The 57,162-nt window shown below is 63.5% G+C and carries 52 protein-coding genes, 1 tRNA gene and 1 other RNA gene (1 of these 54 only partly in view); 43 read left to right on the top strand and 11 right to left on the bottom strand.

The genetic code is table 11. The annotated features are described in order from the left end of the window. Window positions 1-530 carry the start of a phytoene desaturase family protein gene (locus NKI63_RS17760; RefSeq protein ID WP_352822562.1) on the bottom strand. The gene continues 1,045 nt to the left of window position 1, outside the view, so only the first 530 of its 1,575 coding nucleotides appear in the window; the start codon lies at window positions 528-530; its stop codon lies beyond the left edge, outside the window. A 117-nt stretch (window positions 531-647) separates the two neighbouring features. Between NKI63_RS17760 and NKI63_RS17755 the strand changes: the two genes are divergently transcribed. The 5 genes from NKI63_RS17755 (at window position 648) to NKI63_RS17735 (ending at window position 7,576) form a co-directional block, all read left to right on the top strand. Beyond that, window positions 648-1,439 (top strand): cyclase family protein, encoded by a 792-nt coding sequence (locus tag NKI63_RS17755; protein ID WP_352822559.1) that lies wholly within the window; start codon window positions 648-650, stop codon window positions 1,437-1,439. 305 nt (window positions 1,440-1,744) lie between these two features. Continuing rightward, entirely contained in the window at window positions 1,745-3,316 is a 1,572-nt protein-coding gene (locus NKI63_RS17750; protein ID WP_352822556.1) for a phytoene desaturase family protein, read from the top strand. Further along, window positions 3,316-3,795 (top strand): MarR family winged helix-turn-helix transcriptional regulator, encoded by a 480-nt coding sequence (locus tag NKI63_RS17745; RefSeq protein WP_352493744.1) that lies wholly within the window; start codon window positions 3,316-3,318, stop codon window positions 3,793-3,795. Before NKI63_RS17750 ends, NKI63_RS17745 begins: the two co-directional genes overlap by 1 nt. 45 nt (window positions 3,796-3,840) lie before the next feature. Continuing rightward, window positions 3,841-5,994, top strand: coding sequence for a thiamine pyrophosphate-dependent enzyme (locus NKI63_RS17740; RefSeq protein ID WP_352822553.1), 2,154 nt, complete (start codon window positions 3,841-3,843; stop codon window positions 5,992-5,994). Beyond that, window positions 5,987-7,576: an indolepyruvate oxidoreductase subunit beta family protein gene (locus tag NKI63_RS17735; RefSeq protein ID WP_352822550.1), complete on the top strand. Its 1,590-nt coding sequence runs from the start codon at window positions 5,987-5,989 to the stop codon at window positions 7,574-7,576. The genes NKI63_RS17740 and NKI63_RS17735 overlap by 8 nt, the downstream gene beginning before the upstream one ends. Window positions 7,577-7,840: 264 nt before the next feature. Here the strand turns inward: NKI63_RS17735 and NKI63_RS17730 are convergent. After that, window positions 7,841-7,916 (bottom strand) — tRNA-Thr (locus NKI63_RS17730). Window positions 7,917-8,259: 343 nt separating this feature from the next. On the opposite strand from NKI63_RS17730, the gene NKI63_RS17725 reads away from it, so the two are divergent. Next, a complete protein-coding gene (locus NKI63_RS17725; RefSeq protein ID WP_352822547.1) occupies window positions 8,260-9,411 on the top strand; it encodes a hypothetical protein in 1,152 nt (383 codons plus the stop codon). Window positions 9,412-9,513: 102 nt separating this feature from the next. Here the strand turns inward: NKI63_RS17725 and NKI63_RS17720 are convergent, their stop codons facing one another. After that, window positions 9,514-11,115 carry a cisplatin damage response ATP-dependent DNA ligase gene (locus NKI63_RS17720; RefSeq protein WP_352822544.1) on the bottom strand — a complete coding sequence of 534 codons (1,602 nt, stop codon included), beginning with the start codon at window positions 11,113-11,115 and terminating at the stop codon, window positions 9,514-9,516. Window positions 11,116-11,137: 22 nt separating this feature from the next. Then, window positions 11,138-12,148, bottom strand: coding sequence for a ligase-associated DNA damage response exonuclease (locus tag NKI63_RS17715; protein ID WP_352822541.1), 1,011 nt, complete (start codon window positions 12,146-12,148; stop codon window positions 11,138-11,140). A 108-nt stretch (window positions 12,149-12,256) separates the two neighbouring features. Between NKI63_RS17715 and NKI63_RS17710 the strand changes: the two genes are divergently transcribed. Then, complete coding sequence (locus tag NKI63_RS17710) at window positions 12,257-13,201, top strand: methyltransferase domain-containing protein (protein WP_352822538.1); 945 nt, start codon at window positions 12,257-12,259, stop codon at window positions 13,199-13,201. A 55-nt stretch (window positions 13,202-13,256) separates the two neighbouring features. Next, complete coding sequence (locus NKI63_RS17705) at window positions 13,257-13,613, top strand: hypothetical protein (RefSeq protein WP_254816210.1); 357 nt, start codon at window positions 13,257-13,259, stop codon at window positions 13,611-13,613. Between the two features lie 7 nt (window positions 13,614-13,620). Here NKI63_RS17705 and NKI63_RS17700 read toward each other — a convergent pair whose 3' ends face one another. Both NKI63_RS17700 and NKI63_RS17695 read right to left on the bottom strand, forming a co-directional pair. Further along, window positions 13,621-14,484 carry a prephenate dehydratase gene (locus NKI63_RS17700; protein WP_254816209.1) on the bottom strand — a complete coding sequence of 288 codons (864 nt, stop codon included), beginning with the start codon at window positions 14,482-14,484 and terminating at the stop codon, window positions 13,621-13,623. A gap of 33 nt (window positions 14,485-14,517) precedes the next feature. Next, the gene (locus NKI63_RS17695; RefSeq protein ID WP_023676856.1) at window positions 14,518-15,246 is read right to left on the bottom strand and encodes a 3-deoxy-manno-octulosonate cytidylyltransferase; all 729 of its coding nucleotides are present in this window, start codon (window positions 15,244-15,246) and stop codon (window positions 14,518-14,520) included. A gap of 192 nt (window positions 15,247-15,438) precedes the next feature. Between NKI63_RS17695 and NKI63_RS17690 the strand changes: the two genes are divergently transcribed. The 9 genes from NKI63_RS17690 (at window position 15,439) to NKI63_RS17650 (ending at window position 25,901) form a co-directional block, all read left to right on the top strand. Next, a complete protein-coding gene (locus NKI63_RS17690) occupies window positions 15,439-16,092 on the top strand; it encodes a c-type cytochrome (protein WP_352822535.1) in 654 nt (217 codons plus the stop codon). 173 nt (window positions 16,093-16,265) lie between these two features. After that, complete coding sequence (locus NKI63_RS17685) at window positions 16,266-18,149, top strand: extracellular solute-binding protein (RefSeq protein ID WP_352506113.1); 1,884 nt, start codon at window positions 16,266-16,268, stop codon at window positions 18,147-18,149. Further along, the gene (locus tag NKI63_RS17680) at window positions 18,149-20,017 is read left to right on the top strand and encodes an extracellular solute-binding protein (protein WP_352686862.1); all 1,869 of its coding nucleotides are present in this window, start codon (window positions 18,149-18,151) and stop codon (window positions 20,015-20,017) included. The genes NKI63_RS17685 and NKI63_RS17680 overlap by 1 nt, the downstream gene beginning before the upstream one ends. A 30-nt stretch (window positions 20,018-20,047) precedes the next feature. Beyond that, window positions 20,048-21,142, top strand: coding sequence for a microcin C ABC transporter permease YejB (locus NKI63_RS17675; protein ID WP_254816205.1), 1,095 nt, complete (start codon window positions 20,048-20,050; stop codon window positions 21,140-21,142). Next, entirely contained in the window at window positions 21,142-22,281 is a 1,140-nt protein-coding gene (locus NKI63_RS17670) for an ABC transporter permease (protein ID WP_352506115.1), read from the top strand. Before NKI63_RS17675 ends, NKI63_RS17670 begins: the two co-directional genes overlap by 1 nt. Window positions 22,282-22,505: 224 nt before the next feature. Then, window positions 22,506-22,739: a hypothetical protein gene (locus tag NKI63_RS17665; protein WP_352506116.1), complete on the top strand. Its 234-nt coding sequence runs from the start codon at window positions 22,506-22,508 to the stop codon at window positions 22,737-22,739. Next, window positions 22,739-23,239, top strand: a complete 501-nt coding sequence (locus NKI63_RS17660; RefSeq protein ID WP_352506117.1) for a type II toxin-antitoxin system VapC family toxin — start codon at window positions 22,739-22,741, stop codon at window positions 23,237-23,239. Before NKI63_RS17665 ends, NKI63_RS17660 begins: the two co-directional genes overlap by 1 nt. Beyond that, window positions 23,236-24,864, top strand: a complete 1,629-nt coding sequence (locus tag NKI63_RS17655) for an ABC transporter ATP-binding protein (RefSeq protein WP_352686858.1) — start codon at window positions 23,236-23,238, stop codon at window positions 24,862-24,864. Before NKI63_RS17660 ends, NKI63_RS17655 begins: the two co-directional genes overlap by 4 nt. A gap of 95 nt (window positions 24,865-24,959) precedes the next feature. Continuing rightward, window positions 24,960-25,901 carry a 2-hydroxyacid dehydrogenase gene (locus tag NKI63_RS17650; protein ID WP_352506119.1) on the top strand — a complete coding sequence of 314 codons (942 nt, stop codon included), beginning with the start codon at window positions 24,960-24,962 and terminating at the stop codon, window positions 25,899-25,901. A 25-nt stretch (window positions 25,902-25,926) separates the two neighbouring features. Here NKI63_RS17650 and NKI63_RS17645 read toward each other — a convergent pair whose 3' ends face one another. The 3 genes from NKI63_RS17645 to NKI63_RS17635 are packed head-to-tail and all read right to left on the bottom strand — an operon-like array spanning window position 25,927 to window position 27,654. Then, window positions 25,927-26,229: a Dabb family protein gene (locus tag NKI63_RS17645; protein WP_254816201.1), complete on the bottom strand. Its 303-nt coding sequence runs from the start codon at window positions 26,227-26,229 to the stop codon at window positions 25,927-25,929. 25 nt (window positions 26,230-26,254) lie between these two features. Then, window positions 26,255-27,196 (bottom strand): NAD(+) diphosphatase, encoded by a 942-nt coding sequence (nudC, locus tag NKI63_RS17640; RefSeq protein ID WP_352752267.1) that lies wholly within the window; start codon window positions 27,194-27,196, stop codon window positions 26,255-26,257. A 38-nt stretch (window positions 27,197-27,234) separates the two neighbouring features. Next, window positions 27,235-27,654: an HIT family protein gene (locus NKI63_RS17635; RefSeq protein WP_352752269.1), complete on the bottom strand. Its 420-nt coding sequence runs from the start codon at window positions 27,652-27,654 to the stop codon at window positions 27,235-27,237. 359 nt (window positions 27,655-28,013) lie between these two features. On the opposite strand from NKI63_RS17635, the gene ffs reads away from it, so the two are divergent. The 12 genes from ffs (at window position 28,014) to NKI63_RS17575 (ending at window position 40,709) form a co-directional block, all read left to right on the top strand. Further along, an RNA gene (ffs, locus tag NKI63_RS17630) (signal recognition particle sRNA small type) lies at window positions 28,014-28,110 on the top strand. A 104-nt stretch (window positions 28,111-28,214) separates the two neighbouring features. Then, on the top strand, window positions 28,215-30,041 hold the full coding sequence (locus NKI63_RS17625) for a DNA polymerase III subunit gamma/tau (protein ID WP_352822529.1): 1,827 nt from the start codon (window positions 28,215-28,217) through the stop codon (window positions 30,039-30,041). 31 nt (window positions 30,042-30,072) lie between these two features. Next, window positions 30,073-30,396 carry a YbaB/EbfC family nucleoid-associated protein gene (locus tag NKI63_RS17620; protein ID WP_254816197.1) on the top strand — a complete coding sequence of 108 codons (324 nt, stop codon included), beginning with the start codon at window positions 30,073-30,075 and terminating at the stop codon, window positions 30,394-30,396. Window positions 30,397-30,816: 420 nt separating this feature from the next. Continuing rightward, a complete protein-coding gene (locus NKI63_RS17615) occupies window positions 30,817-31,755 on the top strand; it encodes a cell wall hydrolase (protein WP_352822526.1) in 939 nt (312 codons plus the stop codon). A gap of 147 nt (window positions 31,756-31,902) precedes the next feature. Then, window positions 31,903-32,508, top strand: a complete 606-nt coding sequence (gene recR / locus NKI63_RS17610) for a recombination mediator RecR (RefSeq protein WP_352686846.1) — start codon at window positions 31,903-31,905, stop codon at window positions 32,506-32,508. A 20-nt stretch (window positions 32,509-32,528) separates the two neighbouring features. Next, a complete protein-coding gene (locus NKI63_RS17605) occupies window positions 32,529-33,848 on the top strand; it encodes a lytic murein transglycosylase (RefSeq protein WP_352754068.1) in 1,320 nt (439 codons plus the stop codon). Window positions 33,849-34,047: 199 nt separating this feature from the next. Next, window positions 34,048-35,691: an ABC transporter substrate-binding protein gene (locus NKI63_RS17600; protein WP_352506125.1), complete on the top strand. Its 1,644-nt coding sequence runs from the start codon at window positions 34,048-34,050 to the stop codon at window positions 35,689-35,691. Window positions 35,692-35,709: 18 nt separating this feature from the next. Continuing rightward, entirely contained in the window at window positions 35,710-36,777 is a 1,068-nt protein-coding gene (locus NKI63_RS17595; RefSeq protein WP_352506126.1) for an ABC transporter permease, read from the top strand. Window positions 36,778-36,790: 13 nt separating this feature from the next. Then, on the top strand, window positions 36,791-37,711 hold the full coding sequence (gene nikC, locus NKI63_RS17590; protein WP_254816191.1) for a nickel transporter permease: 921 nt from the start codon (window positions 36,791-36,793) through the stop codon (window positions 37,709-37,711). Beyond that, window positions 37,708-38,541, top strand: a complete 834-nt coding sequence (locus NKI63_RS17585; protein ID WP_352506127.1) for an ABC transporter ATP-binding protein — start codon at window positions 37,708-37,710, stop codon at window positions 38,539-38,541. Before nikC ends, NKI63_RS17585 begins: the two co-directional genes overlap by 4 nt. After that, window positions 38,538-39,287, top strand: coding sequence for an ABC transporter ATP-binding protein (locus NKI63_RS17580; protein WP_352506128.1), 750 nt, complete (start codon window positions 38,538-38,540; stop codon window positions 39,285-39,287). Before NKI63_RS17585 ends, NKI63_RS17580 begins: the two co-directional genes overlap by 4 nt. Before the next feature lie 144 nt (window positions 39,288-39,431). Continuing rightward, window positions 39,432-40,709: a 4-aminobutyrate--2-oxoglutarate transaminase gene (locus NKI63_RS17575; RefSeq protein WP_352475991.1), complete on the top strand. Its 1,278-nt coding sequence runs from the start codon at window positions 39,432-39,434 to the stop codon at window positions 40,707-40,709. Window positions 40,710-40,772: 63 nt separating this feature from the next. Here NKI63_RS17575 and NKI63_RS17570 read toward each other — a convergent pair whose 3' ends face one another. Further along, window positions 40,773-41,375 (bottom strand): sulfotransferase family protein, encoded by a 603-nt coding sequence (locus NKI63_RS17570; protein WP_352475990.1) that lies wholly within the window; start codon window positions 41,373-41,375, stop codon window positions 40,773-40,775. Between the two features lie 120 nt (window positions 41,376-41,495). Continuing rightward, complete coding sequence (locus NKI63_RS17565; RefSeq protein WP_352506129.1) at window positions 41,496-42,746, bottom strand: NAD(P)/FAD-dependent oxidoreductase; 1,251 nt, start codon at window positions 42,744-42,746, stop codon at window positions 41,496-41,498. A 422-nt stretch (window positions 42,747-43,168) separates the two neighbouring features. Between NKI63_RS17565 and NKI63_RS17560 the strand changes: the two genes are divergently transcribed. The 14 genes from NKI63_RS17560 (at window position 43,169) to lnt (ending at window position 57,066) form a co-directional block, all read left to right on the top strand. Beyond that, a complete protein-coding gene (locus NKI63_RS17560) occupies window positions 43,169-44,461 on the top strand; it encodes an imelysin family protein (protein WP_352506229.1) in 1,293 nt (430 codons plus the stop codon). Between the two features lie 54 nt (window positions 44,462-44,515). Continuing rightward, the gene (locus tag NKI63_RS17555) at window positions 44,516-44,827 is read left to right on the top strand and encodes a (2Fe-2S)-binding protein (protein WP_352506130.1); all 312 of its coding nucleotides are present in this window, start codon (window positions 44,516-44,518) and stop codon (window positions 44,825-44,827) included. Further along, window positions 44,793-45,278 carry a bacterioferritin gene (bfr, locus tag NKI63_RS17550; protein WP_023676883.1) on the top strand — a complete coding sequence of 162 codons (486 nt, stop codon included), beginning with the start codon at window positions 44,793-44,795 and terminating at the stop codon, window positions 45,276-45,278. The genes NKI63_RS17555 and bfr overlap by 35 nt, the downstream gene beginning before the upstream one ends. Before the next feature lie 12 nt (window positions 45,279-45,290). Then, window positions 45,291-46,895 (top strand): di-heme oxidoreductase family protein, encoded by a 1,605-nt coding sequence (locus NKI63_RS17545; protein ID WP_352506131.1) that lies wholly within the window; start codon window positions 45,291-45,293, stop codon window positions 46,893-46,895. Next, entirely contained in the window at window positions 46,895-47,968 is a 1,074-nt protein-coding gene (locus tag NKI63_RS17540; RefSeq protein ID WP_352644427.1) for an imelysin family protein, read from the top strand. The genes NKI63_RS17545 and NKI63_RS17540 overlap by 1 nt, the downstream gene beginning before the upstream one ends. Window positions 47,969-47,970: 2 nt before the next feature. After that, the gene (locus NKI63_RS17535; RefSeq protein ID WP_352506133.1) at window positions 47,971-49,077 is read left to right on the top strand and encodes a DUF1513 domain-containing protein; all 1,107 of its coding nucleotides are present in this window, start codon (window positions 47,971-47,973) and stop codon (window positions 49,075-49,077) included. Window positions 49,078-49,236: 159 nt separating this feature from the next. After that, window positions 49,237-49,929 carry a tRNA (adenosine(37)-N6)-threonylcarbamoyltransferase complex dimerization subunit type 1 TsaB gene (tsaB, locus tag NKI63_RS17530; protein WP_352506134.1) on the top strand — a complete coding sequence of 231 codons (693 nt, stop codon included), beginning with the start codon at window positions 49,237-49,239 and terminating at the stop codon, window positions 49,927-49,929. Further along, a complete protein-coding gene (gene rimI, locus NKI63_RS17525) occupies window positions 49,929-50,423 on the top strand; it encodes a ribosomal protein S18-alanine N-acetyltransferase (RefSeq protein ID WP_254816257.1) in 495 nt (164 codons plus the stop codon). The genes tsaB and rimI overlap by 1 nt, the downstream gene beginning before the upstream one ends. Before the next feature lie 21 nt (window positions 50,424-50,444). Next, the gene (olsA, locus tag NKI63_RS17520) at window positions 50,445-51,245 is read left to right on the top strand and encodes a lyso-ornithine lipid O-acyltransferase (protein ID WP_352506135.1); all 801 of its coding nucleotides are present in this window, start codon (window positions 50,445-50,447) and stop codon (window positions 51,243-51,245) included. Window positions 51,246-51,307: 62 nt separating this feature from the next. Then, entirely contained in the window at window positions 51,308-52,717 is a 1,410-nt protein-coding gene (gene miaB, locus NKI63_RS17515; RefSeq protein ID WP_352751480.1) for a tRNA (N6-isopentenyl adenosine(37)-C2)-methylthiotransferase MiaB, read from the top strand. An 83-nt stretch (window positions 52,718-52,800) separates the two neighbouring features. Next, complete coding sequence (locus NKI63_RS17510; RefSeq protein ID WP_352464821.1) at window positions 52,801-53,793, top strand: PhoH family protein; 993 nt, start codon at window positions 52,801-52,803, stop codon at window positions 53,791-53,793. 17 nt (window positions 53,794-53,810) lie between these two features. Beyond that, entirely contained in the window at window positions 53,811-54,308 is a 498-nt protein-coding gene (gene ybeY, locus NKI63_RS17505) for an rRNA maturation RNase YbeY (RefSeq protein WP_352506137.1), read from the top strand. Between the two features lie 28 nt (window positions 54,309-54,336). Then, a complete protein-coding gene (locus NKI63_RS17500) occupies window positions 54,337-55,410 on the top strand; it encodes a hemolysin family protein (RefSeq protein ID WP_352448597.1) in 1,074 nt (357 codons plus the stop codon). A 69-nt stretch (window positions 55,411-55,479) separates the two neighbouring features. After that, window positions 55,480-57,066: an apolipoprotein N-acyltransferase gene (gene lnt / locus NKI63_RS17495; protein ID WP_352506138.1), complete on the top strand. Its 1,587-nt coding sequence runs from the start codon at window positions 55,480-55,482 to the stop codon at window positions 57,064-57,066. Window positions 57,067-57,162: the final 96 nt, after the last annotated feature.

Raw genomic sequence — 57,162 nt, 5'->3', positions numbered from 1 at the left:
GAAAGCAGTAATCGGCCGGTATCGAGCGCGCCGCCAATACCCTTCTTGCGCCAGAGCTTCCAGGCCGTGCCGGCGAGCGCACGCCCACTCATCGGCGAGCCCAGCAGCCGCAACAAATGCTCGGCCTCCGCCGGGAATGCCGCAACCAGACGGCGCCATGTGGCTGCGTCGGTCGCGGAGAAGGCGGTCATCCGTCCAGTGGTCTTCTCCAGGTCGCTGCTGACGCCGAACCAGCGACCGTCGGGGAAGGCGCTGGCAAAACAGTCGGCCACCGGCACGAATTCCAGCCCGTGGGTTTTCAATTCATTTGCATATTTCTTGTGAAAGGCCGAGCCGGCGAACAGGCCCAGATTCATTGCACCGAAATCGTGCCGGAAGCCTGGAAGCGTGAATTCACGCGTCTGGACGGCGCCGCCGATCGTTGGATTGCGGTCGAAAACCGCTGTTTTCCAGCCTTTGAGCGCCAGATGCGCGGCGCATGCCAGACTGTTGTGGCCTGCTCCGACAAATATGGCGTCGAACTCGCTCACGCCCCGTCCCATTTCCTTTATGCTTAAAGACAATTGCAGATGCATATGTTTTCGTCTAGTAGGATATTAAGGGCCGCGAGAGCCTTCAGCACCATCGAGAAAGAGGGAACAGAGACCATGGACACACAACAACTCCTCGGCGACGTCGCCGGCCAGCTTCTTTCAGGCGCCATCCAGGTGGTCGACCTGACGGCGCCGCTCGGGCCCAACACGCCGCTGATCAAGCTGCCGCCGGAGCTGGCGGTGGACACGCCGAAGGTCGAGATCCACGCCATCTCCCACTATGACAAGAACGGTCCGTGGTGGGCCTGGAACTGGCTGAAGCTCGGCGAACACTCGGGCACGCATTTCGACGCGCCGCAGCACTGGATCACCGGCAAGGATTATCCGGACGGTGCCACCGACACCATTCCGGTTCAGAATTTCGTCGGCCCGGTCAATGTCATCGACTGCTCGAAGCAAGCCGCCGCCGATCACGACTTCCTGCTCACCGTCGACCACATCAAGGCCTGGGAAGCCGAACATGGCGCTATCAACGCGGGCGAATGGGTGGTGATGCGCACCGACTGGTACAAGCGCAACGGCTCGGAAGCCGAGTTCCTCAACGCCAATGAGACCGGACCGCACACGCCCGGACCGACGGCCGAGGCCATCCAGTATCTGATCAGCAAGGACGTCAGGGGCTGGGGCAGCGAGACGATCGGCACGGATGCTGGCAAAGCAGGGGGAATGGAGCCGCCATTCCCGGCGCACAGCCTGATGCACAAGGCCAACCGCTATGGGCTCGCCAGCCTGTGCAACCTCGACCGGCTGCCGCCGAAGGGCGCGATCCTGATCGCCGCACCGCTCAAGATCGAGCACGGCACCGGCAGCCCGATCCGCGCACTGGCGCTCGTGCCGAGACAATAGGGCAACTGGCGGTCTTCGGGAGAAGATCATGCTTGCAGGCAATATCGTGATGATGGGTAGAGAGTGGCAGCTTGGCAAGGCTGCCGCTCTACGGCGCCCCCCTCTGTCCTGCCGGACATCTCCCCCCTAGGGGGGAGATTGGCAGTTTCGGCGCCTCGCTCATTCCTGCGACGTAGGAGAGTGGCGAAGGCCGCGGTGACAGCCGTTCTCCCGCCAAGTGAGGGAGATGTCCGGCAGGACAGAGGGGGGCGCCGTAGAGCGCCAATCTCTGCAATTGAACTCCTGCCGGTTAGGAGCAACCCTCGATGAGCGATATCGATCACGTCATCGTCGGCAGCGGCATCAACGCGCTGGTTTGCGCGGCGATGCTTGGCGGCAAGGGGGCGAAGGTGCTGGTGCTCGAGCGCAACGACCGCATCGGCGGCTGCATGCGCACCGAGGAAATCACCGCGCCCGGCTTCATCCACGACGTGATGGCGACGACCTTTGTCCTGTTCATCACCTCACCGGCCTATGCGGCATTGGGCAAGGATCTGGCGCGGCACGGCCTGGAGTTTTGCAACACCTCCACGCCGACCGGCGTGCTGCGCCCGGACGGCAGCCACGCCATCCTGCGCACCGATCGTATCGCCAATGTCACGGCGGCCAATGCGCTTGCCGCGGGCGACGGCGACCGGCACCGCAGCGATGTCGGCGAGATCGAGCGCAATGCTGGCCTGCTGTTCGGTCTGCTCGGCGGAAGCCTGTGGTCTTACCCGACGGCAAAGCTGCTGGCGGGCGAAGCCTGGCGGCGTGGGCCGCGTGGCCTTGCCGCCTTTCTCGGCAGCGCGCTGGTGCCAGCGCGCGGTTGGTTGGAAAGCACCTACCAGTCGGAAACCATGCGCGCGCTGTGGGCGCCCTGGGTGCTGCATGCCGGCCTCGGGCCTGAGGACGCGTTCTCCGGCCAGATCGCCAAGGTCATCGCCTTCGCGCTTGAGGCGGCCGGCGCGCCGATCGTCAAGGGCGGTGCCAGGAATCTGCTGTCTGCCTTCGAAGCCCTGATCGGGGAACGTGGCGGCGAAATCCGCACCGGCGCCGACGTCGCGGCTATTGTCCAAAGCGGAGGCCGCGCCGCCGGCGTGCGGCTGGCTTCGGGCGAAACGATCAGCGTGAACAAGAGCGTCATCTGCTCGGTCACGCCGACCCAGCTCTACGAGCGGCTGCTCGGCGACGCGGCGCCGAAAGCCGACGTCGAGGCAGCGCAAAAATACCGCTATGGCAAGGGCAATTTCCAGATCCACTATGCCTTGGACAAGCCGCCGGCATGGCGCGGCGAGGGCCTGGACAAGGTCGCGCTGCTGCATCTGACGCCGGGGCTCGACGGCGTGTCGAAGGCCTGCAGCGAAGCCGTGCGCGGCATGCTGCCGGAGGTGCCGACCATCTGCGTCGGCCAGCCGCACGCGCTCGACCCATCGCGCTGCCCGGACGGCAAGGCGGTCCTGTGGCTGCAACTGCCCGAGGCGCCACGCCATATCAAGGGCGATGCCGCCGGCAAACTGCAAACACCGGCAGACGGTCGCTGGACCGAGGCGCTGCGCGAAGCCTATGCCGACCGTGCCGAAGCGATCCTCGCCAGCCATATCGATGGGTTCAAGGACAGCGTCATCGCACGCCGCGCCTGTTCGCCGGCCGACCTGGAAGCGATGAACATCAATCTGGTCGGCGGCGACCCCTATGGCGGTTCCCCGACCATCGACCAGTCGTTTCTGTGGCGGCCGCTTAAGACGAGCCGCAATCACGAAACCGGGGTCAGGCGTCTCTACCACATCGGCGCCTCGACCCATCCGGGTGCTGGCTTGGGCGGCGGCTCCGGCTTTCTCCTGGCGGGGAGGCTGTGATGGAACAGAAGGTTGAAAAACGCCAGCGCATCTCGACTTTGGGCCAGATCGGCCTGCAGCAGTTCGCGCCCTATCTGATGAACCGCATCATGGGCCGCTACAACGCCACGCTGCGCGACAATTTCCGCAAGCAAGGCCTGACCATTCCGCAGGTGCGCACGCTGGCCGTATTGTCGGTCACCGATGGCGTCACCGTCAACGATCTCTCGGTCTATACCGTCATCGAGCAGTCGACCTTGAGCCGCACGCTCGACACGCTGGAGGGACAAGGGTTTGTTCGGCGCGAGCAGGGGGTCACAGACAGCCGGATCCGCCATGTGTTCCTGACCGACGATGGCCGCGCCGAGTTCGCGCGCGCCTGGCCGGCCATGCACGACGCTTTCGAGACGATGTTCGACGACATCGACGATGCCGAATACGCGGCGCTGATCGCGACGCTGCAAAAAATGCTGAAGAACATTCGCAAGCACGACATCTGACGATCTTACGCGCCGCCATCGGGACGGTAACGGAAGGAGCAAAAAATGGCCGAACGGTCTTTTGCCAAGGAAGTCGAAAAGCTCAGGCTCGGCGCCGGCGAGGAGTTTTCCGGCGAAGGCATTCTCGCCATCACCAAGGCGCTGCTGCAATGCGGCGTCGGCTATGTCGGCGGCTATCAGGGTGCACCGATCAGCCATTTGATGGACGTGCTGGCCGACGCGCAGGATATCCTGGGCGAGCTCGGCGTACATTTCGAAGCGAGCGCCTCGGAGGCGACCGCCACCGCTATGCTTGCGGCATCCGTGCATTATCCGATCCGCGGTGCGGCGACCTTCAAGTCGACGGTCGGCACCAATGTCGCCTCCGACGCGCTCGCCAATCTCGCTTCCGGCGGCGTCACCGGCGGCGCATTGATCATCGTTGGCGAGGATTACGGCGAGGGCTCCTCGATCATGCAGGAGCGCAGCCATGCCTTCGCCATGAAGAGCCAGGTCTGGCTGCTCGACCCGCGCCCGAACCTGCCGTCGATCGTCAAGGCGGTGGAGGACGGCTTCGAGCTGTCCGAGGTTTCCAACACGCCGGTCATGCTGCAGGTCCGCATTCGCTGCTGCCATGTCCACGGCCATTTCATCGCCAAGGACAACAGGCGCCCGGCGATGACGGTGGCCGATGCGCTCGCCGCGCCGCGCCGCGACACCGGCCGCATCGTGCTGCCGCCCGCGTCCTTCCTGCACGAGAAAGAAAAGGTGCAGAAACGCTGGCCGGCGGCGGTCGATTTCATCCGCACCAACAAGATCAACGAGTTTTTCGGCCCGGAGCACGGCTCGGTCGGCATCGTCATGCAGGGCGGCATGTACAATTCGGTCATCCGGGCGCTGCAGCGGCTCGGCCTCGCCGACACTTATGGCGACACCGACGTGCCGCTCTATGTGCTGAACGCCGTCTACCCGCTGGTCGATGACGAATTCCTGTCCTTCTGCGAAGGCAAGGACGCCGTGCTCGTCGTCGAGGAAGGCCAGCCCAACTACATCGAACAGGCCTTTGCCGCGATGCTGCACAAGGCCGGCCGCGGCACCAAGCTCGTTGGCAAGGAACATCTGCCTATGGCCGGCGAATATACCGGCCAGGTGATGCTCGACGGCATCGGATCGTTCCTGCGTGCCACCATCCCGCATCTGCTGCCAAGCGAGGTCCGCGCGCCCAACAAGATCGGCGACGGGCTCGACACCGCCGACCTGGTCAACGTCGTCCCGGGCCGGCCGCCCGGCTTCTGCGTCGGCTGCCCGGAGCGGCCGATCTTCGCCGCCACCAAGCTGGTCGAGCAGGAGCTGGGCAAGCACCACATCGCCTCCGACATCGGCTGTCATTTGTTCTCGATCATGCCGCCTTTCGAGCTCGGCGCCACCACCATGGGCTACGGGCTGGGGCCGGCCTCGGCCTCGGCGTTCAACTCGCCCGATGCCAAGCGCCGCTCGATTTCCTTCGTCGGCGACGGCGGCTTCTGGCACAACGGCCTGACGTCCTCGATCGGCAATGCCGTGTTCAACAAGAACGATGGCGTCATCGTCATCGTCGATAATTTCTATTCGGCGGCGACGGGAGGGCAGGATATCCTTTCCTCCCGCGCCGGCAACAAGACGAAGTCGACCAAGCATCCGATCACCGAGGCGGTGAAAGGCATGGGCGTCAAATGGCTGCGCCACATCGACCGCACCTACGACGTAACCAGGATGCAGGACACGCTGCGCGAGGCGCTGACGACGGACGAGAAGGGCCCGAAAGTCATCGTCGCCTCGTCCGAATGCATGCTCAACCGCCAGCGTCGCGAGAAGCCTTTGGTCGACAAGGCGATCAAGGGCGGTGAGCGGGTCGTCAAGCCGAAATTCGGCGTCGACGAGGACATCTGCACCGGCGATCATGCCTGCATGCGGCTCTCCGGCTGTCCGTCGCTGTCGGTGAAGTCGCTCGATGACCCGCTGCGCGACGATCCGGTGGCGCATATCGACCAGAGCTGCGTCGGCTGCGGCAACTGTGGCGAGGTTGCCGATGCGGCGGTGCTGTGCCCATCCTTCTACCGCGCCGACGTGGTGCATAATCCAAGCCGCTGGGACCGTTTGCTTGAAGCCGCGCGGCGCGCCACGATCCGCCTCTTGCAGCGCCGCCGCGAAAGCCGGCGGCTGATATTTGCCGATGCTTGACGCTGTCCCATCAACCCGTTCCAAGGCCGGCGCGCTGGACGACGGGCGCGTCATAAAGCTTGCCGTGCTGGCGGTCGGCGGCCAGGGCGGCGGCGTGCTGGCCGACTGGATCACCGACGCCGCCGAGCGCAACGGCTACGTCGCCCAATCGACCTCGGTTGCCGGCGTCGCCCAGCGCACCGGCGCCACCATCTACTATGTCGAAATGTGCCGCGACACCGGCCGGCCGCCCGTCTTCGCGCTGTCGCCGTCGCAGGGCGACGTCGATATATTGATCGCCGCCGAACTGATGGAGGCCGGCCGCGCCATCATCCGCGGGTTCGTCACGCCGGAGCGCACGACGCTGATCGCCTCGTCGCACCGCATCGCAGCGGTCTCCGAGAAGATCGAACCCGGCGACGGCCGCGCATCGTCCTCGAAGGTGCATGCCACGGCTGAAGCCGCGGCCAAGCGCTTCATCGCCTTCGACATGGAGAAGATCGCCGTCGATAACGGGTCGATGATCTCGGCCAGCCTGCTCGGCGCGCTGGCCGGGTCCGATGCCTTGCCGTTCACACGCGAGAGCTATGAGCAGGCCATCGGCGCCGGCGGCCGCGGCGTCAAGGCAAGCCTCGCCGCCTTCGCCGCCGCCTACGATCGGGCGCGCGCCATCGCGAGTGCGCCTTCGGGCGACAAGACTGCACAGCCGGCGGCAACTGAAACCCGCTCGGGCGTGGCGACAAAAGTTCGCGGCCCGGAAAGCCAGTTGAAGGGCTGGCAACAACTGGCGGCGCGCGTCGCTGCTTTGCCTTTACCCGTGCACGACATGGCGCTTCGCGGCCTGAAAAAAGTCGTCGACTACCAGGACGTCGCCTATGGCGGCGAGTATCTCGACCGGCTCGACCGGGCGGTCGTCCTGGACAATGCCGAACATGACTACGTGCTGTCGATCGCCGCGGCCAAGCATCTGGCCAACGCCATGTGCTACGATGACATGATCCGCGTCGCCGATCTGAAGACACGCTCGACGCGCGACCAGCGCGTACGCCGCGAAGTCGGTGTCAAGCAAGGCTCAGTCCTGCAGGTGACCGAATATTTCCATCCGCGCATCGAGGAATTCTGCGGCACGCTGCCGGCCGGGCTCGGCAGCTACATCGAGGACCGGCCGAAGCTCGCCGCCTTTCTCGACCGCCGCATCAATCGCGGCCGCCACATCCGCACCGACAGTTTCGCCGGCTTTGCCGCTTTGTGGTTCATCGGCGGCCTGCGCCGCTGGCGCCGCCGCCTGTTGCGCCACAAGGTCGAGACCGCGCATCTCGATCGCTGGTATGCGCTGGCGCTGGGCCAAGTCGGCCAGGACTACGCGCTTGGTACGGAGATCCTCAACTGCCGCCGGCTGATCAAGGGTTACAGCGACACCCACGCCCGCGCGCAGTCGAAATTCGACCGGGTGCTGTCGGCGCTCGACCTGGTCAAGGGCCGCCCGGACGCCGCCGACTGGATCCGGCGCCTGCGCGAAGCAGCACTGAAGGACGAGAAGGGCGACATGCTCGACGGCGCGCTGAAGACCGTGGCGTCGCTGGGCGACAATCCGGTGAGGTGAGCGGCAGTTTTCGAGGCTCGGGGCAGCCGTTGCTTCGCAGATATCCGCTTCGCCGGACTTGCCGACGCCTGCTGCCTCGGGCTGGTACGGATTTCTGGCCGTCGCGCTTTCGCGTCCGCCCGTGCGCGCTGCCGCGATGCGGCATCATCGCGTCATCTGCCGGGCGGCGGGGATCGTGCTGGCAATGCTCGCCCTCGTCTCGGCAGCATCAGCTTTTCCACTCGGCTGAGCGCTGGTTGAAGCAGGCGTGCGGGATAGGTCGTTTGGTGCCGCTTGCGTGACTCGAACACGCGACCCCATCATTACGAATGATGTGCTCTACCAACTGAGCTAAAGCGGCCCGGGAAGCCGTGCTTCCAAGATGGGCTGGGTGATAGACGCAACCGGCCGCGAATTCAAGATGGCTGCCGCGAATTCAGGACGAGGCAATTCGTCTCCGTCCCAGGCCGGGCACAAGGGCAGCCGCCGCGCCGATGCGATGCCGTATCGGCAGGCCGCCCCGTCCGTCACGTCGGGGCCGTGACGGAAAAATCACCGAAAAAGGTTGATTTCTTTACCGAAAACCGCCGAAATGAGCTTTGTATCCCTCGGCAAGGCAGAATGCAGCCGCTCGCTTGTTGATTGATTGGTCGCCTGCGGCTAACGATCATGACAATGTGAGTGAAATTGCAGAGGGAATTCGTTTGGACGCGATCGAAAAAGCGATCCGCAACGCCTTCGAGAAAGGCAATGCCGACGACCGGGCGTTTCGCGAGCGGGTCTACCGATCGGCTTTCGCGGCACTCGACCGTGCCCTGCAGGCCAATCCAAACGTCACCGTGGAAGTCGCCATCAAGCGCCGCAAGGCGGTCCAGGCGAAGATCACCGAAATTGAATCGGAATTCCTGCCGGCGGTTGCCGCCGTCGCCGCGCCGACCGACAGTTTGGAGGCAGCACCGGAGGTGGAGCCTCCGGCCGAAGCCGAGCCCGCGCCGTCGCCCGATGTCGTCGTTGACCGTCCGCCGCAGTCGCCCGAATCCGATGCGCCCCGGTCGCGCGTCCTGCCGGTCGTCCCCGACATAATGCCCGATGCGCCTGTTCCCGAGGCGCCGGTGATCGACATTGGGGCCTTGGCTCCGACCGAAGCCGACGCCGAAACCGACGACGCGGAAGTGACGCCCGACCGCGACGACCGGCGGGCGAGGCGGCGGCGCCTGCCTTTGACCGCGATCTTCTTCGGCGTGACGCTGCTCGCAGCCGCCGGCATCGGCCTTTATTTCGCCAACCAGACCGGCGTCTTCAAATCGGCGACCGAGCTCGACACGGCGCCGCCAGAAGCGCCGCCAACGGTCGACGGCGATGATTTCACGCCGGACAACACCGCTTCGCCGCCAAAGCAGGGCGAGGCGGACCAGGCGCGCGACTGGATCAACGTGTTTTCGCCGGGCGACCCGACGCAGGTCAATGCACCGTCGGACGCCAAGGCCGACGTTATCCAGGACGAAAGCGGTTCCTTCCTGCGCATCCGCTCGGGTGCATCCGGTTCGGCCATCAGCTTCGACGTCGGGCAAGGCGTGCTGGAAAAACTCGCCGGCAAGCATGCCACATTCGACATCATCGCGCGCTCCGAGGAGGGCCAGGAGACGCAGATTTCCGTCGATTGCAATTTCGGCGAACTCGGCGACTGCGGCCGCAAACGCTATGCCGTCGGTCGCGAGCGCAATGAATATCTGTTCGACGTGCGCTTTCCCGACAAGCATCCAGGTGCTGCCGGCACCATCGCCATCAATTCCGACTTCGACAAGCAGGGCAAGTCGGTCGACATCTACGAAATTCGCGTCTCGGTCGTTCCGTAAAGCACGTCGCGTTCGGACCGGCCTCATGCGACGCAGTTTAGGTTCTTGTTTTGATGCATGTCGTTACCGCAAAACCGCTGCACACTTTTTGCGCGACATGCATTAACTATCGAGCAGCGCCTGCAGCGTCTCGATGCGGTCGGCTTCCGCGGCCGGCTTGTCCCAGCGCAGCCGCGAAATGCGCGGAAAGCGCATGGCGACGCCGGATTTGTGCCGCGTCGAACGGTTGAGCCCTTCGAACGCCACCTCCAGCACCAGGCCCTGTCTGCGGTCGGCCCGTACCGAGCGCACCGGGCCAAAGCGCTCAATCGTATTGTCGCGGACATATTTGTCGATTTGCCTCAGTTCCTCGTCGGTGAAGCCGAAATAGGCCTTTCCCACCGGCACCAGCTCCTCCGATCCTTCCGGCCCGGACCAGACGCCGAATGTGTAGTCGGAATAGAAGCTCGAGCGTTTGCCGTGGCCGCGCTGGGCGTACATCAGCACGGCGTCGACCGTGTGCGGATCGCGCTTCCATTTGAACCACGGGCCCTTCGGTCGCCCGGCCACATAGGGCGAATCCCAGCGCTTCAGCATGACGCCTTCGATGACCGGATGCAGCGGCTTGCGGCGCAATTCCTCCAGCGCCTGCCAGTCGGTGAATTCGACCAGCGGCGACAGATCGAAGCGACTCGGATCGAGTGTCCTGACGAAGGCCTCGAGCCGGCCGCGTCGTTCGCGGAAGGGCAATCCCCGCACATCCTCGTCACCAATCTGCAGCGCATCGTAGCAGCGCATGAAGGCGGGGTATTGCTGCTGGATCTTGGGTGACACGCTCTTGCGATTCAGCCGCTGCTGCAGGTCCGAGAACGTGCCCGTCGCCTGCCTGGGGTCACCGACCAGAAGCTCGCCGTCGAGGGCGCCTGAAAAATCCATCGCCTCGGCAAGATCCGGAAAGGCGCCGGAGACATCGTCACCGGTGCGCGAATAGAGCCGGCGAATGCCGCCTTCGCAAACCGCCTGGACGCGGATGCCGTCCCATTTCCATTCGGCCGCGTAGTCGGCGGGGTCGAGCTTTTCGAGGTCGCCGTCGCCGACGGCGTTCGACAGCATCACTGGCCTGAACAGCGCCAGCGCCGTCTTCCTGGGTTTTACCGCCTTGCCCTCCAGCCAGGCGAACAGAGCCGCATAAGGCGGCGTCAGCCCGTGCCAGAGTTCCTCGATCTCGGCGATATCGACCTTGCCGAAATCGGCCAGCGCCTGCTTGGCGAGCCGCGCCGAGACACCGATGCGCAGGCCGCCGGTGACCAGCTTTATGATGGCAAAGCGCGCGGACGTGCTGGCGCTGTCGAGCAGCCGGGCCAGCACCTGTGGCCCGTCGGAACGGCTTGCCGCCTGCAGCTTGGCCACCACCTCGGCCAGCGTCGGCGCGTGGTTCGCAATATCGAGAGGCGATTGTGGCCAGACCAGCGACACGGTCTCGGCCAGGTCGCCGACATAGTCGTAGGAATAGCCGAACAGCACGGGATCCATGCGCTCGACCACCAGCGTGCGCAGCATTGCCGGCTTGACCGCGGCGATGGAAAGATCGCCGGTAATGGCCGCCAGCGCCAGCCCGCGATCCGGATCCTCGACGCTGCGGAAATAGTCGGTCAAAAGCGTCAGCTTGCCGTTGCGCGACGGCGTCAGCACCAGCCGGTCGAGAAGCTCGGCGAAGCGGTTCATGGGAGGGGCGCCATGAGTACCATCAATCGCCCTCGTCCTCATAACCGACGAGATGCAGCGGCCTGGCGGCGATGCCTTCGAGTTCGCACCAGCGCACCAGCGCCTCCTCGCGGCCATGCGTCACCCAGATTTCTTCCGCGCCGGTCTCCTTGATCGTTGTTGTCAGCTCGTCCCAGTCGGAGTGATCGGAGATGATCAGCGGCAGCTCGACGCCGCCCTGCTTGGCGCGTTGGCGGATGCGCATCCAGCCTGAGGCGAAGCACGACATCGGATCGGGAAAACGCCGCGCCCAGCGATCGGCAAAGGCGGATGGCGGGCCGATGACGATGGCGCCGGCAAAGTCGCTTTTTTGGCCGGTCTCGACGGTCGCCGGTTCCAATGTGCCCAGATCGATGCCCTGGCTCTGGTAATATTCGCTGAGCTTGGCCAGCGCACCATGGATGTAGATCGGCTTTTCGTAGCCGGCATCACGCAGCAGCCGCATGACACGCTGCGCCTTGCCCAGCGCATAAGCGCCGACCAGATGCGTGCGCTCGGGAAACTGCTCGGTCGATTTCAGCAGCCGGGCGATCTCTTCGGAATCGGGCGGATGGTGAAACACCGGCAGGCCGAACGTCGCCTCGGTGATGAAGACGTCGCACTTGAGCGGCTCGAACGGCTCGCAGGTCGCGTCCTTCTGGCGCTTATAGTCGCCGGACGCGACGATGCATGTGCCCTGATGCGCGACCTTGATCTGCGCCGAGCCCAGAACATGGCCGGCCGGGTGAAAGCTGACGGCCACACCGCCAAGCGCAATCGTCTCGCCGAGCACGGCGGCTTGCGTCGTTCCGGCAAAACCTTCGCCGTAACGCAGCCCCATAATATCGAGCGTCTGCTGCGTCGCCATCACCGAGCGGTGGCCGGAGCGGGCATGGTCGGAATGGCCATGCGTGATCAGCGCCCGGTTGACCGGTCGCACCGGGTCGATGAAGAAATCGCCGGGCGGGCAATACAGCCCTTCCGGCCGGGGATGAAGCAGGTCGCTGGCGCGCATGGCCCCAAGATAGGCGCTAATTCCGGCGCGGGAAGCCTGTTGTAAGTCACTGCTGACTCCAGCATAGAGCGCAAGCCGGCTGCAAACACCCGGCGGAACTCGATCACGATGAAACCGCTCCAGACCTCGTCCGGCGATTTGACCGCCGACCGCCGCGCCGACTATGCCGAAATGCTCTATGCATCCGGCGATCATGCGGCCGCCGCGGAATTGCTGCTCGGCGCTCTCGAACTGGCGCCGCAATGGTCAGCCGGCTGGTTCCGCCTCGGCGAGATGCAGGAAGCGGCGGGCGCGCCCGATCGTGCCGCGCAGGCCTGGAAGACGGCACTGCGGCTCGACCCGGCGGACAGGCTCGGCGCGGTGCTCAAGCTGCAATTGATCGGCAGGGCAGCCGCGGCCCAGGCGCCGCCCAGCGCCTTTGTCGAGACGCTTTACAACCACTATGCCGGGAGCTTCGAGGGTGAGCTGGTCGACAGGCTCGGCTACCGTCTGCCCGAATGCCTCGACCGCGCCATCCGGGCAGCGCGGCCGGGCCGGTTTTCGCTGGCGCTCGATCTCGGCTGCGGCACCGGCCTCATGGGCCAGAAGCTGCGGCCGATCGCCGATCGGCTGGAGGGTTACGACATCTCGGCCGGCATGCTGCGGCAGGCGCGCGCCAAAGGCCTCTACGATCTGCTCGTCAAGACGGACCTGCAGGATTTTTGCTATTCTGGCCCGAAAGCCGATCTGGTGACGGCGGCCGATGTGTTCATCTATGTCGGCGCACTCGACAGAGTGGCGAACAAGATTGCCGGAATGCTCGCCGGCGGCGGTCTGTTTGCGTTCTCCGTCGAGACGCTCCCGGGCGGAGAATCGTCTGACCGCGCCGGCTTCGCCTTGCTGCCGTCGCGCCGCTACGCGCATTCGCAAAGCTATGTAGAGCGGGTTCTGGACGCCAACGGCTTTTCGGTCCTGTCGCTGCAGCCAACGATCATCCGGCAGGATCGCCGCGAACCGGTCGAAGGGCTGGCCGTAGTGGCAAGGTTGCTTTCCGGCAGCGTAAAATCTGGCTAAGACTTCTGCCGCTGCGCATGAGAAGCCGCAGCTGCGAAAGACAAGGAGCACGTTCATGCGCTGGAACATGACGGTCTTGGCATCTTGCCTGGCGATGGCCGGCTGCGTCGGCAATTCGATGTCCGAACGGCAAGACGAAAACGTCCAGTCCTCGCTGCTGTATGACAAGGTGCCTTGCGATCAATTGCTGGCGCAACGAAACGGCCTGGCGCAGCAATATCATCTGCCGGTGGACGCCAAGCCGTCCTTCTCCAACCCGGCGACGGGCTTTGGCCCGTTCACGCCGGATATGCGCTCAAAAGCCAAGCGCGACGCCGACCAGGCAAGCGGCAAGATCGACGCCATGAACCGGTCGATTGCCCGCCGCGAATGCGGCAAGCCGGCCAAACAGAACAAGCTCGGCCTGACCTGACCGGGTCCTAATCCGCCACCTTCCACTGCTCGCGCGAGGCGCTGGCGGGATAGACGCCGAGAATGCGCATTTCGCGCGAGAAAAAGCGCAACTCGTCGAGTGCCAGCTTCACCAGCGGATCGTCGGGATGGCCCTCTATGTCGGCGTAGAATAGCGTCGCTGTAAACGCGCCGAGCTGGTAGCTTTCCAGCTTGGTCATGTTGATGCCGTTGGTGGCAAACCCGCCCATCGCCTTGTAGAGCGCCGCCGGCACGTTTCGGACGCGGAAGATGAAGGTCGTCATCATCTTGGCGTCGGCCGAGGGACGTTCGGCCCATTGCTTGTTCTTGGTCAGCACCACGAAGCGGGTGACGTTGCTGTCGGTGTCCTCGACATTCTCCTCGATGATATCGAGCCCGTAGAGGGTCGAGGCCAGTGCCGGCGCCAGCGCGGCCATGGTGCGGTCCTTCATCGCGGCGACCATCTTGGCGGCGCCCGCGGTGTCGCCGGCAACCGCCGCCTTCCAGCCGTTCTTGCGGATGTATTTGCGGCATTGGCCGAGCGCGTGGATGTGGCTGTGCACGGTCCTGATCTCGTCGCGCCTGACGCCCGGCAGCACCATCAGCTGGAAGTGGATCGGCAGAAAGTATTCGCCGATGATGTGCAGCTTCGATTCCGGCAAGAGGTGATGGATGTCGGCGACGCGGCCGGCAATGGTGTTCTCGATCGGGATCATGGCCAGATCGGCCTTGCCGGTCTCGACGGCGTTGAAGGCGTCCTCGAAGGTCGGGCACGGCAACGGCTCCATCGAAGGGAACATGTTGCGGCAGGCGGTGTCGGAATTGGCGCCCGGCTCGCCCTGGAAGGATATTTTGTTGGTCTTTTCAGGCATGCGCGGAGTCTCGGGAATTGGGGGAAGAATTTCTTAGTTGGAAAGGAGCGCCCTGGCGCGTTCGAGATCGTCCGGCGTATCGACGCCAAGCGGCACCGACTGCACGATCTCCGCATCGATGCGCATGCCAGCCTCCAGCGCCCGCAACTGCTCGAGCCGCTCGCGGCGCTCCAGAGGCGACGGCCTTAGCGCAACGAAGCGTTCGAGTGCGGCGCGGCGATAGGCATAGAGGCCGATATGATGGTAGAGCGGGCCTTCGCCCCAAGGGGCGGTGGCGCGGGTGAAATAGAGCGCCCTGAGCCGCGTCGTCGAGAGTGGCGAGCCGACCAGCTTGACGACGTTCGGATTGGTCTTTTCCTCATCGCGGACGATCTCGACGCAGAGCGTGGCGATATCCACCGCCGCGTTCTCGAAAGGCTTCAGCGCGGCACCGATAACAAGGGGGTCGATGGTCGGCAGATCGCCCTGCACATTGACGATGGTCTCGACGCTGTTGCCAGGGTCGAGAATGGTCAGCGCTTCAAAGATGCGGTCGGAGCCGGTTTCGTGGTCCGCCCGCGTCATCACCGCCTCGAAACCATGCGCGCGCACCGCCTCCGCAACGCCTTGCGTATCGGTAGCGACGACCACCCGGCCGAGCCCCGCCTCGGCAGCACGGCGGGCGACGTGGACGATCATCGGAGTGCCGGCAATGTCGGCCAGCGGTTTGCCCGGCAGGCGGGTCGAGGCCATGCGGGCCGGGATCAGGATGAGCGTGGACATGAGGCGGGCAGAGGCTCGAAAAAGAGGGGGACAAAAGTGGCAAAAGGTCTCACTGGCAGCGCCCTTATAGGTGTTGCAACGCCGGAGCAAAAGACCTAGTTTCCGCGCGATTTGACCGCCTCGCAGGGTGGTTCACGATACCGACGGACGGAGTGGACGGATCGGTCCGCCGGAAAAGGGAGCCTGGGGCGTATGGATTCCAACGAAGTCAACAAGCTGCTCGCCGGTTTCCTCGGCACGGTGTTCATTGTCTTTTCCGTTGGCATCGTATCCGACGCGCTGTTTGCCTCGCCGACGCCGGAAAAGCCCGGCTTCGCCATCGAGGCGACCGAGCCCGCCGAAGGCGGCCCGGCCGCTCCCGCCGCGGAGGCCAAGCCGATCGCCGAGCTGCTGGCCACCGCCAACGCCGAAGCGGGTGCCGCCATCTTCAAGAAATGCCAGGCCTGCCACTCCGGCGAAAAAGGCGGCCCCAACAAGGTTGGCCCCGATCTGTGGGACATCATCGACCGTCCGGTCGCCGAGCATGAGGGCTTTGCCTATTCGGCCGACATGAAGGAGTTCTCCAAGGGCGGCAGCGAGAAGTGGACCTACGACAATCTCAACCACTTCATCACCTCGCCGAAGAAGTTCGTGAAGGGCACGGCGATGGGCTTCGCCGGCCTGCCGAAGGATGAGGACCGCGCCAACGTCATCGCCTATCTGCGCACGCTGTCGGACAATCCGAAGCCGCTGCCGGCGCCCGGCGCCTCGGCCGAAAACGCGCCCGCCAAGCCGGCCGAAGGCGCAGCCCCTGCCAAGCCGGCAGAAGGCGCGGCGCCCGCCGCTCCGGCCGCACCCGCAAAATAACAAAACCGTAATGACATAATCCTTGAAAAAGCCGGGTTCAGCCCGGCTTTTTGCTTAGGAAAAATGCATATGCGGCGACAAAGCTTCTCGGTTGCGGTTTTCAGCGCCGCCAAATGATCTAGATTGAGCCCAGACGCTATGGTGACGGCGCTATATCGCGAAGAGGAGAACGCATGACGGTTGGCCGAGCGCGGATGCTTCTGAAATCAGTGCTGATGCTGGCTGCTTTTGCCGGCGGCCTGCAGGCGGCCTTCGCGGACGAATGGCGCACGACCTCGTCGCTGATCGGCGAATCCAAATACGGCGACAATTTCCAGCATTACGATTACGTCAATCCGGATGCACCGAAGGGCGGCACGCTGAATTCGGTTGTGCTGGGCACGTTCGACAGCTTCAATCCCTACATCGTGCAGGGTTCGCCGGCCGCCGGCTTCGCGCAGTTTGGCGGCGGCCTGCTCTACGACACGCTGATGGAGCAGGCGACCGACGAGGGCAGCACCAGCCATCCGCTGATCGCCGACGCCTATAAATATCCGGCCGACTATTCCTCGGCGACCTACCGGCTCGACCCGCGGGCGAAATGGCATGACGGCCAGCCGATCACCACGGACGACGTGATCTGGTCGTTCCAGGTACTGAAGGCCAACAGCCCGATGTACAGCCGCTATTTCGAAAACGTCACCGACGCCGTCGCCATCTCCGACCGCGAGGTCGAGTTCCACTTCAGTCAGAAAGGCAACCGGGAGCTACCGAAGATCATCGGCGACCTCGTCGTGTTGCCCAAGCACTGGTGGGAAGGCACGGACGCCAGCGGCAAGAAACGCGACGTCACCAAATCGACATTGGAGCCGCCGCTGGGATCGGCCGCCTACAAGATCGCCAGCTTCAAGCCGGGGTCCGAAATCATCTGGCAGCGCGTACCCGATTACTGGGCGGCCAAGCTGCCCGTAAAAATCGGCCGCGAGAATTTCGACAGGCAGCGTTTCAGCTATTTTCTGGACGACAACGCCGCCTGGCAGGCCTTTACCAAGGGCGGCTTGGACGACATCAAGCCGGAGAACAGTTCGAGGCGCTGGAACACATTCTATGATTTTCCGGCAGTCAAGGCCGGTGACGTCATCAAGAAGGAATTCAAGACCGCGTCGCCCGAACCGATGCAGGCCTTCATGCTCAACACCAGGCGCCCGCTGTTCCAAGATCGCCTGGTGCGCGCCGCGCTGATGTACCCGTTCGACTTCGAGACGATGAACCGGACCCTGTTCTTCGGTTCCAACACCCGCACCAGCAGCTATTTCCAGGGCACGGAACTGGCGTCGAGCGGCCTGCCGCAAGGCAAGGAACTGGAGATCCTGGAGCAGTACCGCGACAAGCTGCCGCCCGAAGTCTTCACCCAGGAATTCAAGCTGCCGGTCTACGACACGCCGCAGGCGGAGCGCAAATACCTGAAGACCGCGGTCGATCTGTTCGCCAAGGCCGGCTGGGTGATCAAGGGCGGCAAGATGGTCAACGCCAAGACCGGCGAACCGTTCAAATTCGAGATCCTCGGTTGGAACGACACCGACCAGGTCATCGCCAGCCCATATATCGCCAATCTGCGCAAGATCGGCGTCGACGCGACGCTGCGCCTGATCGACCAGACCCAGTATATCAACCGCGTCAAGCATTTCGATTACGACGTCATCATATGGCAACTCGGCCAGTCGGACTCTCCCGGCAACGAACAGCGCGACTTCTGGAGCTCCAAGGCCGCCGATTCGCCGGGATCGCGCAATTACGCCGGCATCAAGAATCCGGTCGTCGATGCGCTGGTCGATCGGATCATTTATGCCACCGACCGCGACGATCTCGTTGCCGCCACCCATGCGCTCGACCGGGTGCTGTTGTGGAATTTCTACGTCGTGCCGCAATATTACCGCGCCGTGGTCTGGCTCGCCTACTGGAACAAGTTCGGTATGCCGGAAAAGCAGCCCGCCTATAGCGGCGTCGACCAGAATTCCTGGTGGATCGACCCGGCCAAGGAAAAGGCGCTGGCGGCCAAATACAAGAGCGGCAATTGATGGCGGCGCTGCCCCGTCGCGACTTCCTCGCCCTGGGCGGTGCCGCCGCGGCCGCAGCGCTGCTGCCCGGCCGGGCTTTCGCGGCCATTCCAACCGGCGTGAAACTGCACGGGTTGTCGGCTTTTGGCGATCTCAAATACGGGCCGGATTTCACGCATTTCGACTGTGTCAATCCGGACGCTCCCAAGGGCGGCCGGATGAATTTCGCCCCGCCGAACTCCACCCTCAATCAGAGCTTCCTGACTTTCAACACACTGAACTCACTGGTGTTGAAGGGGGATTCGCCGCCGCGCACCGAGCTCTGCTTCGATTCGCTGATGGCAAGGGCAGTCGACGAACCGGATGCGGTCTACGGCCTGCTTGCCGAATCCGTTACCTTGTCGCAGGATCGCAATGGCTACCGCTTCAGCCTGCGGCCACAAGCGCGCTTCCATGACGGGTCGCCGCTGACCGCCGACGACATTGCCTTCGCCTTGAACCTCTACAAAGACCGGGGACATCCGAACCTTTCCCAAGCGCTGCGGCACATGACAGAAGCGGTCGCAATCGATCCGCTTACAGTCAACCTTACCTTCAACGGCCAACAGTCCGCGCAGAATATCCTCGCGATCGTCGTAATGCCGATCGTGTCGAAAGCGTTCTACACCGCCAATGATTTCGACGCCTCGACGATGACGCCACCGCTCAGCTCCGGACCATACAGGGTTGGACGGGTGGTGGCCGGGCAGACTGTCGAATATGAACGCGTCGCCGACTATTGGGGCCGCGATCTGGCCGTGAACCGCGGCAGTTATAATTTCGACCGCATCCGTATCGATTTCTACCTTGATCGCCAGGCAGCCTTTGAAGCATTCAAGAAAGGGGATACGCATTTTCGCGAGGAGTTCACCTCGCGGGTATGGGCGACCGGCTACGACTTTCCAGCACTGAAGGATGGCAGGGTCGTCAAACGCGAATTTCCTGGCGAGAAAACGCCATCCATGCAGGCTGTCGCGCTGAACCAGCGCCGTCCGCAGTTCCGCGACATTCGCGTGAGACGGGCAATCGCCTATTGCTTCGACTTCGAATGGACCAGGCGGGTTCTGTTTTTCGACTCCTACGAGCGTTCGCAATCGAACTTCGAGCGATCGGATTACAAGGCCAAGGGCCTGCCCTCACCCAAGGAGTTGGCCCTGCTGGAGCCGTTTCGAGCCGAGTTGCCGCCGGAGACCTTCGGCGAACCGGTGATGCAACCCGTCTCCGACGGTTCCGGGCACGACCGTAAGCTGCTGCGCGAGGCTTCGAGGCTGCTTGCCGAAGGCGGCTGGAAGCGAGCGGGCAATTTCGTCCTCAACGACAAAGGCGAGCGCCTGCGCGTGGAAATGCTTGCCGAGGACGAGGGTCTCGTTCGTATTTTCGCGCCATGGTCCGAGAATATGAAGGCGATCGGCATCGACGCTTCGATCCGGCAGGTCGACTCGACGCAATTTGAAGCGCGGCAGAGCAATTTCGACTTCGACTTCAACATGCTCGCATGGTCGATCGGAGCGACGCCCACCGCCGACGGTTTGGAGATTCTCTACGCTTCCCAAATGGCGAAAACGCCGGGGATGCGCAACTATCCGGGTACGGAAAGCAAAGCCATCGACGCGCTGATCGAGGCAGCCGGCAAGGCGCAGAGCCGGATCGAACTCGTAACCGCGCTCAACGCGCTCGATCGGGTCTTGCGCGCGCGGCTAGACTGGATTCCAACATATCATCTGGCGAATCACCGAGCAGCCTTCTGGGACATGTTCGGCTTTCCCGCTCAAAAGCCGGATTACGACTTTCCGGTCGAGACGTCGTGGTGGTTCGACAAAGACAAGGCGGCAAAGATTGGCAAAGGCTGAGATTTTCGCACAAGCGAGGCAGGGAACCTGATGGGCGCCTATATACTGCGCCGCATCCTGTTGATGATCCCGACCCTGTTCGGCATCATGGCGGTATCCTTCGCCGTCATCCAGTTCGCGCCGGGCGGGCCGGTCGAGCAGGTCATCGCCAGGCTGACCAACCAGGGCGGCAGCGATCGCCTAGGCGGCGGCGGCGGTGATGCCGGCGGCGCCAATTTCGATGTCGCCGGCGACGTCGGCTCGAAATACCGCGGCGCGCAAGGGCTCGACCCGGAATTCATCAAGAAGCTGGAGAAGCAGTTCGGTTTCGACAAGCCGCCGCTCGAGCGCTTCGGCATGATGCTGTGGAACTATCTCCGCTTCGATTTCGGCGACAGCTATTTCCGCGACATCTCGGTGCTCGACCTGATCCTGGAAAAGATGCCGGTGTCGATCTCGATCGGACTGTGGATCACACTCTTGTCCTATCTGATCTCGATCCCGCTCGGCATCCGCAAGGCAGTCAAGGACGGCTCCACCTTCGACGTCTGGACCAGCGGCGTCGTCATTGTCGGTTACGCCATTCCGGGCTTCCTGTTCGGCATATTGCTGATGGTGCTGTTTGCCGGCGGCTCGTTCTGGGACTGGTTTCCGCTGCGCGGCCTCACCTCCGACAATTGGGACCAGCTGTCGTGGCCGCAGCGGATCGTCGACTATTTCTGGCACATGACCCTGCCGCTGACGGCGCTGGTGCTGTCGGCCTTCGCCACGACGACGTTGCTCACCAAGAATTCCTTCCTTGAGGAGATACGCAAGCAATATGTGGTCACAGCCCGCGCCAAGGGCCTGTCGGAGCGGCAGGTGCTTTATGGCCACGTCTTCCGCAACGCCATGCTGATCGTCATCGCGGGTTTCCCCGGTGCCTTCATCTCGGCATTCTTCACCGGGTCGCTGCTGATCGAGAACATCTTTTCGCTCGATGGCCTCGGCCTGCTTGGTTTCAACTCGGTGGTGCAGCGCGACTATCCGGTGGTCTTCGCCAATCTCTACATCTTCTCGCTGCTTGGCCTGTTCGTCGGGCTGCTGTCCGACCTGATCTATACCTGGGTCGATCCGCGCATCGACTTCGAGCGGAGAGACGTCTGATGGAGCAGGCGACAGCCGAAACGGCGCCGCCTCGGATCGCGCGGCCCTTTCTGTCGCCGCTCAACCAGCGGCGCCTGCAGAACTTCAAGTCCAACAGGCGCGGCTACTGGTCGTTGTGGATTTTCCTGTTCCTGTTCGTGCTGTCGCTGGTTTCCGAACTGATCGCCAACGACAAGCCGATCATCGCCTCCTACAAGGGCGAGATCCTGTTTCCGGTCCTGGTCGCCTATCCCGAGGAGAAGTTCGGCGGCTTCTATGCGGTCACCGACTACCGCGACCCGGTCATCCAGGACGAGATCAATGCCAATGGCTGGATGGTCTGGCCGCCGGTGCGCTACTCCTACCAGACCGTCAACAACGCCATTCCCGAAGCAGCACCGACCAAGCCGTCCTGGCTCTACGACAAGAAGACGCGATGCAACCAGTATCCGAAAGGCGAAGCGGACCCCAATTGCAACGTCGGCAACTGGAACTGGCTGGGCACCGACGACCAGGCCCGCGACGTGCTGGCGCGCGTCATCTACGGCTTCAGGATATCGGTGCTGTTCGGCCTGATCCTGACCGCCGGCTCGGCGCTGATCGGCGTGGCGGCCGGCGCCTTGCAGGGCTATTTCGGCGGCTGGACCGACCTTCTTTTCCAGCGCTTCATCGAGATCTGGTCGGCGATCCCAGTGCTGTACCTGCTCTTGATCGTCGCCGCCATCCTGCCGCCCGGCTTCTTCATCCTGCTCGGATTGATGCTGCTGTTCTCCTGGGTGGCGCTGGTCGGCGTGGTGCGGGCCGAGTTCCTGCGCGCCCGCAATTTCGAATATGTCAATGCGGCGCGCGCGCTCGGCGTGCCCAACATCACCATCATGTTCCGGCATCTGCTTCCCAATGCCATGGTGGCGACGCTGACCTTCCTGCCCTTCCTGCTCAGCGGCTCGATCTCGACGCTGACCTCGCTCGACTATCTCGGCTTCGGCCTGCCGCCCGGCTCCGCCTCGCTGGGCGAACTGTTGAAGCAGGCGCAGCGCAACCTCAACGCCCCCTGGCTCGGCATTTCCGGCTTCGTCGTCATCTCGCTGATGCTGTCGCTGCTGGTCTTCGTCGGCGAGGCCACCCGCGACGCCTTCGATCCGCGCAAGACGTTCAGATGAGGGCGATGCAGGCTGGCATTCGGCATGTTATATTCCGGAAATGGCAATCCGGACAAAAGCGGACGTACCCTCAAGTGACCGGCGGCTTTGATCGGTGAAACACCAGTGGCAGCCATCGCTCGATCACTGGAGAGCAAATTGGCCGATATGAGCGAACCCGGAGCCATGACGGTGTGTTGGCGTCCGTGCAGTCCGTCAATCCGCACGTTGGGGAAGGAAGGGTTATGAATAGGATCATCCTTGAACACTACCCGGCATCGAAGCTCCCGGATGAACTGCGAAAAGGCATAGCGCCGAGCGCCTCGGTCAGAGTGACAGTGGAGGAGGAGGCCAACAGGCCCCTTGGCCGCGAACAATTGCTTGAACTCATGCGGGATGCTCAGGCCAACGCGCCGGGAACAAGCCTCGACGAGGCTGTCGCGCGTGTTCGTGCCCTCCGCGATGAGTGGGAGGATTGATGGCTGCAGTCCGGCTTTATGTCGACACCAACATTTTCATCTATGCCTTTGAAAACAATGATGCGCTTGCAAACAAACTGCTTCAGCTCATTTCACTGAACGAGGGCAGAAAGCAGCCTTTCCTGGCGACGAGTGAGATCGTGCTCGCGGAGTTGATGGTCGATCCCTTGAGAAAGAACAATGAGCGACTGATCGAGCTCTACGACAATATTTCAATCGGCAATGCCTTCATCTCAATTGGGACGATAACTCGCGACGTTCTCTGGCACGCAGCACAGTTACGTTCGGAATTCCTTTCGTTGAGATTACCAGACGCGATCCATCTTTCCACAGCGATGCACTTCGGCTGCACCCAATTTCTGACCGCGGACACGAGGTTGAAAGAGACCTATTCTATCGCACCAAATCGTCTCGTCCCCCCTCAAATGGCAGCCAAAATTTCGATCATACGACCGGAAATTTCCGCCTTGGACAGGGTTGTCGCGGAAGTTGAGCTATGACCCCCCCTCTCCTCTCGGTCCAGGATCTCAGCGTCGCCTTCACGCAAGGCGGCAGCCAGTCGGTCGCCGTCGACCATATCTCCTTCGACCTCGCCAAGGGCGAGACGGTGGCGCTGGTCGGCGAATCCGGCTCCGGCAAGTCGGTCACCGCGCTGTCGGTGCTGAAGCTGCTGCCCTATCCGACCGCCAGCCACCCGTCGGGAAAGATCCTGGTCCTCGGCGCCGACCTGCTTGCCGCGGACGAGAGAGACTTGCGCCGCGTGCGCGGCAACAAGATCACCATGATCTTCCAGGAGCCGATGACCTCGCTCAACCCGCTGCACACGATCGAGCAGCAGATCGTCGAGGTGCTGAAGCTGCACCAGGGCCTGGGCGATCGCAACGCCAAGGCGCGCACGCTGGAACTTCTGCACGAGGTCGGCATCCGCGAACCGGAAAAACGGCTCGACGCCTATCCGCACCAGCTTTCCGGCGGCCAGCGCCAGCGCGTCATGATCGCCATGGCGCTCGCCAACGAGCCTGAACTGTTGATCGCCGACGAGCCGACGACCGCGCTCGACGTCACCGTCCAGGCGCAGATCCTCGAATTGCTGGCCGGCCTGAAAAGCCGCAAGAACATGTCGATGCTGTTCATCACCCACGATCTCGGCATCGTCAGGAAGATCGCCGACCGGGTCTGCGTGATGACCAAGGGCAAGATCGTCGAGACCGGCCCGACCAAGGAGATATTCGCCAATCCGCAGCACGCCTACACGCGGCATCTGCTTGCCGCCGAGCCGAAAGGCAAGCCGCCGGCGGCCAACCAGGCCGCCAAGCCGGTGATGGTCGGCAAGGACGTCAAGGTCTGGTTTCCGATCAAGAAGGGCTTCTTCCGGCGCACCGTCGACAATGTGAAGGCGGTCGACGGCATCGACGTCACCGTGCGGGCCGGCCAGACGCTTGGCGTCGTCGGCGAATCCGGCTCAGGCAAGACGACGCTCGGCCTGGCGCTGGCCAGGATGATCTCGTCGACGGGGACCATCCAGTTCAACGGACGCGGCATCGATCAGCTGTCCTTCAGCGAAATGCGGCCGTTGCGACGCGAGTTGCAGATCGTCTTCCAGGATCCGTTCGGTTCGCTCAGTCCGCGCATGTCGGTCGCCGAGATCATCGAGGAAGGGTTGAAGATCCACGAGCCGAAACTGTCTCCTGATGCGCGCGACGAGCGTGTCGTCGACGTCCTGAAGGAAGTCGGCCTCGATCCGGCGACGCGCAACCGCTATCCGCACGAATTCTCCGGCGGCCAGCGCCAGCGCGTCGCCATCGCGCGCGCCATGGTGCTCAACCCGCGTTTCGTCATGCTGGACGAGCCGACCTCGGCGCTCGACATGAGCGTGCAGGCGCAGGTCGTCGACCTCTTGCGCAGCCTGCAGGCCAAGCACGATCTCGCCTACCTCTTCATCAGCCACGATCTGAGGGTCATCCGCGCGCTCGCCAACGAAGTCATCGTCATGCGTAATGGCAGGATCGTCGAGGCCGGTCCTTCCGAACAGATTTTCGGCAACCCGCGGACCGACTATACAAAGGCGTTGATCTCGGCCGCCTTCAAGATCGAAACGGCGCCGGTCGGTATCGTCAGCGAGTAGATTTTCGCCAGAGATCATGCACAAAATCAAAACGCTGCCGCGCCCCTGCGAGTCCGGACGCGAACGCTGTTGGTAAAAGGGAAAAACAATCCGCAATGGAAAAAGGCCGCATCCTGCTTGCCCTCACCGGTATTCATCCGCTGCGCTGGCGCGAACTGCTGTCGGCGGAGCGCGAAGTGGTGCTCGAGCCGAATGGCGCCGGCGATCCCTCGATCACCTATGCTGTGGTGTGGAAACAGAGGCCGAACCTGTTGTCGTCGCTGCCCAATCTGCGGGCTATCTTCTCGATCGGCGCCGGCGTCGACCACATTTTCGCCGATCCCACCTTGCCCGACGTACCGGTCGTCAAAGTGGTCGCCGACAACCTTACCCAGTACATGACCGAATACGTCGTCTGGCGGGTGCTCGACCACCATCGCCAGGGCATGCTCTACCGCGCCCAGCAGCAGAAGAAGATCTGGCACGAGCCGCAGCAGCGGCCGGCCGGCGACATCTCGGTCGGCATTATGGGGCTCGGCACGCTTGGCCGCGCGGCGGCATCGGTACTGTTGTCGCTCGGCTTTCCCGTTAATGGCTGGTCGCGCAGCGATCGGCCGATGGAACGTGTCTCGACTTACGCGGGCGAGGCCGGCCTGATCCCGTTCCTCAATGCCACCGATATCCTGGTGGTGCTGTTGCCGCTGACGCCACAGACGCACGGCATCATCAACCACGGCGTGCTGAAGGAGCTGCGCAAGCGCAATGGCCTCGGCGGCTCGGTGCTGATCAATGCCGGGCGCGGAAGGCTGCAGAAGGACGCCGACATTTTGCGCGCGCTGGACGACGGCACGCTGAAGGAAGCCAGCCTCGACGTGTTCGAGGTCGAACCGCTGCCGAAGACCAGCCCGCTATGGAGCCACCCGAAAGTGTTCGTGACGCCGCACGCGGCGGCAACTTCCGATCCAGTCCACCTGGCGCCGATCATGCTGCGTCAGATGGACGCCTTCGAGCGCGGCGAAGCGCTGGAAAATGTGGTGGATCGCGACGCGGGGTATTGATTTTTTAGAGCGCCGCTTTCCAGTCTCAGCCCCAGCCGAGCGGCACGTAGTCGATCTCCATAAACGCCTCGACCTCCGGGATCCAGCGGTCGCGGACGAAGGCGACGTGGTCGGGATGGTCGTTATAGCCGGAGTAAGCCCGCTGATCGGCGAACTCCATCGAGAAGCCGAAGCGGTAGTCGTTCTTGGGGCTGACCTGCCGCAACTGCTCGAAATGCGTGACGCCCTTTATCGCCGTGAGGATCGTCTTGGCGTCGGCGAGGAACCTTTTTTCCTCGAGCGAATGCGGCGGGTGCTTTAGCGTGAACACGACGGTGTGACGGATCATTTTTTGCTCCTGCGATGTCTTCGTATCACGCGCTGTCGGCCCAGGCGCGGATAAGGTTATAGGCGATCGCCCCCTTCGGCGGTGTCACCAGGCCGCCCGGATGCTCGCGGGCCAGCATCGAGAGCACCTCGTCGCGAAAGAACCAGCGGCAATCTTCCAGCTCGTTGAAGTCGGGGTGGATATCGTCGTTGAGCGGTTCGCCGAAGCAGCCGATCATCAGCGAATAGGGAAACGGCCAGGGCTGGCTGGCGTGGTAGACGACGCGGCCTAGCCGAATGCCGGCTTCCTCCAGCGTTTCGCGGCGCACCGCCGCCTCGATCGTCTCGCCCGGCTCGATGAAACCGGCGAGCGCCGAATACATGCCGGGCCCGAAATGCCGGCCGCGGCCGAGCAGGCATTTTTCGCGTGTTGCCGTCAGCATGATCGCCACCGGGTCGGTGCGCGGAAAGTGCTCCGTGCCGCAGGCCGGGCAATGCCGCTTGTAACCGCCCGCCCGCATCTCGGCTTCGGTGCCGCACTTGCTGCAGAAGCGATGGCTGGCATGCCAGGCAAGCAGCGCCGCCCCTTGCGCCAGCGCGCCGGCGGCCGCTTCGTCGATCAACCCCTGCATATAGACCGAGCGATAGTCGATCGCCCTGATCGTCTCGGGAAGCTGCTCGGGCTCGACCCCGGCCGGCACCGCCAGCACCGGGCCGCTTTCGGAAAAACCGAGCAGGACGCCGTTTTCGAGCGATGCCTCGAGCGGCCGGCATTCGGCCACGCCGAACCAGGGGTCGAATGCGCCTTGCGCAAGCTTCAGGTAGAGCCGGCCGCCACGCATCAGCAAAAGCCGCGCCGAGGGATCGGCGAGTGCCTTTTCGACGGAATCGTCGGCGCGGTTTTCGGACTGCCGGTCGATAATGTTGCCGGCGAAGCCGACGAACTGGCTCGGCTCGCGCAAGGGCGCGTCAAACAGGCGAAAGCTCATGCAGACTCGGGAAGGTTCAAGGTGGACACGGGAGAGGCTTATAGCGCTGCCTTGATCTTTTCCGCAAACTTGCGAAGGTCGGAGCGCTGATAGGGCTCGCGCAGGCCGTGCCCCCACACCGGGCCGGGCCAGCCGGGATCGCCTTCCGAGCGCGCGACGACGTGTACATGCAGCTGGCGCACGATGTTGCCGAGTGCGCCGGTGTTGATCTTGGTGCAGCCGGTCACCCGCTTCAGCGCCAGCGCCACCATATTGGTCTCGAAGGTCAGCATCGCCTGGTCGAGCGGCGTCATATCGTGGATTTCCTCGATGCCCGGCCGCTGCGGCACCAGCAGCAGCCATGGCCAGCGGCGGTCGTTCATGACGCGCAATTCGCACAGGCCGAGCCACATCAGCTGTTCGCTGTCGGCTTCCAGCTGGGCGTCAATCGTGAATCCGGCCTTGAGGCCCGGCAGCATCGGCGTTTCCCTCACTTTTGGACGTTTCTTGAACTCTATCGACGCTAGAGCGGCTTCCGAAGGGCCGCAAGGGGCAGCAAGCAACATTGGCCGTCGCGGCGCTGATTGTGCGCGAAGAAGTGAAGGCCCGGGCAAATTGCATCAGGTTGGCGCTGCCCCGCCGAGGTCGACGATTTTGATCGTGGCCACATTTTGTTCTTGCTTTGTGCCGGCAGCTATGCTACTAATCCCGCTATGGTGATTATTCGCACCAAAAACCCGCCCGCCGAGGCGGGTTTTTGGTTTCAGCTTTCGCCGTCGCTCAAGGCCCCTGTCATCCGCACTTGCATTTCATCGCCGGATTGCCGATATGGATGCTGGGAGGTTGGTGGTGGACGGTCCACTCGCCAACCGGGTCAGGTCCGGAAGGAAGCAGCCCTAACGAGCCCGGAACGGGTCATTGTTCCAGCCTCCCGCCTCTTCGCCTTTTGCCCCGACATTGACGGCGCCAAGCCGTGCGGGCGAAACTATGCGCAGGAATCGGCGGCCTCCAGTGGCAGCCCTTGGAGCTTGACGGGCGAATGAGCGAAGCCGGAAACGAGGCCGGGAAATTGGACAAGCCTGCCGCCTACCGCGTGCTGGCGCGCAAATACCGACCGTCGAATTTCTCCGAGCTGATCGGCCAGGAGCCGATGGTCCGCACGTTGACCAATGCCTTTGCCACCGGCCGCATCGCCCAGGCCTGGATGCTGACCGGCGTGCGCGGCGTCGGCAAGACGACGACCGCGCGCATACTCGCCCGGGCGCTGAACTACAAAACACCGACGGTCGACCAGCCTTCCGTCGACCTTGCCGTGCTCGGCGAGCATTGCCAGGCGATCATGGAAGGCCGGCATGTCGACGTCATCGAGATGGACGCCGCCTCGCATACCGGCATCGACGATATCAGGGACATCATCGAGCGTGTGCGCTACGCCCCGGTGTCGGCGCGCTACAAGGTCTACATCATCGACGAAGTGCACATGCTTTCCAACCAGGCCTTCAACGGCCTGCTGAAGACGCTGGAAGAGCCGCCGCCGCACGTCAAGTTCATCTTCGCCACCACCGAAATCCGCAAGGTGCCGATCACCGTCCTGTCGCGCTGCCAGCGTTTCGACCTCAGGCGCATCGATGCGGCAATGATCAAGGCCGACCTTGCCAGGATAGCCGGTCTGGAGGGCATCGAAGTTGAAGACGACGCGCTGGCGATGATCGCGCGCGCGGCCGAAGGCTCGATGCGCGATGCGCAGTCCATCCTCGACCAGGCGATCGCCCATGGCGGCGGCGCGGTCAGCGCCGAAGCGGTGCGTGCCATGCTCGGCCTTGCCGACCGTGCCCGCATCGTCGATCTGTTCGAGCATGTCATGAAGGGCGACGTCGCGGCCGCGCTTACCGAATTCCGTGCCCAGTACGATACCGGCGCCGATCCTGCCGCGGTGCTGACCGACCTTGCCGAGTTCAACCATCTGGTCACCCGTCTGCGTTTCGTGCCGGCTGCCATCGACGACGCCTCGCTGTCCGAGGACGAGCGTCGGCGCGGCGCCGATTTCGCCAGCACGCTGTCGGTCAAGGTGCTGTCGCGGACATGGCAGATGCTCTTGAAAGGCATTCCCGAGGTGCAGACTTCCAACCGCCCGGTCAGCGCCGCCGAGATGGTGCTGATCCGGCTGGCGCATGCCGCCGACCTGCCGACGCTGGACGAGGCGCTCAAATCGCTGGAGAACGGCGTTTCGCCGCCGGGCGCCGCGCCGCGCGTGAATGGCGCGCCGGCAAGCCCCGGCCCCGCAAACCATGCGCCTGCAAGCGGTGGTGCCGGTGCCGTGGCGCAGACGCGGATGCCGACGGCCAATGGCGGCGCGCAGACGATGCGCCTGGTCGAGGCCGAGCCCGTGCCGACCAACTTCGTTGCTCCGCCGGAGCCGGTGGTCGAGGCGCCGCTGGTGCCGGTGAAATCGCTGGCCGATATTGTCGCCCTTGCCGACGCCCAGCGCGACATGGCCTTCAAGGTGCTGGTGAAGCGTTGCGTGCGCCTGGTGCGCATCGAGCCCGGCCGTATCGACGTCAGCCTGACCGACGATGCGCCGAAGATGCTGCTCAACGATTTGACCGCCAAGCTGCGCGCCTGGACGGGCCGCAGCTGGCTGGTGTCGCTGTCGAAGGAGGAGGGCGGCCAGACGCTGGCCGAGATGGAATCGACAAAGCGCGAAAACGCCTTCCTCGATGCCAAGAGCGACCCGACGGTCGCCGCCATCCTGGCGCGCTTTCCCGGCGCCAAGATCATCGACGTGCGCATTCCCGACGCGCCGGAAGCCGATGCGGCAGAGGCCGAAGTACCGGTCGAGCCACCGGCCGACGACGACGAAACCTGAACAACCAGCACCAACTGCAAAGGACCGTGCGATGAAAGATCTTCTCGGCCTGATGGGCAAGGCAAAGGAAATGCAGGCCAAGTTCCAGGCCATGCAGGATGAGATTGCCACGCTGGAAGCCACCGGACAGGCCGGCGGCGGCCTGGTCAGTGTGACGCTGACCGGCAAATTCGAGATGAAGTCGCTGAAGATCGACCCGGCGCTGTTCAAGGAGGACGAGGTCGAGATTCTCGAGGACCTGCTCCTCGCTGCCCACAACGACGCCAGGACCAAGGTCGAGCAGATCATGCAGGAGAAGACCAAGGCGCTGACCGCGGGACTGCCGATCCCCCCGGGAATGAAGCTGCCGTTCTAAGGTGTATTGATATTCACGTGATGCCGGCCTGCAAACGGCGGCTTCCTGCGCTTCCGGTGCTCACGTACGAAACGTACGCTCCGCTCCGGTTCTCGGAAGCCGCCATTTTCGGCTCGGCCTGACCTGAATCTCAGCACACCTCGAGCTGTGTTTACAGTTACCGCGTCGACTGAACCAATCTCTCCAGGCTTGGGCAAGCCCTCTTGCGCAGATTGCGGCGCTCCAAGGTCACGGCATGAATCCCTGGAACCATGCCGGCACTTGACCGAAGAGGGCAGCGATCCAACGCTCTTCGCCCGCCAGCTGTGTCTATTGGGCAACGCCCCAAACTTAATAACGCTTTAGCCATCTTTTTGCCTGAAAGTGTCTCATTCTTGCCGCAACCAGGGGCGGGCTGGCAGCAGAATGAGGGGACACCTGTTGATCTCTACCCGATGGAAGACGCCGTTGCGGCTCGGCGTCGTTGTCTCGCCGCTGTTTTTGGCCGCTTGCAGTCAGACCGCCTCGCACGGCATGTCCAGCCTGACCGATGCCATTACGCCGGGTTTCCTGAGCTCGCGCTCTTACAATTCCACGCCGAAGGAGAAGGAATGCCTGGAGCGGGCGATGTTCTTCGAGTCCAACCGGTCGAGCCGTGACGGCATGATTGCGGTCGGCACCGTGGTGATGAACCGGCTGCGGTCGGGCAAGCACGGCAGCACCATCTGCGAAGTGGTTGGCGAGCGCGGCCAGTTCGCGCCGGGCGTCATGACACGGCCGATGAATTCGAAGGCGATGCCCGACGTCGAGGAGGCCGCCGAGTCGGTGCTCAAGGGCGAGCGCAAAGCCAAGCTGAAGAACACCATGTATTTCCACACCGCCGGGCTGCGCTTCCCCTACAAGAACATGCACTACACCATGGTCGCCGGCGGCAATGCCTTTTATGAAAAGCGCGGCCGCAACTGGCAGCCGTTGCCGGACGAACCGGTGGTCGCCATGGCCCAGGCCAAGCCGCAAGCGCCTGCCGCTCAGGCTATACTTGTCGCCTCGGCGGAGCCGGCTCGCGAGGTCAAGCCGACATTCGCCAAGGCAACCTATGTTACCGCCGCCGCATCGCTGCCGGCAAGGCAGACTAGGGTGACTGCAGGAATGGCGACCGCGGCGAGGGCGGCACCGGAGAAGCCAATCCTTGTGGCGCTGCAGGAGCCAATGCAGGAACCGGACGCGGCCCGTTTCGGTGGAACCGTGAACCCCCGGCCGGTCACATCATTCCAGGCGGCGCCGGCAGAGCCGACAATGTCGTTCGAGACGACGCCCGAGAACACCGACGCCATCGGCGCGATGATCGCCGGCCAGACCCGGCCGCTGGAGGAAAACTGAGGCGGTCGGCGTCGGCGCGTTGTACGGGGAGAAATGCCCGGCAGGGCAATGAGGGGCGGCGCAACGCCGGGCGATTGCCTCTTTGCGGGCTGAACAGCGCGCCTCAGCGCTGTTCCAAAACCCGTTGAAAAATCCTAAACCGGAGCGATGTCGAAGCGAATCGCCGGTCCCGAGATCGAACGCCTGATCCAGCTGCTGGCCAAGGTGCCGGGGCTTGGCCCGCGTTCAGCGCGCCGCGCCGCACTCCACCTCATCAAGAAGAAGGAGCAGCTGCTGGCGCCGCTTGCCGCTGCCATGGGCGAGGCCGTCGACAAGGTGCGCATCTGCTCGACCTGCGGCAACGTCGACACCTCCGATCCATGCATGATCTGCACCGACCCGCGCCGCGACCCCACCACGCTCATCGTTGTCGAGGACGTGGCCGACCTTTGGGCGCTGGAGCGGGCGACCGCCATGAACGTGCGTTATCATGTGCTTGGCGGTACGCTGTCGCCGCTCGACGGCATTGGTCCCGATGAGCTCAACATCCGTTCGCTGGTCGATCGCGTCGCCGGCGGCGAGGTCAAGGAAGTGATCCTCGCCGTCAACGCTACGGTCGAGGGCCAGACTACCGCGCACTACCTCACCGACCAGCTTTCCGGCTTCAACGTCAAGGTGACGCGCCTGGCGCACGGTGTTCCGGTTGGCGGCGAACTCGACTATCTCGACGAAGGCACGCTCGCCGCGGCACTGCGCTCGCGGACGGTGTTTTGAGGCGAGTTGCGGGGAGGATGATGGTTGCTAAGCATTCTTTAAGGCTGGCACTCCGTCCCACCCCCCTCTGCAGGACAGAGGGGGGTAGGACGGATCGCTGTTTTCGCAAAATAGCCGTCGCGTTTCTTCTTGCAGTCCTCTTTGCCCTCATCCTCGCCACCCCCGCCTCCGCGGCAAAGATCGACGACCAGTTCCGCGCCTGGCTTGGCAACGACCTCTGGCCCGAAGCCAAGGCCAAAGGCATCTCCAGGAAAACCTTCGATGCCGCCTTCGACGGCGTCAAGCCGAACCTCAAACTGCCCGGCCTGGTAAAGCCTGGCGAGAAGGCGACGACGCCGCGGAAGCAGCATCAGGCCGAGTTCGGTTCGCCCGGCGCCTATTTCGCCGAAACGGTCGTCCGTGCGGTGACCGCCGGCGGCCGCACCCGCGAGGCGGCCAACGCTAGGACCCTTGCAGCGATCGAGAAACGCTACGGCGTGCCTGGCGAAGTGCTGCTGGCGATCTGGGGCCGCGAGAGCGGCTTCGGCGCAGCGAAGCTGCCTTATGACGCCTTCGAGGTGCTTGGCACCAAGGCGTTCATGTCGACCAAGAAGGAATTCTTCCGCACCGAGCTCTTGGCGGCGCTGGAGATCGTCGAGCGCGGGCTTGCCCCGGTCGGTGCGATGAAATCGTCCTGGGCCGGCGCGCTCGGCCAGCCGCAGTTCATGCCGACGTCGTTCCTCAAGCATGCCGTCGATTTTGACGGCGACGGCCGCACCGACATCTGGAATTCGACGCCCGACATACTGGCATCGATCGCCAATTATCTCGTGCATTATGGCTGGGTCAGGGGCCGCGGCTGGGGCTTCGAGGTGACGGTGCCGGAGAGCGTCTCCTGCTCGCTCGAAGGTCCGGACCAGGGCAAGAAGATTTCCCAATGGGCTGATATGGGCATCAGGCGTGTGTCGGGTAAACCGTTCCCGGCGAGCGAACTGAAAGCCGAGGGCTTTCTTTTGATGCCGGCCGGGCGTAGCGGCCCGGCCTTCATCGTGACCCCCAATTTCTACGTGCTAAAGCAGTATAACACCAGCGATCTCTATGCCCTGTTCATCGGCCATGGCGCCGATCGCATCGCCCATGGCGACAGCAATTTCTCGGGCAATTGGGGCGCGGTCGGCGGGCTCTACCGCTCCGACATCGCCGCCCTGCAACGGGCGCTGGAAGCCAAGGGCTACGATGTCGGCAGCGCCGACGGCCTGCCTGGCTTCAAGACGCGCCGCTCGATCGGCAAGTGGCAGGCCAGCAACGGCCGTTCCGCTACCTGCTTTCCCGACGCCGACCTGGTTACCGCGCTGAAATAGCCGGATTTTCGCACCGCCGGTCTGGCCCAATCAACCGTTCTGCAAATGCTCGTTGCCGCGCTCGAAACCGCCGGATATGGTGAGCCGGAACCGCATAAAAATTGCCGATCGACGGACCGGGGATCACCGTTCGACGCGGCAAGAAATGCCACAACCCTGAGCCGGGAACTCAGGTCAACAAAAACAGGGAACACTTAAAATGATGATGGAAAAGTTTGCTCTAGGCACCCGCTTCTTGCTCGCGGGCGCGGCAATGTCCGCGCTGCTCCTGGCCGGTGCGCCTGCCTTCGCGGTCACGCCCGCCGACACGCTGGTCGAGGGTTTGGCCATCGACGACATCATCTCCATGGATCCGGGCGAGGCATTCGAATTGTCGACCGCCGAAATCACCGGCAACACCTACGATCTCCTGGTGCGCCTCGACCTCAGCGACACCTCGAAGGTCAAAGGCGATCTCGCAGAAAGCTGGAGCGTTTCCGACGACGGCCTTACCTACACGTTCAAGCTCAAGCCCGGCCTCAAATTCGCCTCCGGCAATCCGATCACGGCGGCGGACGTCGCCTATTCGTTCGAGCGCGCCATCAAGCTCGACAAGACCCCGGCCTTTATTATCGGCCAGTTCGGCATCGACGGCGGCAACGTCACCGAGAAGGCCAAGGCTGTTGATGATACGACGTTCCAGTTCACCGTCGACAAGGCCTATGCGCCGAGCTTCGTGCTGAACTGCCTGTCGGCGACGGTCGCCTCGGTCGTCGACGCCAAGCTGGTCAAGGAGCATGTCGCCGCGGTCACGCCGAGCGCCGACTACAAATGGGACAATGATTTCGGCAATGCCTGGCTGAAGACCGGCTATGCCGGCTCCGGTGCCTTCAAGCTGCGCGAATGGCGGGCCAACGAGGCCGTCGTTATGGAGCGTAACGACAATTACTACGGCGAAAAAGCCAAGTTTGCCCGCGTCATCTATCGCTTCATGAAGGAAAGCTCGGGCCAGCGCCTGGCGCTTGAGGCTGGCGACATCGACGTTGCCCGCAATCTCGAGCCGAACGATCTCGATGCCATTGCCAAGAACGCCGACCTCACCACCACCTCAGCCCCCAAGGGCACGGTCTTTTACATCAGCCTCAACCAGAAGAACCCGAATCTCGCCAAGCCCGAGGTTCGCCAGGCCTTCAAATATCTTGTCGACTATGATGCATTGAGCTCGACCATCCTCAAGGGCATCGGCGAGATCCACCAGACCTTCCTGCCGAAAGGCGTGCTCGGCGAGCTGGACGAGAATCCGTTCAAGCTCGACGTCGCCAAGGCCAAGGAACTGCTCGCCAAGGCTGGCCTCGCCGACGGCTTCAGTGTCACTATGGACGTGCGCAGCAGACAGCCGGAGACAGGCATGGCTGAATCGATCCAGCAGACGCTGGGACAGGCCGGCATCAAGCTGGAGATCATCCCCGGCGACGGCAAGCAGACGCTGACCAAATACCGCGCCCGCAACCACGACATCTATATCGGCCAATGGGGCCAGGACTATTTCGACCCGAATTCCAATGCCCAGACCTTTGCCAGCAACCCGGACAATTCGGATGAAGGCAAGACCAAGACGCTGGCCTGGCGCAACGCCTGGGACATCCCGGACCTGACCAAGCAGACCGAAGCTGCCCTGCTCGAGAAGGATTCGGCCAAGCGCGCCGCAATGTACCAGGATCTTCAGAGGAAGATCCTCGATACCAGTCCTTTCGTCATCATCCACCAGCAGCTGGAAGTGGCTGGCCTGCGCAAGAACCTCAAGGGCTTTGCACTCGGCCCGAGCTTCGACACCAACTTCGTCGGCCCGGTTTCGAAGGAGTGATGTCGGCGGACGCGCCGCATGAGCTTGGCTGAAAGGGAAACGACGGCGGGGCGCGGCAGCGCTCGCGCCGTTGCCATTGCCTCATCGATCGCCCGGTTCCTGGTCATCGCGATAACGACTTATCTCGGTCTGCTCGCGGTGACCTTCTTCATCGGCCGGGTGATCCCGATCGACCCGGTGCTGGCGGTGCTCGGCGACCGGGCGCCGACCAATGTCGTCGAACGAACGCGCCGCGAGATGGGTCTCGACCTGCCGTTGGTCGAGCAGTTCTACATCTATGTCAAACATGCCTTGAATGGTGATTTCGGCACCTCGGTGCTGACCACCAATCCGGTGATGACGGACATCCGCCGCGCCTTTCCGGCGACGCTGGAACTGGCAACACTGGGGACGCTGATCGGTTCGGTGATCGGCGTGCCGCTTGGTGTGCTGGCGGCCGTGCGGCGCGGCAGCATCATCGACCAGATCGTGCGCATCATCGGTCTTGTCGGCTATTCCGTGCCGATCTTCTGGCTGGGGCTGCTGGCGCTGGTGCTGTTCTACGCCAAGCTGCAATGGGTCGCCTTTCCCGGCCGCCTCGATATCGTCTACGAATACACCTTCACGCCGATTACCGGCTTTTACCTGCTGGATGCACTCTGGCAGCGGCAGTGGGACGTATTTGCCGATGCCTTCCGCCACATCATCCTGCCTGCCTCGCTGCTCGGCTATTTCTCGCTCGCCTACATCAGCCGCATGACGCGCTCCTTCATGCTGAACGAACTCACCCAGGAATACATCGTGGCGGCGCGCGCCAAGGGCCTGTCGGAAACGCGCATCATCTGGGGTCACGCGCTGCGCAACGCCGCGGTGCCGATGGTTACGGTGATCGCTCTGTCCTATGCCGGGCTGCTCGAAGGCTCGGTGCTGACCGAGACGGTGTTTTCGTGGCCGGGCATCGGCCTCTACATCACCAACTCGCTGCAGAACGCCGACATGAATGCCGTGCTTGGCGGCACGATCATCATCGGCTCGGTCTTCATCGGCATCAATCTTTTGTCCGACCTGCTCTACCGGCTGCTCGACCCAAGGACCAAGGCAGGATGAGGACCAAGGCAGGATGAGCGCAGAAGCGATTCAAACCCGCCGTGATTGGCTGCTCAGCGAGCGGCCGGCGTCGCGCGTGCAGGCAAGGCTCGGCCGCGCCTATGTAGCCTGGCGGCGCTTTTCCGCCAACCGGCTGGCCTTTGTCGGCCTGCTCATCATCATCGCCCTGCTGGTGGTCGCGGCCTTCGCCGATGTGCTGGCGCCCTATTCGCCGACATTCGGCGACCTCAAGGGCTCGCGGCTGCTGGCGCCAAGTGCCGCGCACTGGTTCGGCACCGACGATCTCGGCCGCGATATCTATTCGCGCATCATCTTCGGTTCGCGTTGGACGCTCTATGTCGTCATTCTGGTCGCCATCATCGCCGCGCCCATCGGCTTGCTGGTCGGCACCGTTGCCGGCTATGCCGGCGGCTGGACCGATGCGATCCTGATGCGCATCACCGACATCTTTCTCGCCTTTCCGAAGCTGATCCTGGCGCTGGCCTTTGTCGCCGCGCTCGGCCCCGGCATCGAAAACGCGGTGCTCGCCATCGCCATCACCTCGTGGCCGCCCTATGCCCGCATTGCCCGCGCCGAAACGCTGACGGTGCGCAATTCCGACTATATCAAGGCGGTGCAACTGATGGGCGCTTCGCCGTTTCGCATCGTGCTTCGCCACATCATGCCGCTCTGCATCTCCTCGCTGATCATCAGGGTGACGCTCGACATGGCCGGCATCATCCTGACCGCCGCCGGCCTCGGCTTCCTCGGCCTCGGCGCGCAGCCGCCGCTGCCGGAATGGGGCGCGATGATCGCGTCGGGCCGACGCTTCGTGCTCGACCAGTGGTGGGTGGCGGGCGCGCCGGGCTTTGCCATCCTCATCGTCAGCCTCGGCTTCAACCTGCTCGGCGACGGCCTGCGCGACGCGCTCGATCCGCGAAGCGGTGACCAATGAGCACGCTTCTCGAAGTCGACGACCTGCGCGTCACCTTCCCGACGCGCACCGGCCTGATCGAGGCAGTGCGCGGCGTTTCCTTCTCGCTCGGCCGCGAACGGCTCGGCATCGTCGGCGAGAGCGGTTCGGGCAAGTCGCAGACCGGCCGCGCCATTATGGGCGTCACCCCGCCGCAGGCCGAGGTGACCGCAAAGACGCTTGCTTTCGACGGCATCGACCTGCTGGCCGCCTCGCCGCGCGAGCGCCGCGCACTGCGCGGCAAGCGTATCGCCATGATCCTGCAGGATCCGAAATATTCGCTCGACCCGGTGATGAGCATCGGCCGCCAGATCGTCGAGACACTGCGCACGCATGAGACAGTCTCCAAGGCCGAAGCCCGCGACCGCGCGCTTGCCATGCTGGAGGCTGTGCAGATCCGCGATCCGGCCCGTGTCTTCGACCTGCATCCGCACGAGGTTTCCGGCGGCATGGGCCAGCGCGCCATGATCGCCATGATGCTGATCGCCGGGCCGGAGATGATGATCGCCGATGAGCCGACCTCGGCACTCGACGTCACCGTGCAGCTCGACGTGCTCGGCATCCTCGACCGGCTGGTCAGCGAGCGCGGCATGGGGCTGATCTTCATCTCGCACGACCTGCGCTTGGTCTCATCTTTCTGCGATCGTGTCATCGTCATGTATGCCGGCAAGGTGGTCGAACAGCTCAAAGCCTCGGAGCTCGGCCGTGCCCAGCATCCCTATACGCGCGGCCTGCTCAACTGCATGCCCAAGATCGGCGCCGACCGTCACCCGCTGCCGGTGCTCGACCGCAAGCCGGAGTGGGCGGCATGACGGCAGCCCTTTCCGTCGACCGGCTGGAGGTGGTCTTCGACCGTTTTCGCGCGCTGAAGGGCGTCAGCCTTGAAGTCGAGTCCGGTGAATCCTTCGGCCTGGTCGGCGAGTCCGGCTCCGGCAAGTCGACGTTACTCAGGGCAATCGCCGGCCTGGCGCCGGCCGCTTCGGGCACCATCGCCGTCAACGGCAAACGGCTCGGCGCGCGCCGCGACAAGGCGTTCTACCGCGAGGTGCAGATGGTCTTCCAGGACCCGTACGGCTCGCTGCACCCGCGCCAGACCGTCGACCGCTTGCTGCAGGAGCCGCTCGCCATTCACGGCTTTGCTGACGGCGAAAAGCGCATCCAGCGGGCGTTGGACGAGGTCGGCCTGGGCACCGGCTTCCGTTTTCGCTATTCGCATCAATTGTCCGGCGGCCAGCGCCAGCGCGTGGCAATCGCCCGTGCCCTGATCCTCGAACCGTCGATCCTGCTGCTCGATGAGCCGACCTCGGCGCTCGACGCTTCGGTGCAGGCGGAGGTGCTGAACCTGCTGGAGGAGATCCGGCGGCGGCGCAAGCTGACCTTCCTGATGGTCAGCCACGACCTCGCCATCATCACCCATATGTGCGAGCGGCTGATGGTGATGCAGAACGGCGAGGCGGTCGAGCACCTCACCGCCGGCGACCTCGTCGAGCGCCGCGTCACCAAGGACTACACGCGCAATCTGCTGAGGGCGAGCGTGGGGTTTGTCAGGACGGCTTGAGCGACGGGCGTTCGGTTGCCGACATCGGCATCGACAGGCCCAATCGCCGGGCGACGGTGCCAACTTGAGGAAAACCTGAAATAAGCCCAAAAGAGTCTCAACAGCCATCAAACGAGAGCGGGCGCCGGTCCGGTGAGGGATACGATGACAAATTCAGCCATTTCCGAACGCAAGAACCAGTCGATTTCGCGCGGCGTCGGCATGACCACTCAGATCTACGCCGATCGCGCCGAAAACTCGGAAATCTGGGACGTCGAAGGCCGCCGCTATATCGATTTTTCGTCCGGTATCGCTGTCGTCAACACTGGCCACCGTCACCCTAGGGTGATCGAAGCGGTCAAGGCGCAGCTCGACCGCTTCACCCATACCTGCTACCAGGTCGTGCCCTACGAGAGCTATATCCGGCTGGCCGAACGGCTGAACGGCATGCTGCCCGGCAAGTTCGACAAGAAGACGATTTTTGTCACCACCGGCGCCGAGGCGGTCGAGAACGCTATCAAGATTGCCCGTAACGCCACCGGCCGGCCGGCGGTCATCGCTTTTTCCGGCGGCTTTCACGGCCGCACCTTCATGGGCATGGCACTGACCGGTAAGGTCGTGCCCTATAAGGTCGGGTTCGGCGCCATGCCGGCGGATGTCTTCCATGCGCCGTTCCCGGTTGCGCTGCACGGCGTGTCGGTCGCCGATTCGTTGGCGGCGCTCGACCGGCTGTTCAAGGCCGACGTCGATCCGGCCCGCGTCGCCGCCATCATCGTCGAGCCGGTGCAGGGCGAGGGCGGCTTCTACGAGGCGCCGCGCGACTTCATGACCGCATTGCGCAAGATCTGCGACCAGCATGGCATGCTGCTGATCGCCGACGAGGTGCAGACCGGCTTTGCCCGCACCGGCAAGATGTTCGCCATGGACCACCACGAGGTGGCGGCCGACATCACCACCATGGCCAAGAGCCTTGCCGGCGGCTTTCCGCTGGCGGCGGTCACCGGACGTGCCGAGATCATGGATGCGCCGAACCCCGGCGGGCTCGGCGGCACCTATGGCGGCAGTCCGATCGGCGTCGCCGCGGCGCATGCCGTGCTTGACGTCATCGACGAGGAGAAGCTCTGCGACCGCGCCAACACGCTGGGCAACCGTCTGAAGCAGCGCCTGCAATCGATCCGTGACGAAGCGCCGGAGATCGTCGATATCAGGGGCCCCGGCTTTATGAACGCGGTCGAGTTCAACGATGTGACGAAGGGCCTGCCGTCGCCGGAACTCGCCAATGCGGTCCGGCTGAAGGCGCTCGACAAGGGTCTGATCCTGCTGACCTGCGGCGTCTACGGCAACGTCATCCGCTTCCTCGCGCCGATCACCATCCAGGACGGCGTCATGAACGAGGCGCTCGACATCCTGGAAAGTTCGATCCGCGACGCCCGCGCCGCCTGAGCGGCGAGGATATGGCCTGGGATTCAACTGCGGCGAAGGCCGAGATAGGCGGCAAGCCGCCGTTCAACGCCCTATGCGAGCACGAAATTCGGCAGTCGAATTGGTGCGTGGAAACGGTTCGGAAGGCAACTGTACACCGAGAAAGGCACAAAGCGGCTCCCACCCTTCGGAGGCCTGATAAGTAAGAAGGCGTTCAGGTGGCAGCGTTGATTTCACGGAAGCGTTATGTGCTTCATAGACAGCGATTGCGTAATCACGGTTATCAAATCGACCGCCAAAGACAGTGTTTCCAATCACCGCCACACCAAAGGACTGTGGATCATTGGTAGCAGCATCCATCGTGAGCCCTATTGTTTGCGCCATGCTGTCATACCAGGCTTCGGGGTCACGAACTGTCAGGATAACCTTCGCATCAGGGTAGTGGTCACTCACTTCGCGCCAAAAATGCGCCGTTGGCCAATCGACCGCGGAAAGATAGCGGGCATATGCCGCATCCCAGGTCGGGAGTTGTCCCTGGCCGGCTGCGCGCCACAGCGTCTTCTGCTCGGGATTGGCGTGGACATCTGCCATGTGATGACACGGCCCGAACCCAAGATGCTCCAACGCGAGCTTCAGCGAATATGTGCCAGTGCGACCCATGCCTGCGCCAATGACATATAGAGCCATGAGCACCCCCCGACGATTTCAATTGGTCAAAATACCGCTGTTTCCTTTACTTCGCTATATGTTTGAAGGTCAGCTCCCGGTCGAACTAGACTAGGTCATTCAGGGTGATTGGGTTTGATCTTATCCCGCAGCGCGGACAGGCTCTTCTTCCTGGAAGGCGGCGAGCGCCGCCTTCAGCCCGTCGGGCCCAGTCGCGACAATCTGCGGCGACGGCGAAAAGCCGGCGCCGAGCATCTTGCGGCCAAGCATGTGGTCGCCGGGCCGGTTGACCGATTCGATGCCGAGCAGCCGGCTTCCGGCATAGTGGTAGATAGAGAATTTGTTCTCGGCCACGTCGCCCAGCACGAGATGGCTGTCGCCGCCCGCAATCAGGCCGACCATCTGCAGCTTCATGTCGCCGATATCGGACCAGAACCACGGCACCGCCGAGTAATTGTCGGTGTGGCCGGCAATGGTGCGAGCGGCGAGCCGCGCCTGGTCGGTGGCGTTCTGCACCGATTCCAGCCGCACGTCGCCGCCTGTGAACCAGTGCCGGTAGGACGCCGCGTCGCCGATGGCGAGGATTTCCGGCACCGACGTGCGCATCTGCTGGTCGACGCGGATGCCGTTGGCGATGGCAATGCCGGCGGCTTCGGCCAATTCGACATTCGGCACGACGCCAATGCCGATGACGACCATCTGCGCCGGCAATCTTTCGCCAGATGAGGTGATTGCAGCCGAAACACGGCCGTTCTCGCCCTCCAGCCGTTCGATGGTGGTGCCGGTAAGGATGCGCACACCGGTCGCCTCCAGCCGCTGGCGCACATGGCCGGCGATGACCGGCGCGACGGCGCGCCCGAGCAGCCGGTCGACCGCCTCGACCACCGTGACCTTGCGGCCGGCGGCGGTGAGCGTTGCGGCAATCTCAAGGCCGATGAAGCCGCCGCCGAGGATGACGACCTCCTCGCTTTGCGCGCTTAATTCGCGGATCAGGCGGGCATCACTGAGCGAGCGCAGCGACACAACGCCAGAAAGCTCCGACCCCGGCAGCGGCAGCAGGCGCGGACGCGCGCCGGTGGCGAGGATCAGCCGGTCGAACGGCAGCACGCCGCCTGATATCTCCAGCCGGCGGCCGGCGACGTCGATCCGCTCGACCCGCAGGCCTGGCCGGTAGTCGATGGCGCTGCCGGTATAAAAAGCCTCGCCGCGCAACGGTTGCGGCTTTGCTTGCTGATCCTTGATGAAGGTCTTCGACAGCGGCGGCTTGTGGTAGGGCAATTCGTCTTCGTCGCCGATCAGGATTACCGGCCCGTCATAGCCTTCTTCGCGCAGACTGGCGGCCGCTTGCACGCCCGCATGACCCGCACCGACAATGACGACCCCGATCTTCATAACAGCCCGATTCCTCACCCAAATCTAGGACGTCACGCCAGGTGGCGATTGTCTGGTCCCGCCGCAAGAGCGCCGATCCGGGTCGCACCCGGAACGGCCGCCTGTCAACCGCGTCATGCGCCGGCATTCCTATACATCGGTGTTAAAGTTGACAGTTCTAGTTTAGAATAATTCTAAACTATTGTTTCAATTGAATTTTTTCTACGCCACCAGTTGACATCCGGTGTCTTCGCCGTTTTATGGAAGCTCGCGCGTCAGCGCATCCCTTTGATGTCTGGGCCTTGAACCCTTTCGATTGGAGGCATTTCGGTGTCTTTCTTCCGCGAACCGCGCGATGGCGCGACCCTTCTTTGCCCGCTGGCAGCTGCCCGCCGCGGCGCCGGCATTTCATTGATTCCCGAGGAGAGACAGTCATGAGAACGATGATCAGGGCACGGTATGGCGGCAGGCTTGCGGCGATCGGGGCCACCGCGATGCTCACGGCGGCTGTGTTCGTGCTGCCGGCCAAGGCGCAAACCGATGCCAAGGCGGTCATCAAGACCTATTCCGACATCGCGCTCGCCAAATACGAGGATTCGCTGATCACGGCCGAGGCGCTCGACAAGGCTGTCGATGCGCTGCTCGCCAAGCCATCGGCCGAGACGCTGAACGCCGCCCGCGAGGCCTGGAAGGCATCGCGCGTTCCCTATCAGCAGACCGAGGTCTATCGCTTCGGCAATGCCATCGTCGACGACTGGGAAGGCAAGGTGAACTCCTGGCCGCTCGACGAGGGCTTGATCGACTATGTCGCCAAGGGCTACGGCACCGAGTCGGATGCCAACGCTTTATACACCGCCAATGTGATCGCCAATAAGTCGATCGAGATCAACGGCAAGAAGGTCGACGCCACCAATCTGACGCCGGAGTTCCTCTCCGGCACCCTGCAGGAGGCCGGCGGTATCGAGGCCAATGTGGCGACCGGCTATCACGCCATCGAATTCCTGCTTTGGGGTCAGGACCTGCACGGAACCGGTCCGGGCGCCGGCGAGCGGCCCTACACCGATTACGACCTCGCCAATTGCACCGGCGGCAATTGCGACCGTCGGGCGCGATACCTGAAATCGGCGAGCGACCTTCTGGTTTCCGATCTAAAGGATATGGTCGACTACTGGAAGGAAGGCGGCGCCGCCCGCAAGAACCTTGTCGATGGCGAGCCGAACGCCGCCATTTCGACCATCTTCACCGGGATGGGCTCGCTGTCCTATGGCGAACTCGCCGGCGAGCGGATGAAGCTCGGCCTTTTGCTGCACGATCCGGAAGAGGAGCATGATTGCTTCTCCGACAACACCTACAACTCCCATCTCTACGATGCGATCGGCATCCGTGCCGCCTATCACGGCAGCTACACGCGGCTTGACGGCACTGTCGTCGAGGGGCCGTCGGTGGCCGACATGGTCAAGGCGGCCGATCCGGCGATCGACAAGGAATTGTCGGCTAAACTGGATATCACCATCGCCAAGATGGAGGCCATCAAGGCGCGGGCGCTTGCCGGCGAGGCCTATGACCAGCAGATCGCCGAGGGTAACGCTGACGGCAACGCCACCGTGCAGGCGGCGATCGACGCGCTGGTCGATCAGACCAAGTCGATCGAACGCGCCGTCGGCACCCTGAAGCTCAATGCCATCGCCTTCGAGGGCTCGGACAGCCTCGATTCACCGGACAAGGTGTTCCAGTAAACTTCGAAACCAACAGCCACGCGGCGCAATGAGCGCCGTTAGCCAGAGCGACAAATGCTGATCTGCCATTGCAACATCATCACCGAAAAGGAGATAGAGCAGACGATCGTCGGACTGCTGGATGAGGACCCCTGGCAGCTGATCGTGCCGGCGAAGGTCTACCATGCCATGCACAAGCGCGGTCGCTGTTGCGGCTGCTTCCCAAATGTGGTCGAAACGATCATTCGGGTCACCGAAAATTATCACGCCCGCTCGGCGGCGAGCGGCGTGGACATCGTTTCACACCTGGATCGCGTCAGAGGCCTGCGCGTCCAATACGGGAGCAGAATCCATGAAAGGCGAACAGCAGATCATAGAGCGGCTTAACGAGGCTCTGTTTCTGGAACTTGGAGCGGTCAATCAATATTGGGTGCATTTCCGGCTGCTGGAAGACTGGGGATACGCCAAGCTGGCGAAGAAGGAACGCGCTGAATCGATCGAAGAAATGCACCATGCCGACCGGCTCGTGGCGCGCATCATCTTCCTTGAGGGCCATCCGAACCTGCAGTCCGTGGCGCCGCTGCGTATCGGGCAGAATGTCAAGGAAGTGCTCGAATCCGATCTTGCCGGCGAATATGACGCGCGCACCGCCTACAAGCGTTCGCGCGAGGTTTGCAACGAAGCAGGCGACTACGTGACGATGAAGCTGTTCGAGGAATTGCTGGCTGACGAGGAAGGTCACATCGACTTCCTCGAGACGCAACTCGACCTGCTCGCCTCCATCGGCGAGGAAAAGTACGGCCAACTCAACGCAGCGTCGGCCGACGAGGCGGAATAAGGACATGCCGGAATGCGGCGCCCCCTAGATTTCTTGCGCCGCTTGCCGGCCGAAGATTGCGGCCTGCCGCCTCAGAAGAAGCCGCGGTACGGGATCCTTCGCGGCCCTTTTCTTGCCGTGGTGGCGACGCTCACAGCCTCGGCGCTGGCCGGAGCGCCGCAACCGGCGGGGCTTGCCACCAGCCGCACCGATCTGACGCCGAAGGATCTGGCGCGCGTCATCGCGATCACCAGGCCGACCAGCGATTTCTCCAAGCCCGAGCAATTCGAATTGATGCAGGGCGGCGCCGGCACCTCGAAGAAGGACGTCAACAAGGATGCCTTCTCGCAATCCTCCGCCAACATCGGCTTCGAGGAAGAGGGTACCTTCAAGCTCGGCAATGCCATTTTCCGCAAGAACTGGGTGTCGTCGCCATCCTCGACACAAGCCTCGGATGGGCTCGGTCCGCTGTTCAACGAGCGCGCCTGCCAAAACTGTCATCTGAAGGACGGCCGCGGCCATCCGCCCGAAGGCGACAGCGGCACCACCTCGATGTTCCTGCGCCTGGCAAGGGAAGCCAGTACCGAGGAGGAGAAAGCCGCACTCGCCGATCACAAGGTGCTCAACTTTCCCGACCCGGTCTATGGCACACAACTTCAGGAGCTAGCCGTTCCCGGCCTGCAGGGCGAAGGCAGGATGCATGTCGATTATCAGGAGCAGAAAGTAAAACTGGCGGACGGCAGCGTCGTGTCGCTGCGCAAGCCGAGCTATTCGGTCGAGGGTCTCGCCTACGGGCCGCTCGATCCGCACACCACGCTGTCGCCGCGCATGACACCGCCGATGATCGGCCTTGGCCTGGTGGAGCAGATCGCTCCTGCCGACATCCTTGCGCATGCCGATGCGACCGACCGCGATGGTGACGGGATTTCCGGCAGGCCCAACATAATACGCGACAGCAGCAGCGGTGAACTGACGCTCGGCCGTTTCGGCTGGAAGGCGCAGGCGGCTTCGATCCGTCAGCAATCGGCGGACGCTTTTGCCGGCGATATCGGCATTTCGACGCCTGAGGTGCCGAGGCACTGGGGCGATTGCAGCGCCGCAGAAAAGACCTGCCTTGCCCTACCCAACGGTGTACAGGAGCGCCTCGGTCCGGTCGAAGCGCCGCCGCCGGTCGTGGACCTCGTCACCTTCTATTCGCAAAACCTTGCCGTGCCGGCTCGGCACGATCTCGACAGACCGGATGTGCTCGCCGGCAAAAAACTGTTCTACGATATGGGCTGCATCTCCTGCCATACGCCGAAATTCGTCACCCGTCGCGGAACCCCGAACAGAGCGCACGCCTTCCAGCTGATCTGGCCTTATTCCGATTTCTTGCTGCATGACATGGGACCCGGCCTTGCCGACGGACAGGCGGTGGGCGAGGCCACGGGAAGCGAATGGCGCACGCCGCCGCTGTGGGGCATCGGGCTCACCCAGACCGTCAGCGGCAACACCTTCTTCCTGCATGACGGGCGCGCACGCAGCCTGGCCGAGGCAATCCTGTGGCATGGCGGCGAGGGCGAGAAGGCGCGTGACCGCTTTGCCGCTGCCAATGCGGCCGAACGCGCCGCGCTGATGAAGTTTCTGGAGTCGCTCTGATGCGGAAGCGTCTTGCACTCGCGCTGATGCTGGTCCTCGCCGATGCGCTGCCGGCATCCGCCGCGGTGAAGGCTTCGGATGTGATCCAGCGGGCGATCGACGGCTTCGTCCGCCCGGCCTATACCAGGCTGCATGACCACGCGGACAGCTTGGCCAAGACCATGCACGCGCTTTGCCAGGCGCCTTCGCAAGATACTCTCGATGCGGCACGCGCCGAATTCTCAGGCGTCGTGGATGCCTGGTCGGTGGTGGAAATCATCCGTTTCGGGCCGATCGCCGAAAACAACCGGCTTGAGCGCATGCTGTTTTGGCCGGACCGCAAGAGCATCGGCCTGAAGCAGGTGCAGGCAGCACTGGCCGGCAAGGATCCGGCGGCCGCCGATCCGGCCCAACTGGCGACAAAGAGTGTCGCCATGCAAGGGCTCGGCGCATTGGAGTTCGTGCTCTACGGCGATGACGCCGGTCAATTGGCCGGCAAGGGCGACGCCTATCGCTGCGCCTATGGTGCAGCCATTGCCGGCAATGTCGAGACGATTGCCGCCGAGGTCGGCGAGGCCTGGAACAAGCCCAACGGCTTTGCCGCGCTCTGGGCCCATCCCGGTCCGCAGAACGCGCTCTATCACGACGGAACCGAAGCGGTGACCGAACTGGTCGGCGTCTTCATCAACGAGTTGGAAATGGTTCGCGACGTGCGCCTGAAAGGCTTCCTGGGCGCCAAGCCGGAGGCCGACAAACCGAAACAGGCGATTTATTGGCGCTCGCAGAACACCGCACGCTCGCTGACCGGCAATCTGGCGGGCATGGATGCGCTGTTCCAGGCCTCCCAGCTTGGCGATGCGCTGCCGCCTGATGCACGCTGGATGGCGGAATCGGTCCACATCCAATTCACCAACGGGATCGAGGCCGCCAAGGCGATCAGGGGTCCGATCGACAAGGCACTAGCCGATCCGACGTTGCGCCAGAAGCTCGACTACTTCGCACTGGTGACATCCAGCCTGACGACCCTGATCGGCACCAGGCTGACCGCCGAATTCGGCCTGACCGCCGGGTTCTCGTCACTGGATGGCGACTGATCATGAGGACGCCGCTGATCGATCGGCGCGATTTCCTGAGGGCCGCGGGCGCTGGTTTCGTGGCGGCGATGGCGCCGTCGGCCTGGGCAAATACACTCGACGCCGACGCGGTCTTCGCCACGGCTTTCGTCAAGCGCGACGGCAGCTATGGCGCGGCCGTCCTGTCCGAGGCCGGCAAGTTGTTGCACACGATCGATCTGCCCGATCGGGGCCACGACGTTACCTTCGACCCGGTGTCTAAGCGTTCGGTGGTGTTTGCCAGGCAGCCGGGCACCTTTGCTGTCGTCTTCGACCATACCGGCCGCGATGAACCGCACACCATTGCCAGCGTTGCCGGCCGGCATTTCTTCGGCCATGGCGTGTTTTCGGCCGATGGCACGCTGCTCTACGCAACCGAGAACGATTTCGACAATGCCGACGGCGTCGTCGGCGTCTATGACGCGCATGCGAAATTCAAGCGCATCGGCGAGTTCCCGACCTACGGCACAGGCCCGCACGAGCTTTTGCTGCTTTCCGACGGCAGGACGATTGCTGTGGCCAATGGCGGCATCGAGACGCATCCGGATTATGGCCGCGCCGAGCTCAACATCGCAACGATGAAGCCTTCCTATGTTCTGGTCGACCGCCTTACCGGCGATCTCACCGAAAAGCACGAATTGCCGCCAGCGCTGCACCAACTGTCGATCCGCCATATGGATGCCGACCGCTCCGGCACCGTCTGGTTCGGCTGTCAATACAGGGGGCCGGGTACCGATCGTCCCCCACTGCTCGGCCGCGCGCCGCGCGGCATGGACTTGAAATTGCTCGACATGCCGCAGGACGTGCTCTCGGCCTTCAGAAATTATATCGGCTCGGTCGCGGCCAACCCTGCCGCCGGCACCATCGCCGTGTCTTCGCCTGAGGGGAATTCGCTTGCCGTGATCGACACGGCCAGCGGCCGCATCGTCGCCAGCAAGGCGCTGGTCGAGGTCTGCGGCGTTGCACCCGATGGGGAAAGCTTCATGGCGACGACCGGCGCCGGCGAAATCGTCGAGGCCGGTGGCTCGATACGTTCCGAGCCGGACTATGTCTGGGACAATCACCTGCTGCGTATCGAGCAGGTCGGCTAGTTCCGATACCTATTGTGGCGATTGCGTGCGTTGGAACTTACATTCTTGGACCCGCGCCGAAGCCAAGTCGCCTGACGATTTATCCATTATTCCCTTGCGGGGATCAGCTCTGGCGGGCAGAGGGAAGCTGTTTTCGAAACTGTCTCAACCGGCCGCTTCATGAAGTTGCTTGCCATCGACTGTGCCGCCAATCTCTGCGCCGCCTGCGTCTACGACGCGGCGGCCGGGAAAGAACTCGGCCGTTCGGTGCTCGATCTCGGCAAGGGTCATGCCGAGCATCTGATGGGTGTCATCGAAGGCGCGTTGAAGGCGGCCGGAAGCGATTATGCCAGCCTCGGCGCCATTGCCGTTTCAACCGGTCCGGGCTCCTTCACCGGACTGCGTGTCGGCGTCTCGGCGGCGCGCGGCCTGGCGCTGGCGCTGAAAATCCCGGCGATCGGCGTGACGACTCTGGAGGCACTGGCGGCAGAGACCGCAGCGATATTTCCCCGCCGCGCCGTGATCGCAGCGCTCGATGCAGGCCGCGAGGAGATCCATGCGGCACTTTACGATGAGAGGTCGGTTCTGATCTATGGTCCGGCTGTGACCACGCTCTCGCACGCCGCAGCCATGGCGATCGACATCTCTCCGGTTCTGGCGGGCACGGCGGCAACCCAAATTGCCGCGGCGGCCGGACGCAGCTTCGATCTCGGTGAGACGGCGGCCACCGCCGACATCGCTGTCTATGCGCGGCTGGCCGCGGCCCAAGGTGCCGGTAAACACGGCGAGGGCGAAAAGCCGAAACCGCTTTATCTGCGGGGCGCCGACGCCAAGCCGCAGGCCGGCTTTGTTCTATCCAGGCAAAAAAACTGATGCGTATTCCATTCCTCCAGCCGCGTCGCAGGGACTATGCGATCGAGCCGCTGACGGTTGCCGACAGCGCGGCCATGTCGGTGCTGCATCGCGAGGATTTCGCGCGGCCGTGGACCGACGACGAATTCGCCGCGCTGCTCGAGCAGGACACGGTGTTCGGCTATGCCGCGCGCGAGACCGGACAGGGCGCCAAGCCGCCGGTGGGCTTCGTCCTGGCGCGGCTGGCCGCCGGCGAGGGGGAGATCCTGACGGTCGCAGTGGCACGCTCGCACCGGCGCCGGGGGCTCGGCTGGCAATTGATGGATGCGGTGCTGCGTGAACTGCACGCACAGCGCGCCGAGGCGCTTTTCCTTGAGGTCGACGAGACCAACGTCGCCGCGATCGCGCTCTACCGGCGGCTGGGCTTCCGCGAGGTCGGCAAGCGCGCCAACTATTACAAGTCGCCGGAGCACGGCCCGACCGGCGCCCTTGTCATGCGCCGCGATCTTCGCTAGCCAAACGCCGGGGTGGTGCGGATGATCGGAAAAATCAGGATTTTCCTGGCGCTGGGGCTGGTTGTCGTCGGCTCATTGGTGCTTGTGCCGCTGCAGGTCTTGTCGATGAAGACCGGGCTCTGGCGCGAGACCTTCATCCTGAAGATCTGGCACAGGATGATCATCAGGGCGCTCGGGCTGCGCATCCATGTCAAAGGGGCGCTATCCGGCCAACGCCCATTGCTGGTCGCCGCCAACCACATCTCCTGGACCGACATCATGGTGCTGGGATCGATGGTCGACGTGACGTTCATCGCCAGAGCCGACATGGCCGGCTGGCCGCTGATCGGCATGCTGTCGAAGCTGCAACGCACCGTCTTCATTGAACGTGAGCGCAAACGTTCGTCGGGCGACCAGGCGAGCGAGATCGCCCGCCGGATGGCCAAGGGGGACGCCATGGTGCTGTTCGCCGAAGGCTCGACCGGCGACGGCAACATGATCCTGCCGTTCAAGAGCACACTGTTCGGCGCCGCTACGATGGCGATTGCTGAAGGGGCGGCCGAACAGGTCTTCATCCAGCCGGTGGCGATCGTTTATACGCGCCTGCATGGCGTGCCACTCGGCCGCCGGCATCGGCCGGTTGCCGCCTGGATCGGCGATGAGGAGCTGATGCCGCACCTCAAGGTGCTGATGGCCGAGGGCGCTCTCGACGTCGAGGTGCATTTTGGCGAGGCGATTGCTTTCTCCAAGGGGTCCAGCCGCAAGGAGACGGCAAAGCAGATGGAACGCCAGGTGCGCGAGATGGTGCAGGCGGCGCTCGCCGAACCGCGCCCGAGCCGGTAGTCTGCTCGGTACCGGCCAGATTCGTCTGTTTTTTGTCAGGGAAAGGCGCTAGAAGCCGCGAAATGGAATTGAACACGATAGAACGCGACGACATCGGCGCTGCCGCCGAAGACCTGGTCGTTCTGCCTGCCGCGACCAGGAAGGTCTTCGTCAAGACCTATGGCTGCCAGATGAACGTCTACGATTCGCAGCGCATGACCGATGCTCTGGCCATCGACGGCTATGCCGCGACAGACGCCATTGGCGAGGCCGATCTGGTGCTGCTCAACACCTGCCACATCCGCGAGAAGGCGGCGGAAAAGGTCTATTCCGAACTTGGGCGCATCCGTGAGTTGAAGGCGGAACGTGCCAAGGCCGGGCGCGAAATGCTGGTCGGCGTCGCCGGCTGCGTGGCGCAGGCCGAGGGCGCCGAGATCATCCGTCGCTCGCCGGTGGTCGATCTGGTCATCGGCCCGCAGACCTACCACCGGCTGCCCGGTGTGCTGGCGAAGGCGCGGAGCGGAGAAAAGATCGTCGAGACCGACTATGCCGTCGAGGACAAGTTCGAGCATCTGCCGCAGCCCAAGCGCGCCGAACTGATCAGGCGCGGCGTGACGGCGTTCTTGACCGTTCAGGAAGGCTGCGACAAATTCTGCACCTTCTGTGTCGTACCCTATACGCGCGGCTCGGAAGTCTCGCGGCCGGTGGCACAGATCGTCGCCGAAGCCGAGCGCCTGGCGGATGCCGGCGTGCGCGAGGTGACGCTGCTCGGCCAGAACGTCAACGCCTGGCATGGAAGAGGCGAAGACAGCGAGGAATGGGGCCTTGGCCGGCTGCTGTTCAGGCTCGCAGAGATTCCAGGTCTGGCGCGGCTGCGCTACACGACCAGCCATCCGCGCGACATGGACGATGAATTGATCGCCGCCCATCGTGATTTGCCCGCGCTGATGCCCTATCTACATTTACCGGTGCAATCCGGCTCGGACCGCATACTCAAGGCGATGAACCGCAGGCATATGGCCAAGGACTACCTGACGTTGATCGACCGCATCCGTGCCGCGCGGAACGACATCGCACTGTCCGGCGATTTTATCGTCGGCTTTCCCGGTGAGACGGAAGCGGATTTCGAGGCGACGATGCAGTTGGTGGAAGACGTCAACTATGCCTCGGCCTTCTCGTTCAAATACTCTCCGCGGCCCGGCACGCCGGGCGCCGAAATGAACGATCAGGTGCCGGAGGCCGTCAAGGACGAGCGCCTGCAGCGATTGCAAGCGCTGCTTCTGAAACAGCAGCAGCATTTCGGCGCAAGCCTGGTCGGCAGGACCATCGACACGCTGGTCGAAAAGCCGGGCCGCCAGGCCGGCCAGAAGGTTGGCCGCTCGCCGTGGCTGCAGCCGGTTATTGTTGATGAAAAGGCCGGCGAAATCGGTGACATTATCCAGGTACGAATCACGAAGGCGGGCTACAACAGCCTGTTCGCCGAATTGGCCTGAAGGCCTCGGCAGATGAGGAGAGACGGTTGAGCGCTGCTGAAGTCAAGAACCTGCCCCAGAATCTACCCTCCGGGGCCTCGGATATGGCGCACATCGTACTGACTTTCGACAATAACAAGCTTGCCAGCGCCCTTTACGGCCAGTTCGACGAGAATCTGGCCAGGCTCGAGCAGAAGCTCGGCGTCGACATCCGCTCGCGTGGCAACCAATTGACCATCAAGGGCTCTTCCTCAGCCGCCGAGCAGGCACGCCGCGCCTTGGACAATCTTTACGGCATTCTGCAGAAAGGCACTGATATCGGCCAGTCCGATGTCGACGGCGCGGTGCGCATGGCGATCGCCACCGACGACCAGCTGACGCTGCCGACGCTGGAGCGCAAGGGCAAGGTGTCCGCCGCCCAGATATCGACACGCAAGAAGACCATCTATGCCCGCTCGCTGAACCAGGACGCCTATATGCGCGCGCTGGAGCGGTCGGAACTCGTCTTCGGCATCGGCCCGGCCGGCACCGGAAAGACCTACCTGGCGGTGGCGCACGCGGCAATGCTGCTCGAACGCGGCATGGTCGAACGCATTGTGCTGTCGCGCCCCGCGGTCGAGGCCGGCGAACGGCTTGGCTTTCTGCCGGGCGACATGAAGGAGAAGGTCGATCCCTATCTGCGGCCGCTCTATGACGCGCTCTACGACATGATGCCGGCCGACAAGGTCGAGCGGGCGATTGCCGCCGAGGTCATCGAGATCGCGCCGCTGGCGTTCATGCGCGGCCGTACGCTGGCGCATGCCGCCGTCATCCTCGACGAGGCGCAGAACACCACGCCGATGCAGATGAAGATGTTCCTGACCCGGCTCGGCGAGAACTCGCGCATGATCGTCACCGGTGATCCGACCCAGATCGATCTGCCGCCGAACACCAAGTCCGGCCTGGTCGAGGCGCTGAGAATTCTCGACGGCGTTACCGGCATGGTGACGGTCCGCTTCAATGAAGGCGACGTCGTCAGACATCCGCTGGTCGCCGAGATCGTCAAGGCCTACGACCGTGACGGCAAGCTGGCCAGGGGCTTAGGTGTCGAAAGCTGATATGATTATGCGGCCGCATGGCTGAGGAGCAAAAGGCGGGAGGGCCGCTTCCCGTCGAGATCGATATCGCCATAGAGGCGGGCGACTGGCCCGACGAGACGACGCTGACGCGGCTGGTCGACCACGCCGTATCGGCCGCCTTTGTCGAAACCGGTGCGGACGGCCGTTCCGAGCTCAGCATCGTCTTCTCCGACGATGCCCATATCCGTACGCTCAATGCCGGCTGGCGCGGCAAGGACAAGCCCACCAACGTCCTGTCTTTTCCGGCTTTTCCCTTTACCAGGGGCGGGCCTCTGCCGCCGATGCTCGGCGACATCGTGCTGGCCGCCGAGACTGTCGCGCGCGAGGCGGCACTGGAAGACAAGCCCGTCGAGGACCATATCTCCCATCTCGTCATCCATGGCCTGCTGCATTTGCTGGGCTATGATCACGAAACGGATGCCGAAGCGGATCTGATGGAAGCGACAGAGCGCGCAGCACTTGCGAGGCTTGCCATTCCCGATCCCTACACGTAATTACAAAAGACCAATTGACCGGACGATGATGAACGACAAACCAGAGACTGCCGCCCGCTCCGACGCCGGCAGTGTGATCAAGCCTTCCGAAACGACGGAAGAGGGCTCGAGTCCGAGTACCACGACCGGCAGCTTCGCCAGCGAGGCATCGCCTGCCGGTCCTTCCCTGTTCGATCGCGTGCTCGGGCTTTTCAGGCACCGCAACGGCACCAGCCTGCGCGAGGAGATTGCCGGTGCGCTTGCCGAAACGGCGAGCGATGCAGAATCCTTCTCGCCCGGCGAACGCGCCATGCTCAACAACATCCTGCGCCTGCGCGAAGTGCGGGTCGAGGACGTCATGGTGCCGCGCGCCGACATCGAGGCGGTCGAGATCACGACGAAGCTCGGCGATCTTCTGGGGCTGTTCGAACAGTCCGGCCACTCCCGCATGCCAGTTTATTCGGAGACGCTCGACGACCCGCGCGGCATGGTTCATATCCGCGACGTGCTGGCGCATATCACCAAGGTCGCCCGCGTCAGAAAGGGCAGGACGACCAGGAAAACCCCGGTCGCGACGGTTCTCGATCTCGCCCAGGTCGATCTGGCGCGCACCATCGGCGATCTCAACCTGATCCGACCGGTGCTGTTCGTGCCGCCGTCGATGCTCGCCTCCGACCTGATGGGGCGAATGCAGACGACGCGCACCCAGATGGCGCTGGTCATCGACGAATATGGCGGCACCGACGGCCTCGTCTCGCTCGAGGACATCGTCGAGATGGTAGTCGGCGACATCGAGGACGAGCATGACGAGGACGAGCCGATGATCACCCAGGCCGGCGAAGGCGTCTTCATCGTCGACGGCAAGGCCGAGATCGACGACGTCGCCAAGATGATCGGCGAGGATTTCGCCGCCGGCGAGCACGGCGAATATGTCGACACGATCGGCGGCATGATCTTCAATACGCTTGGCCGGGTGCCGGCGCGCGGCGAAGTGGTGCAGGCCATACCCGGCTTCGAGTTCCATGTGCTCGACGCCGATCCGCGCCGCGTCAAGCGCGTGCGCATCGTCGAGACCTTGAAGGGCGAGCGGCGGCGCCGCGCCGTGCGCACCGAGCAGGCTTAGGGTTTGTTTGGAGGCAAGCCCGCGGCCTGATAAATCTTGCGTCCTGATTCGCACGACTCGGAAGCATTGATGGAGCGCCAGGCCGGCCGGATAATTCTGCTTTGGGGCTGGCGGCGCGCGCTGGTGGCGTTTCTTGCCGGGGCGCTGGCGGTTCTTGCCCAGGCGCCTTACGATTTCTTCGCCGTCTGCTTCGTTTCGTTCCCACTGCTGGTGTGGCTTCTCGATGGCGCGACCGGCGAAGCCTCGGACGGTTTTCTGCGGCGCTTGCGGCCGGCTTTCGCCGTCGGCTGGTGGTTCGGTTTCGGCTACTTTCTTGCCGGTCTCTGGTGGGTCGGCTCGGCGCTTCTGGTCGAGGCCGACAGCTTTGCCTGGGCCTTGCCGTTCGCGGTGGTCGGCATCCCCCTCGCGCTGGCCTTCTTTTACGGTTTCGCTGCCGTGGTTGCCCGGCTGTTGTGGAGCAACGACATCGGCCGCATCGCCGCGCTCGCCTTCGGCTTTGCGCTGGCGGAATGGCTGCGCGGCTTCCTGTTCACCGGCTTTCCGTGGAATGCCGTCGGCTATGCGGCGATGCCGGTGCCTTTGCTGATGCAGAGCGTCTCGGTGACCGGCATGGTCGGCATGAACGCGCTGGCGGTCTTCGTCTTCGCGCTGCCGGCGCTGCTTGCGGCGCGCCAGCATCTTCGCCTCGGCGCGGCGTTGCTTGTCGTTCTCGTCGCCGCCCATGCCGGCTTCGGCTATATCCGGCTCGCCGCCCCCGAAAAACCGGCGGCCCATAGCCTCGACGTCCGTATCGTGCAACCTGCCGTCGATCTCACGGAAAAATGGGATGCCTCGGTGCGTGACCGCATCTTCGCCACCATGATGGGGCTTTCGGCCAGGGCACCGGAACCCGGCCATGACAGGCCGCAATTGATCCTGTGGCCGGAGACCTCCGTGCCGTTTCTGTTCACCGAACGTCCGGATGCCTTGCCTGCCATCGGAGAGATGCTTGGCGATGGCCAGATGCTGCTTGCCGGCGTCGTTCGCGAGGAAGGCGGCTCGGCGGCTCGCAGCCGTTACTACAACTCGGTCGTGGCGATCGACGAAAGGGGCGAAATCGTCGATGCCGTGGACAAGGTCCACCTGGTCCCCTTCGGCGAATATCTGCCTTTCGCCGATCTGCTCGGCCGCCTCGGGCTTGAGCAGCTTGTTGCCGGTCCGATGACCTTCGCGGCCGGCAATGAGCGGCACCCGATCGCGCTGCCCGGCGGTATGCGGGCGCTGCCGTTTATTTGCTATGAGGTCATCTTTCCCGATCTCGTCGCGGTTGACGCTACGACAGCCGCGCTTATTGTGAACGTCACCAATGACGCTTGGTTCGGCGACACGCCGGGGCCGTACCAGCACTTCAGGCAGGCGCAGATCCGGGCGGTGGAGAATGGGGTGCCCCTGTTGCGCGCGGCTAATAACGGCATTTCGGCCGTTGTCGACCCGCACGGTCGCATCGTCGACGCGCTGGCAATCGATGCACGCGGCGCCATCGATGTGCGTGTGCCGATCTCCAACCAAGCCATCGTTTCCTCCAGCCAACGACGCATTAACGGAATGCTGATCATGTTTTTGCTCGCCGTAGCGGCATGCATTTTGAACGTAAGGCAAAGGCTACGGGCGAATTGACAGCCGACACATTAGAAACTCATACTGTAAGCGCCTGAAAATTTTCGAAGTCGATAAGGTCGTTCTGTTGGGGCACGGGCCGCGGCGTCGTTTGGG

Origin of the sequence: Mesorhizobium sp. M0410 (assembly GCF_040321435.1) — a bacterium.
Classification (GTDB): Bacteria; Pseudomonadota; Alphaproteobacteria; order Rhizobiales; family Rhizobiaceae; genus Mesorhizobium.
The sequence above is the reverse complement of the archived record's forward strand: the minus strand, read 5'-3'. Positions and strand labels throughout refer to the sequence as shown.

Coding starts and splice junctions, on each gene's coding strand:
- NKI63_RS17755 (WP_352822559.1), top strand. CDS start 648: ATGGACACACAACAACTCCTCGGCGACGTCGCCGGCCAGCTTCTTTCA.
- NKI63_RS17750 (WP_352822556.1), top strand. CDS start 1,745: ATGAGCGATATCGATCACGTCATCGTCGGCAGCGGCATCAACGCGCTG.
- NKI63_RS17745 (WP_352493744.1), top strand. CDS start 3,316: ATGGAACAGAAGGTTGAAAAACGCCAGCGCATCTCGACTTTGGGCCAG.
- NKI63_RS17740 (WP_352822553.1), top strand. CDS start 3,841: ATGGCCGAACGGTCTTTTGCCAAGGAAGTCGAAAAGCTCAGGCTCGGC.
- NKI63_RS17735 (WP_352822550.1), top strand. CDS start 5,987: ATGCTTGACGCTGTCCCATCAACCCGTTCCAAGGCCGGCGCGCTGGAC.
- NKI63_RS17720 (WP_352822544.1), bottom strand. CDS start 11,115: ATGAACCGCTTCGCCGAGCTTCTCGACCGGCTGGTGCTGACGCCGTCG.
- NKI63_RS17715 (WP_352822541.1), bottom strand. CDS start 12,148: ATGCGCGCCAGCGACCTGCTTCATCCCCGGCCGGAAGGGCTGTATTGC.
- NKI63_RS17710 (WP_352822538.1), top strand. CDS start 12,257: ATGAAACCGCTCCAGACCTCGTCCGGCGATTTGACCGCCGACCGCCGC.
- NKI63_RS17705 (WP_254816210.1), top strand. CDS start 13,257: ATGCGCTGGAACATGACGGTCTTGGCATCTTGCCTGGCGATGGCCGGC.
- NKI63_RS17700 (WP_254816209.1), bottom strand. CDS start 14,484: ATGCCTGAAAAGACCAACAAAATATCCTTCCAGGGCGAGCCGGGCGCC.
- NKI63_RS17695 (WP_023676856.1), bottom strand. CDS start 15,246: ATGTCCACGCTCATCCTGATCCCGGCCCGCATGGCCTCGACCCGCCTG.
- NKI63_RS17690 (WP_352822535.1), top strand. CDS start 15,439: ATGGATTCCAACGAAGTCAACAAGCTGCTCGCCGGTTTCCTCGGCACG.
- NKI63_RS17685 (WP_352506113.1), top strand. CDS start 16,266: ATGACGGTTGGCCGAGCGCGGATGCTTCTGAAATCAGTGCTGATGCTG.
- NKI63_RS17680 (WP_352686862.1), top strand. CDS start 18,149: ATGGCGGCGCTGCCCCGTCGCGACTTCCTCGCCCTGGGCGGTGCCGCC.
- NKI63_RS17675 (WP_254816205.1), top strand. CDS start 20,048: ATGGGCGCCTATATACTGCGCCGCATCCTGTTGATGATCCCGACCCTG.
- NKI63_RS17670 (WP_352506115.1), top strand. CDS start 21,142: ATGGAGCAGGCGACAGCCGAAACGGCGCCGCCTCGGATCGCGCGGCCC.
- NKI63_RS17665 (WP_352506116.1), top strand. CDS start 22,506: ATGAATAGGATCATCCTTGAACACTACCCGGCATCGAAGCTCCCGGAT.
- NKI63_RS17660 (WP_352506117.1), top strand. CDS start 22,739: ATGGCTGCAGTCCGGCTTTATGTCGACACCAACATTTTCATCTATGCC.
- NKI63_RS17655 (WP_352686858.1), top strand. CDS start 23,236: ATGACCCCCCCTCTCCTCTCGGTCCAGGATCTCAGCGTCGCCTTCACG.
- NKI63_RS17650 (WP_352506119.1), top strand. CDS start 24,960: ATGGAAAAAGGCCGCATCCTGCTTGCCCTCACCGGTATTCATCCGCTG.
- NKI63_RS17645 (WP_254816201.1), bottom strand. CDS start 26,229: ATGATCCGTCACACCGTCGTGTTCACGCTAAAGCACCCGCCGCATTCG.
- nudC (WP_352752267.1), bottom strand. CDS start 27,196: ATGAGCTTTCGCCTGTTTGACGCGCCCTTGCGCGAGCCGAGCCAGTTC.
- NKI63_RS17635 (WP_352752269.1), bottom strand. CDS start 27,654: ATGCTGCCGGGCCTCAAGGCCGGATTCACGATTGACGCCCAGCTGGAA.
- NKI63_RS17625 (WP_352822529.1), top strand. CDS start 28,215: ATGAGCGAAGCCGGAAACGAGGCCGGGAAATTGGACAAGCCTGCCGCC.
- NKI63_RS17620 (WP_254816197.1), top strand. CDS start 30,073: ATGAAAGATCTTCTCGGCCTGATGGGCAAGGCAAAGGAAATGCAGGCC.
- recR (WP_352686846.1), top strand. CDS start 31,903: ATGTCGAAGCGAATCGCCGGTCCCGAGATCGAACGCCTGATCCAGCTG.
- NKI63_RS17605 (WP_352754068.1), top strand. CDS start 32,529: ATGGTTGCTAAGCATTCTTTAAGGCTGGCACTCCGTCCCACCCCCCTC.
- NKI63_RS17600 (WP_352506125.1), top strand. CDS start 34,048: ATGATGATGGAAAAGTTTGCTCTAGGCACCCGCTTCTTGCTCGCGGGC.
- NKI63_RS17595 (WP_352506126.1), top strand. CDS start 35,710: ATGAGCTTGGCTGAAAGGGAAACGACGGCGGGGCGCGGCAGCGCTCGC.
- nikC (WP_254816191.1), top strand. CDS start 36,791: ATGAGCGCAGAAGCGATTCAAACCCGCCGTGATTGGCTGCTCAGCGAG.
- NKI63_RS17585 (WP_352506127.1), top strand. CDS start 37,708: ATGAGCACGCTTCTCGAAGTCGACGACCTGCGCGTCACCTTCCCGACG.
- NKI63_RS17580 (WP_352506128.1), top strand. CDS start 38,538: ATGACGGCAGCCCTTTCCGTCGACCGGCTGGAGGTGGTCTTCGACCGT.
- NKI63_RS17575 (WP_352475991.1), top strand. CDS start 39,432: ATGACAAATTCAGCCATTTCCGAACGCAAGAACCAGTCGATTTCGCGC.
- NKI63_RS17570 (WP_352475990.1), bottom strand. CDS start 41,375: ATGGCTCTATATGTCATTGGCGCAGGCATGGGTCGCACTGGCACATAT.
- NKI63_RS17565 (WP_352506129.1), bottom strand. CDS start 42,746: ATGAAGATCGGGGTCGTCATTGTCGGTGCGGGTCATGCGGGCGTGCAA.
- NKI63_RS17560 (WP_352506229.1), top strand. CDS start 43,169: ATGATCAGGGCACGGTATGGCGGCAGGCTTGCGGCGATCGGGGCCACC.
- NKI63_RS17555 (WP_352506130.1), top strand. CDS start 44,516: ATGCTGATCTGCCATTGCAACATCATCACCGAAAAGGAGATAGAGCAG.
- bfr (WP_023676883.1), top strand. CDS start 44,793: ATGAAAGGCGAACAGCAGATCATAGAGCGGCTTAACGAGGCTCTGTTT.
- NKI63_RS17545 (WP_352506131.1), top strand. CDS start 45,291: ATGCGGCGCCCCCTAGATTTCTTGCGCCGCTTGCCGGCCGAAGATTGC.
- NKI63_RS17540 (WP_352644427.1), top strand. CDS start 46,895: ATGCGGAAGCGTCTTGCACTCGCGCTGATGCTGGTCCTCGCCGATGCG.
- NKI63_RS17535 (WP_352506133.1), top strand. CDS start 47,971: ATGAGGACGCCGCTGATCGATCGGCGCGATTTCCTGAGGGCCGCGGGC.
- tsaB (WP_352506134.1), top strand. CDS start 49,237: ATGAAGTTGCTTGCCATCGACTGTGCCGCCAATCTCTGCGCCGCCTGC.
- rimI (WP_254816257.1), top strand. CDS start 49,929: ATGCGTATTCCATTCCTCCAGCCGCGTCGCAGGGACTATGCGATCGAG.
- olsA (WP_352506135.1), top strand. CDS start 50,445: ATGATCGGAAAAATCAGGATTTTCCTGGCGCTGGGGCTGGTTGTCGTC.
- miaB (WP_352751480.1), top strand. CDS start 51,308: ATGGAATTGAACACGATAGAACGCGACGACATCGGCGCTGCCGCCGAA.
- NKI63_RS17510 (WP_352464821.1), top strand. CDS start 52,801: ATGGCGCACATCGTACTGACTTTCGACAATAACAAGCTTGCCAGCGCC.
- ybeY (WP_352506137.1), top strand. CDS start 53,811: ATGGCTGAGGAGCAAAAGGCGGGAGGGCCGCTTCCCGTCGAGATCGAT.
- NKI63_RS17500 (WP_352448597.1), top strand. CDS start 54,337: ATGAACGACAAACCAGAGACTGCCGCCCGCTCCGACGCCGGCAGTGTG.
- lnt (WP_352506138.1), top strand. CDS start 55,480: ATGGAGCGCCAGGCCGGCCGGATAATTCTGCTTTGGGGCTGGCGGCGC.